The 57,671-nt window shown below is 56.1% G+C and carries 51 protein-coding genes and 1 pseudogene; 45 read left to right on the plus strand and 7 right to left on the minus strand.

Annotated elements, in window-relative coordinates; translation table 11 throughout:
- Positions 1-467: 3'-5' exonuclease (locus tag ACYVJT_RS10725; RefSeq protein WP_499418386.1), on the plus strand; the 467-nt coding region annotated here is incomplete at its 5' end.
- Between the two features lie 126 nt (positions 468-593).
- On the opposite strand, the gene dtd is transcribed toward ACYVJT_RS10725, so the two are convergent.
- The gene (gene dtd / locus ACYVJT_RS10730) at positions 594-1,058 is read right to left on the minus strand and encodes a D-aminoacyl-tRNA deacylase (RefSeq protein WP_343956879.1); all 465 of its coding nucleotides are present in this window, start codon (positions 1,056-1,058) and stop codon (positions 594-596) included.
- Between the two features lie 56 nt (positions 1,059-1,114).
- Here dtd and ACYVJT_RS10735 point away from each other — a divergent pair, with 56 nt between their 5' ends.
- From ACYVJT_RS10735 to ACYVJT_RS10855, 25 genes and pseudogenes are all read left to right on the plus strand, one after another.
- A complete protein-coding gene (locus tag ACYVJT_RS10735; RefSeq protein WP_343956880.1) occupies positions 1,115-2,527 on the plus strand; it encodes a replication-associated recombination protein A in 1,413 nt (470 codons plus the stop codon).
- 216 nt (positions 2,528-2,743) lie between these two features.
- Positions 2,744-3,370 carry a 30S ribosomal protein S4 gene (gene rpsD / locus ACYVJT_RS10740; protein ID WP_343956881.1) on the plus strand — a complete coding sequence of 209 codons (627 nt, stop codon included), beginning with the start codon at positions 2,744-2,746 and terminating at the stop codon, positions 3,368-3,370.
- A 160-nt stretch (positions 3,371-3,530) separates the two neighbouring features.
- Positions 3,531-3,854 carry a hypothetical protein gene (locus ACYVJT_RS10745; protein WP_343956882.1) on the plus strand — a complete coding sequence of 108 codons (324 nt, stop codon included), beginning with the start codon at positions 3,531-3,533 and terminating at the stop codon, positions 3,852-3,854.
- 73 nt (positions 3,855-3,927) lie between these two features.
- Complete coding sequence (alaS, locus tag ACYVJT_RS10750; protein WP_343956883.1) at positions 3,928-6,615, plus strand: alanine--tRNA ligase; 2,688 nt, start codon at positions 3,928-3,930, stop codon at positions 6,613-6,615.
- A gap of 39 nt (positions 6,616-6,654) precedes the next feature.
- Positions 6,655-7,176: a Holliday junction resolvase RuvX gene (gene ruvX, locus ACYVJT_RS10755; protein WP_343956884.1), complete on the plus strand. Its 522-nt coding sequence runs from the start codon at positions 6,655-6,657 to the stop codon at positions 7,174-7,176.
- Positions 7,166-8,725 (plus strand): endolytic transglycosylase MltG, encoded by a 1,560-nt coding sequence (gene mltG, locus ACYVJT_RS10760; protein WP_343956885.1) that lies wholly within the window; start codon positions 7,166-7,168, stop codon positions 8,723-8,725. Before ruvX ends, mltG begins: the two co-directional genes overlap by 11 nt.
- 14 nt (positions 8,726-8,739) lie before the next feature.
- Positions 8,740-9,621 (plus strand): shikimate dehydrogenase family protein, encoded by an 882-nt coding sequence (locus tag ACYVJT_RS10765; protein ID WP_343956886.1) that lies wholly within the window; start codon positions 8,740-8,742, stop codon positions 9,619-9,621.
- Positions 9,622-9,688: 67 nt separating this feature from the next.
- Positions 9,689-10,921 carry a chorismate synthase gene (gene aroC / locus ACYVJT_RS10770; protein ID WP_343956887.1) on the plus strand — a complete coding sequence of 411 codons (1,233 nt, stop codon included), beginning with the start codon at positions 9,689-9,691 and terminating at the stop codon, positions 10,919-10,921.
- Between the two features lie 41 nt (positions 10,922-10,962).
- Positions 10,963-11,412 (plus strand): annotated as a pseudogene (locus tag ACYVJT_RS10775) (shikimate kinase); the annotation flags it as partial.
- Between the two features lie 51 nt (positions 11,413-11,463).
- Positions 11,464-12,588: a 3-dehydroquinate synthase gene (gene aroB / locus ACYVJT_RS10780; RefSeq protein ID WP_343956943.1), complete on the plus strand. Its 1,125-nt coding sequence runs from the start codon at positions 11,464-11,466 to the stop codon at positions 12,586-12,588.
- A 122-nt stretch (positions 12,589-12,710) separates the two neighbouring features.
- Positions 12,711-13,274 (plus strand): elongation factor P, encoded by a 564-nt coding sequence (efp, locus tag ACYVJT_RS10785; protein WP_343956945.1) that lies wholly within the window; start codon positions 12,711-12,713, stop codon positions 13,272-13,274.
- Between the two features lie 57 nt (positions 13,275-13,331).
- Positions 13,332-13,742 carry a transcription antitermination factor NusB gene (gene nusB, locus ACYVJT_RS10790; protein ID WP_343956947.1) on the plus strand — a complete coding sequence of 137 codons (411 nt, stop codon included), beginning with the start codon at positions 13,332-13,334 and terminating at the stop codon, positions 13,740-13,742.
- A 121-nt stretch (positions 13,743-13,863) separates the two neighbouring features.
- The gene (pyrR, locus tag ACYVJT_RS10795; protein WP_343956949.1) at positions 13,864-14,445 is read left to right on the plus strand and encodes a bifunctional pyr operon transcriptional regulator/uracil phosphoribosyltransferase PyrR; all 582 of its coding nucleotides are present in this window, start codon (positions 13,864-13,866) and stop codon (positions 14,443-14,445) included.
- Positions 14,445-15,395 (plus strand): aspartate carbamoyltransferase catalytic subunit, encoded by a 951-nt coding sequence (locus ACYVJT_RS10800; protein WP_343956888.1) that lies wholly within the window; start codon positions 14,445-14,447, stop codon positions 15,393-15,395. The genes pyrR and ACYVJT_RS10800 overlap by 1 nt, the downstream gene beginning before the upstream one ends.
- An 11-nt stretch (positions 15,396-15,406) precedes the next feature.
- Positions 15,407-16,732: a dihydroorotase gene (locus ACYVJT_RS10805; RefSeq protein WP_343956890.1), complete on the plus strand. Its 1,326-nt coding sequence runs from the start codon at positions 15,407-15,409 to the stop codon at positions 16,730-16,732.
- A gap of 18 nt (positions 16,733-16,750) precedes the next feature.
- On the plus strand, positions 16,751-17,260 hold the full coding sequence (locus tag ACYVJT_RS10810) for a PH-like domain-containing protein (protein ID WP_343956891.1): 510 nt from the start codon (positions 16,751-16,753) through the stop codon (positions 17,258-17,260).
- Positions 17,257-18,378, plus strand: coding sequence for a glutamine-hydrolyzing carbamoyl-phosphate synthase small subunit (gene carA / locus ACYVJT_RS10815; protein ID WP_343956892.1), 1,122 nt, complete (start codon positions 17,257-17,259; stop codon positions 18,376-18,378). Before ACYVJT_RS10810 ends, carA begins: the two co-directional genes overlap by 4 nt.
- Positions 18,379-18,398: 20 nt before the next feature.
- On the plus strand, positions 18,399-21,707 hold the full coding sequence (gene carB, locus ACYVJT_RS10820) for a carbamoyl-phosphate synthase large subunit (RefSeq protein WP_343956894.1): 3,309 nt from the start codon (positions 18,399-18,401) through the stop codon (positions 21,705-21,707).
- Positions 21,708-21,714: 7 nt separating this feature from the next.
- Positions 21,715-22,557, plus strand: coding sequence for an orotidine-5'-phosphate decarboxylase (gene pyrF / locus ACYVJT_RS10825; protein WP_343956895.1), 843 nt, complete (start codon positions 21,715-21,717; stop codon positions 22,555-22,557).
- 113 nt (positions 22,558-22,670) lie between these two features.
- Positions 22,671-22,985 carry an integration host factor, actinobacterial type gene (gene mihF, locus ACYVJT_RS10830; protein ID WP_343956896.1) on the plus strand — a complete coding sequence of 105 codons (315 nt, stop codon included), beginning with the start codon at positions 22,671-22,673 and terminating at the stop codon, positions 22,983-22,985.
- A gap of 130 nt (positions 22,986-23,115) precedes the next feature.
- Complete coding sequence (gene gmk / locus ACYVJT_RS10835) at positions 23,116-23,724, plus strand: guanylate kinase (protein WP_343956951.1); 609 nt, start codon at positions 23,116-23,118, stop codon at positions 23,722-23,724.
- A 67-nt stretch (positions 23,725-23,791) separates the two neighbouring features.
- A complete protein-coding gene (rpoZ, locus tag ACYVJT_RS10840) occupies positions 23,792-24,166 on the plus strand; it encodes a DNA-directed RNA polymerase subunit omega (RefSeq protein WP_343956898.1) in 375 nt (124 codons plus the stop codon).
- A gap of 30 nt (positions 24,167-24,196) precedes the next feature.
- Positions 24,197-25,417, plus strand: a complete 1,221-nt coding sequence (coaBC, locus tag ACYVJT_RS10845; protein ID WP_343956899.1) for a bifunctional phosphopantothenoylcysteine decarboxylase/phosphopantothenate--cysteine ligase CoaBC — start codon at positions 24,197-24,199, stop codon at positions 25,415-25,417.
- 86 nt (positions 25,418-25,503) lie between these two features.
- A complete protein-coding gene (gene metK, locus ACYVJT_RS10850) occupies positions 25,504-26,730 on the plus strand; it encodes a methionine adenosyltransferase (RefSeq protein WP_343956953.1) in 1,227 nt (408 codons plus the stop codon).
- A 1-nt stretch (position 26,731) separates the two neighbouring features.
- Positions 26,732-28,816: a primosomal protein N' family DNA-binding protein gene (locus ACYVJT_RS10855; protein WP_343956900.1), complete on the plus strand. Its 2,085-nt coding sequence runs from the start codon at positions 26,732-26,734 to the stop codon at positions 28,814-28,816.
- Here the strand turns inward: ACYVJT_RS10855 and ACYVJT_RS10860 are convergent.
- A complete protein-coding gene (locus ACYVJT_RS10860; RefSeq protein WP_343956901.1) occupies positions 28,813-29,760 on the minus strand; it encodes an alpha/beta fold hydrolase in 948 nt (315 codons plus the stop codon). The two genes, ACYVJT_RS10855 and ACYVJT_RS10860, sit on opposite strands and share 4 nt — an antisense overlap.
- A gap of 79 nt (positions 29,761-29,839) precedes the next feature.
- Here ACYVJT_RS10860 and glpK point away from each other — a divergent pair, with 79 nt between their 5' ends.
- The 6 genes from glpK (at position 29,840) to holA (ending at position 39,187) form a co-directional block, all read left to right on the plus strand.
- Entirely contained in the window at positions 29,840-31,372 is a 1,533-nt protein-coding gene (gene glpK, locus ACYVJT_RS10865) for a glycerol kinase GlpK (protein ID WP_343956902.1), read from the plus strand.
- A gap of 55 nt (positions 31,373-31,427) precedes the next feature.
- On the plus strand, positions 31,428-33,920 hold the full coding sequence (gene leuS / locus ACYVJT_RS10870; protein WP_343956903.1) for a leucine--tRNA ligase: 2,493 nt from the start codon (positions 31,428-31,430) through the stop codon (positions 33,918-33,920).
- Between the two features lie 6 nt (positions 33,921-33,926).
- Positions 33,927-34,892, plus strand: coding sequence for a DegV family protein (locus tag ACYVJT_RS10875; protein WP_343956904.1), 966 nt, complete (start codon positions 33,927-33,929; stop codon positions 34,890-34,892).
- 116 nt (positions 34,893-35,008) lie between these two features.
- Positions 35,009-35,692 carry a helix-hairpin-helix domain-containing protein gene (locus tag ACYVJT_RS10880; protein ID WP_343956905.1) on the plus strand — a complete coding sequence of 228 codons (684 nt, stop codon included), beginning with the start codon at positions 35,009-35,011 and terminating at the stop codon, positions 35,690-35,692.
- Positions 35,686-38,178 (plus strand): ComEC/Rec2 family competence protein, encoded by a 2,493-nt coding sequence (locus ACYVJT_RS10885; protein ID WP_343956907.1) that lies wholly within the window; start codon positions 35,686-35,688, stop codon positions 38,176-38,178. Before ACYVJT_RS10880 ends, ACYVJT_RS10885 begins: the two co-directional genes overlap by 7 nt.
- A gap of 10 nt (positions 38,179-38,188) precedes the next feature.
- Positions 38,189-39,187, plus strand: coding sequence for a DNA polymerase III subunit delta (holA, locus tag ACYVJT_RS10890; RefSeq protein ID WP_343956909.1), 999 nt, complete (start codon positions 38,189-38,191; stop codon positions 39,185-39,187).
- 74 nt (positions 39,188-39,261) lie between these two features.
- Here holA and rpsT read toward each other — a convergent pair whose 3' ends face one another.
- Positions 39,262-39,528 (minus strand): 30S ribosomal protein S20, encoded by a 267-nt coding sequence (gene rpsT / locus ACYVJT_RS10895; protein WP_343956911.1) that lies wholly within the window; start codon positions 39,526-39,528, stop codon positions 39,262-39,264.
- Positions 39,529-39,859: 331 nt separating this feature from the next.
- Between rpsT and lepA the strand changes: the two genes are divergently transcribed.
- Positions 39,860-41,701, plus strand: a complete 1,842-nt coding sequence (gene lepA, locus ACYVJT_RS10900; protein WP_343956913.1) for a translation elongation factor 4 — start codon at positions 39,860-39,862, stop codon at positions 41,699-41,701.
- Positions 41,702-41,704: 3 nt separating this feature from the next.
- Positions 41,705-42,961 carry a radical SAM family heme chaperone HemW gene (hemW, locus tag ACYVJT_RS10905; protein WP_343956915.1) on the plus strand — a complete coding sequence of 419 codons (1,257 nt, stop codon included), beginning with the start codon at positions 41,705-41,707 and terminating at the stop codon, positions 42,959-42,961.
- Between the two features lie 16 nt (positions 42,962-42,977).
- On the opposite strand, the gene ACYVJT_RS10910 is transcribed toward hemW, so the two are convergent.
- Both ACYVJT_RS10910 and ACYVJT_RS10915 read right to left on the minus strand, forming a co-directional pair.
- Entirely contained in the window at positions 42,978-43,367 is a 390-nt protein-coding gene (locus tag ACYVJT_RS10910) for a DUF4870 domain-containing protein (protein ID WP_343956917.1), read from the minus strand.
- A gap of 123 nt (positions 43,368-43,490) precedes the next feature.
- Positions 43,491-44,339, minus strand: a complete 849-nt coding sequence (locus tag ACYVJT_RS10915) for a DUF3097 domain-containing protein (RefSeq protein ID WP_343956955.1) — start codon at positions 44,337-44,339, stop codon at positions 43,491-43,493.
- A gap of 156 nt (positions 44,340-44,495) precedes the next feature.
- Between ACYVJT_RS10915 and hrcA the strand changes: the two genes are divergently transcribed.
- The 10 genes from hrcA to ACYVJT_RS10965 all read left to right on the plus strand — a co-directional run bounded on the left by hrcA (position 44,496) and on the right by ACYVJT_RS10965 (position 54,933).
- Positions 44,496-45,509 carry a heat-inducible transcriptional repressor HrcA gene (gene hrcA / locus ACYVJT_RS10920; protein WP_343956919.1) on the plus strand — a complete coding sequence of 338 codons (1,014 nt, stop codon included), beginning with the start codon at positions 44,496-44,498 and terminating at the stop codon, positions 45,507-45,509.
- 82 nt (positions 45,510-45,591) lie between these two features.
- A complete protein-coding gene (gene dnaJ / locus ACYVJT_RS10925) occupies positions 45,592-46,731 on the plus strand; it encodes a molecular chaperone DnaJ (protein ID WP_343956921.1) in 1,140 nt (379 codons plus the stop codon).
- Positions 46,728-47,477 (plus strand): 16S rRNA (uracil(1498)-N(3))-methyltransferase, encoded by a 750-nt coding sequence (locus ACYVJT_RS10930; protein WP_343956923.1) that lies wholly within the window; start codon positions 46,728-46,730, stop codon positions 47,475-47,477. Before dnaJ ends, ACYVJT_RS10930 begins: the two co-directional genes overlap by 4 nt.
- 175 nt (positions 47,478-47,652) lie before the next feature.
- A complete protein-coding gene (locus ACYVJT_RS10935) occupies positions 47,653-48,606 on the plus strand; it encodes a PhoH family protein (RefSeq protein ID WP_425579865.1) in 954 nt (317 codons plus the stop codon).
- A gap of 6 nt (positions 48,607-48,612) precedes the next feature.
- The gene (gene ybeY, locus ACYVJT_RS10940; RefSeq protein WP_343956925.1) at positions 48,613-49,089 is read left to right on the plus strand and encodes an rRNA maturation RNase YbeY; all 477 of its coding nucleotides are present in this window, start codon (positions 48,613-48,615) and stop codon (positions 49,087-49,089) included.
- A 5-nt stretch (positions 49,090-49,094) separates the two neighbouring features.
- Positions 49,095-50,369, plus strand: a complete 1,275-nt coding sequence (locus ACYVJT_RS10945; protein ID WP_343956927.1) for a hemolysin family protein — start codon at positions 49,095-49,097, stop codon at positions 50,367-50,369.
- Positions 50,366-51,316, plus strand: a complete 951-nt coding sequence (era, locus tag ACYVJT_RS10950; RefSeq protein ID WP_343956929.1) for a GTPase Era — start codon at positions 50,366-50,368, stop codon at positions 51,314-51,316. The genes ACYVJT_RS10945 and era overlap by 4 nt, the downstream gene beginning before the upstream one ends.
- 285 nt (positions 51,317-51,601) lie before the next feature.
- Entirely contained in the window at positions 51,602-53,356 is a 1,755-nt protein-coding gene (gene leuA / locus ACYVJT_RS10955) for a 2-isopropylmalate synthase (RefSeq protein ID WP_343956931.1), read from the plus strand.
- Between the two features lie 37 nt (positions 53,357-53,393).
- A complete protein-coding gene (gene recO / locus ACYVJT_RS10960; RefSeq protein ID WP_343956959.1) occupies positions 53,394-54,131 on the plus strand; it encodes a DNA repair protein RecO in 738 nt (245 codons plus the stop codon).
- Positions 54,132-54,150: 19 nt separating this feature from the next.
- Positions 54,151-54,933, plus strand: coding sequence for an isoprenyl transferase (locus tag ACYVJT_RS10965; RefSeq protein WP_343956933.1), 783 nt, complete (start codon positions 54,151-54,153; stop codon positions 54,931-54,933).
- On the opposite strand, the gene ACYVJT_RS10970 is transcribed toward ACYVJT_RS10965, so the two are convergent.
- A complete protein-coding gene (locus ACYVJT_RS10970; protein ID WP_343956935.1) occupies positions 54,923-55,891 on the minus strand; it encodes an alpha/beta hydrolase in 969 nt (322 codons plus the stop codon). The two genes, ACYVJT_RS10965 and ACYVJT_RS10970, sit on opposite strands and share 11 nt — an antisense overlap.
- A 75-nt stretch (positions 55,892-55,966) precedes the next feature.
- Between ACYVJT_RS10970 and ACYVJT_RS10975 the strand changes: the two genes are divergently transcribed.
- On the plus strand, positions 55,967-57,064 hold the full coding sequence (locus tag ACYVJT_RS10975; protein WP_343956937.1) for a quinone-dependent dihydroorotate dehydrogenase: 1,098 nt from the start codon (positions 55,967-55,969) through the stop codon (positions 57,062-57,064).
- On the opposite strand, the gene ACYVJT_RS10980 is transcribed toward ACYVJT_RS10975, so the two are convergent.
- A complete protein-coding gene (locus ACYVJT_RS10980) occupies positions 57,061-57,609 on the minus strand; it encodes a DUF3043 domain-containing protein (RefSeq protein WP_343956939.1) in 549 nt (182 codons plus the stop codon). The genes ACYVJT_RS10975 and ACYVJT_RS10980 overlap by 4 nt on opposite strands.
- Positions 57,610-57,671 lie beyond the last annotated feature (62 nt).

Consider the following 57,671-nt stretch of genomic DNA (forward strand, 5'->3'; position numbering starts at 1 on the left):
CACGAAGCCAGACTCCGCTACCGGTGGGACACCCGCACCGTCAAGCCTTACGATTTCCGGTAAGCGCCGATAAGCCCCTATCCGCGCAATCTCTTAAACGTTTCCTTCAAGACTCCTCCGAATACCAGTCCGTGCGCTCAGGCCCGCGTCCACATTTGATTGCCGCCCGGTCGCTGCGTCAACAGATCATCGAAGCCGCGAAGTTCATACGAACCTGGGTTGATGAAGACGTTGCTCCGGATGCCATTGGCGTGATGGTTCGCAGTGAACGTATTAAGGACCAGGTGGAACGCGGCCTACGTGACGAGGAAGCGTTGGCGGCGATAACTGACTCGGATTCGGCAGTGCAAATCATCACAATGCACAGTGCCAAAGGCATGGAATTTGAACGTGCCATTATTGTTGGTGCCGGTGCAGAGGAGATACCCGCTGCCTGGCAGCTAGCAGATTTACCAGACTCCGAATAACACGATGTAGAACTTCGAGAAAGATCCCTGCTATATGTTGCGGCTACGCGTGCACGTGACGAACTGGTGATTACGTTGGACTGGCGAGGCATCCGATTATCTCTCGGGGGCTACGTAGCGTCTGTGTCAGCCAGACGAACCACCGCGTCGTGGGGCAGCCAAATCGTCGGAATCAATCACCAACGTGAAAGGTCCGCTGTTCACTAGAGCCACGTCCATCATGGCACCGAATTCACCGGTCACCACTTCCAGGCCCTGTTCGCGAATTTTCGCCACAAAGTATTCATAGAGCGGTTCGGAATGTTCTGGACGAGCAGCTTTCGACCACGAGGGTCGACGCCCCTTGCGCACATCAGCGTTTAGCGTGAACTGTGAGACCACCATGATCGGCGCATTGAGATCCACGGCGGATTGCTCGTCGTCAAGAATCCGCAGGTGCACGATCTTATTGACCAGAACATCGGCTTGTTCCTCGCCGTCGTGGACGTGTACTCCCAATAAGATCATGAGACCTGGACGGGGGAGTTCACCCACCACTTTTTCATCGACGGTGACACTGGCTGAAGTTACGACTTGGATGACTGCACGCATGGCTTCAAGTGTAGCTGTGGTGTTGCCCGGGTGGCCGAATCATTAGAGTAGGGGATGTGCAAGATTTGTTCTCCTCGGCCCACGACGACAATGATCGTCCAGATTCCTCACCCAACGTATCGGCTGCCGCTCCCTTAGCGGTGCGTATGCGTCCCAGAGCCCTGGACGAGATTGTGGGCCAACAGCATTTGTTAACCCCCGGTTCGCCGTTGCGAAAACTGACCGAAGCGAACGGCCCTGCCGGTGTGGGGCCCTCCTCGATCATGCTGTATGGGCCCCCGGGTACCGGTAAAACGACCCTTGCCCATGTGATCTCCCAGGCACCGGATCGCAAGTTTGTGGAATTATCCGCCATATCTGCTGGGGTTAAAGATGTTCGTCGCGTGATGGAACAGGCTCTCGACAATAGAGATCTTTACGGCCGGACCACCATCTTATTCTTGGACGAAATACATCGGTTTAATAAAGCCCAGCAGGATGCGCTTTTGCCGGGAGTAGAGAATCGCTGGGTTGTGCTCGTGGCTGCAACCACTGAAAATCCGTCGTTCTCGGTCATATCTCCGCTCCTGTCCAGGTCGATCATGCTCACACTTGAACCGCTAACCGACGGCGATATCGGTGAGCTTATTGATCGGGCCTTATCCGATGAACGCGGACTCAATGCCACGGTGGAGCTCGAGCACGAGGCCCGAGAATATTTGATTCGAATGGCTCAGGGGGATGCACGGCGAGCCCTGACGACTTTGGAAGCAGCTGCCGGTGTTGGATACGATCAGGCTGCGGGAGAACAGTCACCAGTGGTGACCGTCGAACATGCTGCTCAAGCTATGGACCAAGCGGTATTGCGTTATGACAAAGATGGCGATCAGCATTACGACGTCATCTCTGCCTTTATCAAGTCGATTCGAGGATCTGATGTTGATGCGGCGTTGCATTACCTGGCGCGAATGATTCATGCCGGTGAGGACGCACGATATATTGCCCGACGCCTGATTGTTCACGCATCGGAAGATATCGGAATGGCTGACCCTACGGCACTACAGTCTGCGGTCGCGGCAGCGCAAGCGGTCCAGCTCATTGGCATGCCGGAAGGGCGCATCCCTCTTGCCCAAGCGGTGGTCCATTTGGCGACTGCACCAAAATCGCCTGGCGCTTACGACGGTATTAATGCTGCACTTGCTGATGTCCAAGCAGGTCGAGCAGGGGTCGTACCAAAACACTTACGCGATTCACATTACGCGGGAGCGAAGGCACTCGGGCACGGTGCGGGGTATAAATTTCCACACTCCTACCCGCATTCCATCGTGGCCCAACAGTATTTACCCGATGAACTGTTAGACCGGCAGTACTATCAGCCAACGACCAATGGTCACGAACACATGATTTCGGAACGCGTCGCAAGACTTCGTGCCGTATTGCGCAACGAACCTCCAGCACCGCAAACGCCTGATCAGACGAGTGACGATTAGGCCGACATTTCGGTATGTGCTAAGGTTTTGCCTTGTCTGGCACGTTTCTGTCCAAGCGCAGAAATGGTAGTTATGACGGTTGGCGGTATAACCCTCAGCTCTCTGGAAAACACTGACATCAGAGGCCAGGATTCATGTACATCATAGCTAGTCGGCTTTGTCATGTAGATGATGCAAAACCAATCAATACCGCATGACAAGAAAAGGAAGCCACTCATGGCAAAAGGTCTACGTACCCGTCGCACAGTGCGCCACTCGCGCGCACTGGGCATTGCGCTCACTCCTAAAGCTGAAAAGTACATGGAGCGCCGTCCATACGGTCCAGGTCAGCACGGTCGCGCACGTCGTCGTGCCGATTCTGACTACTCGGTCCGTCTGAAAGAAAAACAGCGTCTTCGCGCGATCTACAACATTCGTGAAGCCCAGATGGTTCGGTACTTCAAAGAATCAACCCGTCGTGCAGGTCTGACCGGTGAGGTCCTGGTCGAAACCCTGGAATCGCGCCTGGATGCTCTTGTGTTGCGTGCCGGCTTTGCCCGCACCATTGCACAGGCGCGTCAGCTGGTCGTTCACCAGCACATCCTGGTTAATGGACAGCGTGTTGACCGTCCGTCATTCCAGGTACAAGAAGGTCAGCTCATCCACGTTGCAGAACGTAGCGAATCGATGGTTCCATTCCAGATCGCTGCCACTGGTGCACACCAGGACGTTCTGCCAGATGTGCCTGGTTACCTTGATGTAGAAATCGACAAGCTGCGCGCAAAATTGGTCCGCGAGCCAAAGCGTGCTGATATTCCAGTTTCCATTCAGGAAAACCTGGTCGTCGAGTACTACTCACGCTAAACTTTCGTACGACACACTGACATTCCGGCTCGGTGGCACTTGCGTATTGCAAGGCCCCGGGCCGGTGGTGTCTTTATTCCTAGAATATGGTGTTTGACCACGCTGTCGTGTGTCAGTTGGTAGAGTAGGTTCGGCTACGAATCAGAAAGGGTTGGCGGTTGTGAAAAGAGTTCTACTTATCGGCGTTGGTGCTGCAATCGGGTGGTACGGTCACTCCAAGTTGTCTAAAGGTCGAGACGAGGCGGCACTGCGTGCAGAAGAGGCTCTACGCACCTCACTGTCACCAGAAAATATTGGTCGCAGCATTGGCGAAGGGGCGGCGAGCATCCTCGTCGAGTCGACCAAGGGTTTCTTGACCACCGTGCGTGAACAGATCCCTGCGCTCAATCGGAATCAACCCGCACCGCCGGTGGTTGAAAACCTTGACGAGGTTCAGCCACTGCGAGTCGAAGTCACCGAAGTGACATCAGAACGCGGCGCGTAAGCTCAGAATTTAAAGTATTTGACCCTCAACCGGTGTGCCCACTGGTTGCTAGCTTGTAATGGAAAAAACAGTTATGCAGATTCATGAAATTGCCCGCCGTTGGAACGCTTTTTTCGAAAAGAACAGCCACAGTGTAGTTCCCTCGGCGTCGCTGGTCTCTCCGGACCCATCGCTACTGTTTACCGTTGCTGGTATGGTGCCGTTTATCCCATACTTTTTAGGCCAACAAACGCCGCCGCATGATCGGGCAGTCTCAGTTCAAAAATGTATTCGTACAGCAGACATTGAAGAAGTTGGCAAAACCGCACGGCACGGCACCTTCTTCCAAATGGCTGGCAACTTCTCCTTTGGCGATTACTTCAAAGAAGGTGCCATTACGATGGCGTGGGAACTCCTCACGACATCGCAAGCTGATGGCGGCTACGGTTTAGACCCCGAGCGCTTGTGGGCCACCGTATACGAAGAAGACGACGAAGCCTACGCAATCTGGCGTGACGTGGTCGGTATCCCCGAAGCCCGCCTTCAACGTATCGGCAAAGAAGATAACTACTGGCACACTGGCCAGCCGGGACCAGGCGGTCCGTGTTCCGAAATCTTTTATGATCGGGGCCCACAATATGGCAATGATGGTGGTCCCGCTGCAGATGACACCAGATACCTAGAAATCTGGAATCTCGTCTTCATGCAGTACCAGCTCGGAGACGTCCGGAGCCAAGACGATTTCGATATCGTTGGCGAGCTCGCAAACAAAAACATCGATACCGGTATGGGACTAGAACGCCTCGCTATGATCCTGCAGGGCGTAGAAAACATGTACGAGACGGATCAAGTGCGTCCCGTGCTGGACCGCGCTGCCGAGCTGGCGGGGGTTACGTACACCTCGACCGAAGACCCCGAAGACGCCAACTTCTCTAACGATATGCGTCTGCGCTACGTTGCCGATCATGTGCGTTCTGCGCTGATGCTGATTAGTGATGGGGTAGTACCCAGCAATGAAGGCGGCGGCTATGTATTGCGTCGCCTGATTCGTCGTGCCGTTCGTGCTATGCGCCTGATGGGCGTGGTCTCTGCTGTGCTGCCGGAACTGCTCCCTATCTCTCGTGACGCGATGCGTGGCAACTACCCCGAAGTCTCAGAAGACTTCGACCGGATTGCTCGTATCGCCTATGCCGAAGAACGCGCATTCTTGCGCACCATTGCAGCCGGCACGACCCGTTTGGAATCCTCGGTCGCACAAGCCCGCGAAGCCGGTGCGACGCTGTCCGGTGATGCAGCATTCGAATTGCACGACACATATGGTTTCCCGATTGATCTGACGTTGGAAATGGCTGAAGAAGCAGGCGTTTCTGTGGACCAGGATAAGTTTGTCGAACTTATGCAAGAACAACGTCAGCGTGCACGCAACGATGCCAAAGCAAAAAAGACTGGCCACGCGGACACGAGCCTGTATTACGAAGCCCACGCTGGTCAAGATACGGTCTTCACCGGATACACCGAGCACACGACCCAATCACACATTCGATCCCTGCTGGTCAATGGTAAAGCTGCGAACTTTGCCGAACAGGGCCAACAAGTTGAAGTCGTACTGGATGCCTCGCCTTTCTACGCGGAAGCCGGCGGACAGGCGGCAGATACCGGGTTGATCAGCGGTGATGGCTTCGTCATTGAAGTCTCTGACGTGCAGTCACCGATCAATGGTCTCGCCGTCCACCAGGGCATTATTCGTGAAGGTGAAGCACCCATGGGGGCACAAGCAGTCGGGGCAATTGACCTGCAGCGTCGCCTCGATGCCCAGAAAGCGCACTCGGCAACCCACATCGTGCACGCTGCCCTCCATCAAATTCTTGGTCCAGACGCCGTTCAGGCCGGGTCGTTCAATAAAGAAGGCTACTTACGTTTTGACTTCCGCTGGCAAGATGCCATGTCGCCTGCGGCACGCCAAGAAGTCGAAGAACTAGCCAACATCGCCATCCGAGACAACTTTATGGTCAACACCATAGAAACAAGCCTTAAAGAAGCCCAATCAATGGGCGCGATGAGCCTATTCGGCGAAAAATACGGTGATTGGGTTCGTGTCGTAGAAATCGATGGTGCCTGGTCGCGCGAACTCTGCGGTGGAACCCACGTCACCTCGACTTCCGAGATTGGTACGCTGGCACTGCTCAATGAGCAGTCGGTCGGCTCCGGCAATCGCCGTGTTGAAGCCCTGGTCGGCCTCGACGCATTTGATCATTTCGCTGCAGAACGCACATTGGTCAACGAGCTGTCATCTATGCTCAAGACGCCGGCAGCCGAGATACCAGGGCGGGTTGAGCAGACGCTTAATAAACTACGGCAAGTTGAAAAAGAACTGGCCGATTTGCGCTCCCAACAAATGCTCGCACAGGTTGGCAAGCTGGTGGAACAGGCCGAAACGGTAGGAGATATAACCCTGTTGGCTCATAATATGGGGGAAGTTGCCAGTGCTGATGACTTGCGTTCGGCAGCACTCGACCTTCGTGATCGGCTGACCAAGGCAGGAAATCAACATATCGTCGTCGGAATGATCGGCACCTCGAATGCGCGGCCGCTCGTCGTGATTGCCGTCAACGAAGGTGCCCAGAACCTCGGTCTAAAAGCGGGTAACCTTGTCAAAGCCGTCTCCCAAGTACTGGGCGGTGGCGGCGGTGGCAAACCCGACGTGGCACAAGGTGGCGGCCAAGATGCTTCCAAGATTGATGACGCACTGACGACCCTTCGGCGCGAAGTCGAGACGGCCTAACCCCAACGGATCGATTCCTTAAGTATTTAGAACTATTCAATGACAGATATGAACTCGCACGAGACGGTGACAGGCTCCCGTCTAGGAGTGGATGTTGGTAGGGCCCGCGTGGGACTGGCAGCAACCGACCCGGCCGGCATCCTGGCCAGTCCAGTCGACACGCTGACGCGAGATGCGAAAAACCTACGCGATCTCCACCGGATTGTTGACGAAGCGATCCAACGCAACGCGGTTCGTGTCTATGTCGGAGACCCCATCAACCTCAAAGGCCAAAAGACGGCATCCACCGATGACGCTCATCGCTTCGCTCAACAACTGGCAAAACTGTTTGCTGAAGCCAACTTGACGACCCAAGTCCGACTCATTGATGAGCGACTCTCGACCGTTAGTGCCTCCCAAAAATTGCACCAAGCCGGGGTCTCATCACGGAATCAGCGCTCAGTTATTGATCAACTGGCGGCCGTGGCTATATTGGAACATGCGATGATGCTTGAAAATAACACGGGTGCCAACACTGGTATCTTGGTCTCGCATGAACAGGAGGAAGAATATGACAGATGATCATCTGCCGAACTTGCCTCCCAAGACTCAATTTATGTCGCGTCGCGAGCGCCGCGAATACGAACGCGCTCAGCAAAATGCCCAACGTGCTTCCGATGCGAAATCTACTGTAGAAGGCCAGAATGCGATACCACCTGCCAGTGTGGGTGATGAATCGGGACAGGATCGTGAAGAAGTATCGGACGTACCACGACCGCTGGCTGCTGACGGTCCCGGTGGTTTAGAAGACCGACCGCATCGCCCCGGAAGCTCTCAAGACGACATCGTGACCGAGGGCCGGTACGCAACAGACCAGAATGTTGATCATGGTGGTCTGCATCCGCTACCTGAGGATACTCGCGACTATCCTCACCTCAGCCAAGATGTGGCTGCTGCCGAGCGCGAAGATGCTGCGGAAGCATCCTCCGATGAAAACATGTTGGGCTACATGCTCGTGGCCGATGGCACGCAGCCAGCTCCCGAAATTGATGAGGAAGCGTTAGCAGCGCGCAAAGTTCGCAAACGTCGGCGTACCGTCGTGATGCTGTCGAGCTTCGCTGTGTTCCTCGGCCTACTCATCGTCGTTGGACTCGGAGTGAGCCAACTCGTGGGCTGGACGAATAATGATTACCCCGGTCCAGGTGGCGAAGAAATCGCCTTCGAAGTCAACCCCGGTGAAGGGGCAATTGTCATCGGTAACCGGCTGGTCGATGAAGACATTGTCGCATCGACCTCAGCGTTTCGTGACGCGGTGGAGTCTTCGCAAAGTACCTCAGAAATCCAGCCCGGTGAATATACGCTGCAGCATCAAATGCCAGCCAGAGACGCCGCCGCGATCCTGTTGGACGAAGGAGGCTTAGGGCAGCACTACGTGTATGTGAACTCCGGGCATCGAATAGACGATGTGTATGAGCACATTGCTGAGCAAACTGAGTATAGTGCAGACGAAATTGAAGAAGCCGCCGATCCCTCGAACTTCGAGGTGCCCTCCGAAGCCTCAACGCTTGAAGGCTATATCGCTGTCGGTGAGTATCAATTCCCCATGGATGCCTCGATGCAAGAAATTCTTGAACAGATGATCGAACCCACCATGAATGAGTTCGAACGCCTCGGGATCGAGGACCCCGAAGAACAACACCGGCTGGTCACGATTGCCTCGATTTTGGAGGCCGAAGCACGGTCTGAAGACTTTGCCATGGTCGCGGGGATTATTGAAAACCGGTTGGATGAGTCGAACACCGAAACATACGGATTCTTACAGATTGACGCCACGGTGATTTACGGCATGGGCGTCCGGCAGCTGCAGTTTACTGCCGAAGATCGGCAAGATGAGAGCAACGAATACAACACGTACCAACATCGTGGGCTGCCACCCGGCCCGATAGGTGCGCCATCCATCGCTGCGCTTGATGCCGCTGCTGAACCCGAAGACAACGACTACCTCTACTGGATTACCACCAACATTGAAACTGGCGAAACGAAATTCTCCAGCACCTATGAACAGCATCGTGAATATCAGCAGGAATACCGTGCCTATTGTGACGACAATCCCGATATTTGTGGTCGGTAGTAGGTAGCACACACATGACTGAACAGAACTTTCACGCGGCCGTCCTGGGATCACCGATAACGCATTCGAAATCTCCCGATATGCATCGTGCCGCCTACCAGTACTTGGACGCACCGATCCAATACGATCGCGTGGACGTGAACCAAGACCAAGCCGATAGCTTCATGAGCTCGTTGACGCAGCGTTACGGTCCCACAAGCCTCCTTGCTGGGTTCTCCGTGACCATGCCATTGAAAGCTGTCCTCGTGGAGCACATGGACCACGTCTCGCCACGTGTGCAACGTTTGGGCGTACTGAACACCATCGTCTTTGATGCAGATGGCATCCCGCATGGCCACAATACTGATGTGGAGGGTATATACCGTGCGTTGAGGCACGCTGGTTTTGTCGCAGCGAGCGGAGGCTCGATGGGCATCATCGGAGCCGGCGGAACGGCGTCTGCTGCTGTCGGCGCCGCAGCTGCTATGGGGCTCGATGAGGTCGTGTTGTATGTGCGTAATAGAGAACGCGCGCAGGACGCTGCCACGGTTGCACAACGGTTCAACCTGGCAGTTCAAGTCAAGCATCTCGACGAGTTTTCCGCTGAGGTCCAAGACCATCGGGCGGTGGTGTCGACACTTCCCGCCACCGCGGCCGACTGGCTTGAGTCAGAGCTTCCGAACGGGAAGCTGCCACCGTTACTCGATGTGATTTATGAGCCGTGGCCAACAGTACTAGCGGCAACATGGCAAGCCACCGGAGCACAAGTGGCATCCGGTTTAGATATGTTGTTGTATCAAGGAGTAGAACAGGTCAAACTGTTTACAGCAAAAATGGTCGACGACTACGACACACTTGACTGGGACGCAGTCACAGCACACATGGCGGTTGCGCTGGGGCTACAACACCCATCGTGATGTCGCGGTGGGACAAACATCGACATGAAACAAGCGCTCACGCGCTGAGCATGAAAGAATCGGGCGTATGATGCGTTGGTTAACTGCAGGAGAATCTCACGGTTCCGGACTCGTGGGGATTATTGAAGGATTGCCGGCTGGTATTGAAATCACCACAGCCGACATTCAAGACGCGTTGCTGAGACGCCGACTAGGGTACGGCCGCGGCGCGCGTATGAAGTTTGAAAAGGACGAGGTCACCATTATCTCTGGTGTCCGTCATGGAATCACCCTCGGCTCACCGGTCGCCATACACATCGCCAATACGGAATGGCCCAAATGGGAACTCGTCATGAATCCAGACCCGGTTGACCCGGAGGAAATTGAAGGACTGGCGAGGAATGCAGCTCTCAGACGTCCGCGCCCAGGTCACGCAGACATGGCCGGAATGCAGAAATTCGGTTTTGACGAAGCCCGTCCACTACTGGAACGCGCTTCAGCCCGCGAAACCGCCACGAGAGTGGCTCTGGGCCGTGTTGCCCAGCATTTCTTAGCCCAATTAGGCATTCGTACCGTCGCCCATACAGTGCGCATGGGCGAAATTGAAATCGCCCCGGGCTATGACTTTCCAACAGCCGATGATGTCGAGACCATAGACGCTGATCCGCTGCGCTGTATCGATCCGGAAGCATCCGCCAGGATGGTCGAAGCCGTCGATACCACCAAGAAGTCAGGCGAAACGCTCGGCGGCGTCGTCGAAGTGCTCGTGCATGACGCACCCGTTGGACTGGGCTCTCATATTCACTGGGACCGCAGACTCGATTCGAAACTAGCCGGTGCTCTCATGGGCATCCAGGCGATGAAGGGCGTGGAAATCGGTGATGGTTTTGATGTGGCCACGCGCGTTGGTTCCGACGCACACGATGCGATTATTCGCCATGCCGACGGCTCGGTAGCCCGGACCACGCATCGTGCTGGAGGCATCGAAGCGGGGATGTCCACCGGTGAACCAATTCGTGTGCGAGTCGCGATGAAACCGATCGCGACCGTGCCCCGTGCCCTTGCCACCGTCGATGTGGCGACCGGCCAAGCCACAAAGGCCCACCACCAACGTTCGGACGTCACAGCAGTTCCCGCGTCCGGTGTGGTTGCCGAGGCAATGGTGGCCCTGGTCATCGCCGGCGAAGTGTTAGAAAAATTTGGTGGCGACTCGGTCGAAGAAACCCGTCGCAATATGCACAGTTTCACCGCCAACATCAAGCCCATCCCAGAACCCGAAAGTGACCACGTAGACCAGCACGATATGGGCGACCCACTCTAACAATGCACGAACATTCACCACCGATCGTGTTGATCGGACCGATGGGGTCAGGAAAGACCACGGTCGGCAAGCATCTCGCACAGCGTCTAGGGGCCACGTATACCGATACTGACGACCTGTTCGTCACTCGTCACGGGGTCATTGTCGAATACTTCATCACCCACGGTGAAGAGGCATTTCGTGATGCAGAACAAGAAATTGTGGCCGACGCCGCGACACGCAGCAGTTCTGGCATCTTGTCGTTGGGTGGGGGAGCGGTCATTCGAGCCGCTAATCGCGAAATCGTCCGCAACCATGGGTACGTCATTTTTCTCGATGTCAGTGAGCAGCAAGCGCTGCAACGACTCGGTGATGCCTCCGGACGCCCTGTCCTCGCGGGGGATCCTGCACGGAACTGGTCGCGCATCCGAACAGAGCGGTTGGAGTATTTCACAGACTCGGCGCACCGGGTGATCGACACGACCGGACTGGACGTGGATGATGTGGCGACTATGATCATCGAGGGACACCAACAATTTTTGGCAAGGAATACAACGCACTCTATGTCTGAAAACACAACACCCGAGACCACAGATCAGCCGACCGTCATCGAAGTATCTGGCGGATCGGCCAACGAAATGCACGGCGGCTACGACGTGGCAATTGGTCGGGGCCTCCTGTCCCGTTTGCCAGACATTCTGGGGGCTCAACCGCACCGGGTCGCTATTATCTTGCCCCGGGCTTTGCGCGCCACCGGAGATGTCGTCAAATCCGCGCTCGATGAGGCCGGCTATAACGCTGTGTTGGTCGAGATTCCGGACTCTGAAGAAGGCAAACACATCGAGGTAGCCTCATTCTGCTGGCAAGTCTTGGGCCAGAGTGATTTCACGCGTTCAGATGCCATCGTGTCTGTTGGCGGAGGCGCGGTCTCGGACCTGGCCGGTTTCGTTGCTGCTACCTGGTTGCGCGGTGTCCGAGTGGTGCACATGCCCACGACACTGCTGGGTATGGTCGATGCCGCCGTCGGTGGCAAGACCGGTATCAATACCTCCGAGGGGAAAAACCTCGTGGGCTCATTCCATCCACCCGCAGGTGTGCTCGCAGACCTGGATACCTTGTTGACGCTACCGAAAAACGAGCTGGTCTCCGGGCTCGCCGAGGTCATCAAGTGTGGATTCATCGCAGATGAAAAAATTCTGGATCTGATCGAAGACCATATGTCGCAGGTAACCAACCCTCATTCGGCAGTGCTGCGTGAACTTATCGAACGGGCAATCCAAGTCAAAGCCGACATTGTTGGCAAGGATTTCAAAGAAGCCAGCGACCGTCAGATGCTCAATTATGGGCACACGCTGGGACACGCCATCGAATTGGCGGAGCGCTACCAATACCGTCATGGGGCAGCTGTGGCTGTCGGTATGGTCTTCGCCGCGGAACTGGCGCGGTCGGTGGGTCGCCTCGATGACGCAACGGTCGAGCGTCACAAACAGATCCTGGAAGGTGTGGGACTGCCCACGTCGTATCACGGTGATCGTTGGGCAATGCTGCTTGATGGTATTCGTCGGGATAAGAAAAACCGTGGAGAACAGCTGCGCTTTGTCCTCTTGGAGTCCCAAGGTTCCCCAGTGATTTACGACGTGCCAGACGAATCCTTGCTCTTTGCTGCCTACCAGGAAATTGCTGACTAGAACGCGGCGCACAACGCGCGGTCGATTACACTAGTCCAAGGTTCAGTTATGTCACTGTGCTTGGAATCTGCCAGAATATGTACTTATCACGAAAACTTTAATGGAGAATACGCCTTATGGTTATGCTCACCAGTAACGACATTAAAAACGGTTCGGTCGTCGTCGTTGACGGCCAGCTGTGGCAGGTCCAAGAATTCCAGCACGTCAAGCCAGGTAAAGGTGGGGCGTTTGTTCGCACCAAAATTAAAAACCTGACCTCCGGCAAAACGGTGGACAAAACCTGGAACGCCGGGGCCAAACTCGAGTTTGCCACCGTGGATCGTTCCGAATACCAGTTCTTGTACCGTGATGGTGACGAATTCATTTTCATGGATCTCACCACGTTTGACCAGGTCATGGTCCCAGCCTCGGTAGTGGGCAATGCTGCCAACTTCTTGTTGGAAAACGAGAACGCACAGATCGCTATTTCCGACGGCACGCCGCTGTACCTCGAATTGCCCCCGTCGGTCATCCTGGAAATTACTTACACCGAACCGGGATTACAAGGTGATCGTTCGTCAGGTGGCACCAAACCTGCGACGTTGGAAACAGGATACGAAATTCAGGTCCCACTCTTTATGGAAGAGGGCACCAAGGTCAAAGTAGACACCCGCAACGGTGAATACCAAGGCCGGGTCACTGACTAATTGCCGGCACGGAGCAACACCACATTGTCTAAAAAATCACATGACCAATCACGACACATCGGCGCCCGCGGCCGGGCCCGCCGTCGTGCCCTGGAGATCCTGTTCGAAGCAGAGCAGCGTCACACGACACCCTTAGCTGCACTGCAGCGACGTCGTGACCACACGGATCAAACCATCAACCCCTATACCACCACGATCATTGATGGGGTCATCACCCATCAAGAACAAATCGATGAGCTGCTAGCACAGTATGCGCACGGATGGACTCTGGAGCGCATGCTCGGTATGGATAAGTCGATTTTGCGCCTGGGCGCGTGGGAATTGCTCTTCTACGACGGCATGCCAGATGGGGCAGCCGTCAACGAAGCCGTCAATATGGCGCGCGAATATTCCAATGACGATTCACCCAGCTATGTCAACGGGGTGCTCGGTCGACTCCAGGAACTCAAACCCACCTTGATCCTGTAACCGGTCGGTTGGACAGGCTAACCGGTGCTACAGTTACAACGAGTGAAGCTACGGGGACACCACGTATCCCGCAGATCCTTTAAAGATCCGACCTGCGAGGCGGGAAAGGAGACAAGCTGTGGTGCAAGAACCTGTGCGTCAAGCACGCACCGTGATGTCGGCAGACGATATAGATCGGGTGTTGACTCGTATTGCCCATGAGATTCTAGAAGCCAACCGCGGTGCGCAGCATCTGCTGGTACTGGGCATCCCACGTCGCGGCGTCCCGCTGGCCAACAGACTGGCCGCCAAATTGGCAGAAATTGAGCCCGACTTCGTTGCAGCCGAGCGCACCGGTCAGCTCGACATCACCATGTATCGCGACGATCTTGCCCGTGCAGGTTCACGGGTACCAGCTTCCACAATTATCCCCGCTACCGGTGTCGACGGTGCCGTCGTCGTGCTCGTTGATGATGTGCTGTATTCCGGACGTACCATTCGCGCCGCACTAGACGCTTTGGCCGATATTGGCCGACCAGAAACGGTCCGGTTGGCTGTGCTCGTGGACCGCGGGCACCGACAGTTACCGCTGCGTGCAGACTACGTGGGCAAAAACCTCCCAACTGCCTCGACCGAACATGTCCGGGTACAGATGTCCGAAATCGACAGTGACGACGAACAGTTCACCGTCGATCAGGTACAAATCTTGGATGTGATGAACTGATGCGTCACCTCCTAGCGACCCGCAACCTGTCGTATGACAACGCCATGTCGATTCTTGATACCGCTCAAGAAATGGCCACCGTGGCTGATCGGTCGATCAAAAAGCTGCCGACCCTGCGCGGCCAAACCGTCGTCAACCTGTTTTTTGAAGACTCCACACGGACCCGAACATCATTCGAAGCCGCCGCCAAGCGCCTGTCTGCAGACGTGCTGAACTTCGCGCTCAAAACGTCATCGGTTTCCAAAGGCGAATCGCTCAAAGACACGGTTCAAACACTCGAAGCCATCGGTGGCGATGCGATTGTCATGCGTCACTGGGCGTCTGGAGCTGCCGAGCAACTGGCCAACTTCGGGTGGTCATCATCTGCGGTCATCAACGCGGGAGACGGAACCCACGAACACCCAACCCAAGCGCTATTGGATGCCTTTACCCTCCGGACCAGGCTGCATGGTGACCAGGCGACGGCCAAAGATCTTGATGGAGTACACGTCGTCATTGTGGGAGATATCTTGCACTCGCGCGTGGCGCGATCCAATGTGTGGCTGCTACACACCCTCGGAGCCAAAGTCACGTTGTCCGGTCCTCCAACATTGATGCCGGTTGGTGCCCAGACCTGGCCCGTGGATATTAACTACGACCTCAACGAGCTGCTGGCACAGCGCCCCGATGCAGTGATGATGCTCCGGGTCCAGGCCGAGCGGATGTCCGGGGATTTCTTCCCGTCAGCCGCCGAATACATCCGTGGCTGGGGCCTGACGAATGATCGCTACAAAACCATCGCGGACACCAAAACGCTCATCATGCACCCCGGCCCGATGAACCGCGGACTCGAAATCTCCGCGGCAGCTGCCGACTCACCCCAAAACACCGCGCTCGAACAAGTCAGCAACGGTGTCTCCATACGCATGGCAGTCCTGTACCTGCTACTCGCAGGCCAACCTGGACAATGAAAGGCCACCTCATGACTCTCACCTATCTCCTCACCGGTGGTACCACACCGGACGGTGTGCAAACCGATGTTGGCATTGACGCTCACGGCACGATCGCCCACCTTGGACCACACCGCACGGCTGATGCCGCCGAAGTCATTGACGTAAGCGGTAAAATCGTCCTGCCCGGACTGGTTGACCTCCACACCCACCTGCGTGAGCCCGGTAATAATGATGCCGAAACCGTCGAGACCGGTAGCCGAGCCGCTGCACGAGGTGGTTTCACCGCCGTGCATGCGATGGCGAACTCTAACCCGGTGGCTGATACCGCAGGCGTGGTCGAGCAAGTTCACAGGTTGGGCCGTGAGGCTGGATGGACTGATGTCTACCCTGTTGGCGCGGTGACCGTGGGACTAGCCGGTGAACGGTTAGCAGAGTTGTCGGCCATGCACGATTCAGCGGCCAACGTCACCATGTTCTCCGATGACGGTATGTGCGTGTGGGACCCGGTCTTGATGCGTCGCGGGCTGGAATACGTGAAATCGTTTGACGGATTTATTGCCCAGCACGCCCAAGAACCTCGGCTGACCGAAGGCGCCCAGATGAACGAGTCGGCGCTGTCTTCGGAACTGGGATTGGCGGGGTGGCCAGCCGTTGCCGAAGAATCCATTATTGCCCGCGACGTACTGCTGGCTCAGCACGTCGATTCCCGAGTCCACATCTGTCACGTGTCGACTGCCGGATCGGTCGAGCTCATCCGGTGGGCAAAATCCCAAGGCATCCGCGTGACCGCAGAAGTCACACCGCACCATCTGCTGCTGACCGAAGATTACGTCAAAACCTATGATCCGCTATATAAGGTCAATCCACCGTTACGCAGAGATACGGATGTGCACGCGTTACGCCAAGGTCTTGCCGATGGCACGATCGATACTGTTGGCACCGACCATGCACCCCACACCGATGAAAAGAAACAATGTGAGTGGGTTGTCGCAGCGATGGGCATGACCGGATTGGAAACAGCACTACCGGTTATCCAACACACGATGGTCGACACCGGACTGCTCGATTGGCACGGAGTTGCCCGAGTTATGTCGGCGAACCCGGCCAGCATCTACGGGCACGGTGAGCATGGTCAGCTGACGCAAACCGGAGGCTTGGTGGAGGGGGCATCCGCCAACATCGCCGTATACGATCCCAACCATCGCTTCGTCGTGAATCCCGTAGAGCACACCTCAAAATCGGCTAACTCACCATACCGCGGGATGGAATTGGCTGGCCAAGTGTCCGAGGTGTTTTATCGTGGACACCGAGTCGTCGCCGCCGCACACCTCACCACCCCCTACCAACACAGCTGATAAGGAAAGATCCCAGTAGTGGACGAAACAACATTTACGGTCACGCTCAGCGCGATCCTCATCGTAGGAATTATTGTCGGTATTATTTTCGGACGCCGAAATCGTACCAAGCGCCAACAGCACATCGCGCCACCTCCTGAAGTACCGCAGCAGCTGTTAGACGGCGAACCGAATACGGCCATCGAGGGCACCTACGTCAATACCGTGTTGGGCCAAGAACTCCTGGAACGTGTCACCGCACATCGTCTGGGAAACCGCAGTGCAGCCCATCTCGAGGTGCACAACGATGGTATTGTCATGCTTCGCATCGGTGAGCCCAACTTCTTTATCCCGATTGACGACATCATCGCCACCTCAACGATTTCTGGGATCGCGGGAAAATTCGTGGAAAAAGACGGGATCTTCGCCATCACCTGGCAACTGCAAGACACCGAAGTCACCACTGGATTCCGCACCCAATCAATCGCTGATCACCAAGAACTTCGCACAGAACTTGATACGCTTACCAACGGAAGGCAGACAGCATGAGCACATCAGCCAAACTTGTCCTGGCAGATGGCACGATCTACGCAGGCACCACATATGCCGCAACTGGAAGCGCCTATGGTCAATTAGTGTTCGACACGACCATGACCGGCTACCAGCACAGTCTGACCGATCCGGCCAATACCGAGACCATTACGGTCTTCACTTTTCCACACGTTGGCAACGTCGGCGTCAATGCCGCCGACGCAGCATCGGACACCTACTGGCCCAACGGGGTTGTCGTACGTGACCCAGCTCGAATCCGATCAAACTGGCAGTCGGAACGCGCATTGGACGAGGTACTGACCGAATCTAACGTCGTGGGCATTGCGGGTGTCGATACCCGCGCACTGACGCGGCACATCGCAATGCTGGGTCAGATCAATGCCGGGATCTTTGCCGGCGATGCGGCCAGTGATAGCGATGAGCATTTGGTAGCAAAAGTCCGCGATTGGAACAAACCTGACACAGCGCAACTGCTGCAACAGGTCACCACCACGACCGCGCACGTGGTCGAAGCAGACGATGCGAAGGCTACCGTGGCACTTGTTGATCTCGGTGTGCGTCGTGCGACCATCGACCAACTGGTACAACGCGGCAACTCTGTGCACGTGTTTCCTGCGACAACCTCGGCCGAAGAGCTGACTGCCGCTGGCGTCGACGGGGTGGTGCTGTCCTCGGGACCAGGGGACCCGTCTGATGTCACCGGCCAGATTGAGCTGGCAAAAGCACTGCTTGAATCGAAGACACCAATGCTCGGTATAGGGCTTGGACATCAGATCATCGCACGTGCCCTGGGCTATGAAACCTATCGCATGGACCAAGCACAGCGTGGTCCAAACCAGCCCGTCTACGACACCACAACGGGTCAGACGGCGATGACTACACAGAACCACGAATACGCCGTCGACGCGCAGGTGGGGACCAGTGTTTCACCGGCCGGCTACGGCGACGTCATCGTCACCCAGTACAGCTTGAACGACCATTCGGTGGAAGCACTTCAAACAGTCGAGCTGCCTGTCGTCGCAGTGCAGTACTATCCAGAAAATTCAGCTGTGGAAGGTGATGAGCCGCATCCGGTCTTTGACCATTTTGCAACCCTGATCGCCACCGGTAAATAAGACTTAGGAAACGACAGACCATGCCAAAACGCACAGATCTCACATCCGTATTAGTTATCGGTTCCGGACCGATCGTCATTGGTCAAGCCGCCGAATTTGATTACTCAGGCACCCAAGCCATCCGTGTGCTCAAAGAAGAAGGCATTCGCGTGGTGCTGGTGAATTCCAACCCGGCAACGATCATGACCGACCCGGAAATGGCGGATGCTACCTACGTAGAGCCCATTACCGCTGATGTCGTGGAAAAGATTATTGCGGCCGAACGACCAGATGCCATCTTGCCAACTCTTGGTGGGCAGACGGCGCTCAACACAGCCATTCAACTAGACGAACACGGTGTCCTGGAGAAATATGGTGTTGAACTCATCGGTGCCAATATTGCCGCGATCGAACTCGGAGAAAACCGGGAAGAATTCAAAGGCGTCGTAGAACGTTGTGGTGCAGAATCAGCACGTTCCGCCATCGTCAACAGCATGGATGAAGCCCTCGAAGCGGCTCAAGACCTCGGCTACCCGATGGTCGTACGGCCCTCATTCACCATGGGTGGCCTGGGCTCAGGTATGGCCTATGATGAGGCAGATCTACACCGGATCGCTGGCGCTGGTATCCAGTACTCACCAACCTCAGAAGTACTCTTAGAAGAGTCCATTTTGGGCTGGAAAGAATTTGAATTCGAGATGATGCGCGACAGCGCAGACAACGTCATCGCGCTGTGTTCCATCGAGAATTTTGACCCGGTCGGCGTCCACACCGGAGACGCCATTACCGTGGCCCCGGCTTTGACACTGACCGACCGCGAATACCAGAAGATGCGCGACATCTCCATCAAAATCATCCGTGAAGTCGGCGTGGCTACCGGCGGCTGTAACATCCAGTTTGCGGTCAACCCGGAAGACGGTCGCATCGTGGTGATCGAAATGAACCCACGTGTCTCGCGTTCCTCAGCGCTGGCGTCTAAAGCAACCGGTTACCCGATCGCGAAGATTGCAACAAAACTGTCCCTGGGCTACACCCTCGATGAGGTCGGCAACGACATCACCGGCACTACGACCGCCGCGTTTGAACCAGCGTTGGACTACGTCGCGGTGAAAGTACCGCGCTTTGCCTTCGAGAAATTCCCCGCAGCCGATGCCACGCTGACCACCACCATGAAGGCTGTCGGCGAGGTCATGTCGCTCGGCCGCAACTTTGCTGAAGCCCTGCAGAAAGCGCTGCGCTCGTTGGAACAAACCGAGGATGCCGAGTTGGAATTCACGGTGCCAGATGCGACCGAGGTTGCGCAACTGCTTGAAGCTGCTCAGACGGCAACGACGTCGCGGCTGGGCCAGATCCAGCGTGCGCTGCTTGGGGGAGCGACCCCACAACAGATTTTCGAAATCACGATGGTCGATCCATGGTTCATTGATCAGCTGGTCTTGATCAATGAAGTGGCGACCGAGATCCGCGACGCAGCTGAACTGACCAAAGATTTGCTTGCCCACGCTAAGCGGCACGGTTTCTCTGACAACCAGATCGGCCAACTGCGCCACATGGACGAGGCCGTTGTTCGGGGTGTGCGTCATGCACTCGGGGTCCGTCCGGTGTATAAATCTGTCGATACTGCAGCCGGTGAACACATTGCGCAAGCGCCATATCACTACTCGTCGTATGACGGCCAAGAAAGTGAAATCGCTGAGCATGACCGTCAGACGGCGATTATCTTAGGATCGGGCCCCAACCGCATTGGCCAAGGTGTGGAATTCGATTACTCCTGTGTCCACGCCACCATGGCTATGCAACAGGCCGGTTACGACACTGTGCTCATCAACTGCAACCCCGAAACCGTCTCGACCGACTCGGATATGTCAGATCGGCTGTATTTCGAACCGTTGACACTTGAAGATGTTCTCGAAATCATCCACGCCGAAGAACAGACCGGCCCGGTAGCCGGTGTGTTCGTCCAACTCGGTGGGCAGACGCCATTGAAACTGGCCCAAGCCCTTGCGGATGCCGGCGTCACCATCTTGGGCACCTCACCAGAAGCGATCGACCTGGCAGAACACCGCGGTCTGTTTGCGCAAGTCCTGCAGCAAGCCAACCTGGCTGCACCCAAGAGCGGCACGGCAGTTTCGTTTGAAGACGCCAAGGCCATTGCCGACGAAATTGGTTATCCGGTCCTTGTTCGCCCGTCCTATGTGCTGGGTGGACGCGGGATGGAAATTGTCTACGGCGAAGAACAACTGTCCACATACATCGCGAACTCCACCGCAGAAATTACCGCAGAACATCCGGTACTCGTGGACCGCTTCCTCGATGACGCTATTGAAATCGATGTTGATGCGCTCTATGACGGCCACGAGCTCTTTATGGGCGGCATCATGGAACACATTGAAGAAGCCGGTGTGCACTCCGGGGACTCGGCTTGTGTTCTACCACCAACGACACTGGCCCCAGACGTCTTGGCGCGGGTAAGAGAAGCCACCGAGGCTATCGCCAAAGGTGTTGGCGTCCGCGGGCTGATCAACATTCAGTTCGCGCTGACCGCCGATATCCTCTATGTCATCGAAGCAAACCCTCGTGCGTCACGCACCGTGCCATTCGTCTCCAAGGCCACCGGAGTTGCATTGGCCAAAGCAGCAGCGAAAATCGGTATCGGAACATCGATCGCCGACCTGCGCGAGACCGGTGACCTACCAGCCACCCACGATGGCTGGTCTTTACCCCTGGGCGCTCCGATCGCTGTGAAAGAGGCCGTACTGCCGTTTACTCGCTTCCGCACGCCGGAAGGTCGCGTGGTCGATTCGTTGCTCGGACCCGAAATGCGTTCTACCGGTGAAGTCATGGGTATCGATAAATACTTTGACACCGCCTACGCCAAATCTCAGGACGCCGTTGGCGGCAGACTCCCGACGCAGGGTCGGGTGTTCATTTCAGTTGCCAACAGGGACAAACGCGGTCTAGTCGCCCACGCCAAAGGTCTGGCGGATATGGGCTTTGAACTCGTGTCCACGGGCGGGACAGCAGATGTGCTGGCACGCAACGGAATCATGACCGAAACCGTCGACAAAATTACCAGCGATGCCGATCAACCGGGCGAAACGATCCTGGATCAGCTTGAAGCCGGACGGGTAGATTTGGTTGTCAACACTCCATCGGGCTCGGAAGCTCGCGGGGACGGCTATGAGATTCGTGCAGCAGCCAACTCGTTGGGTGTACCCATCGTCACCACCCTGGCTGCGTTCGGGACTGCGCTGCAGGCAATCCAAGCCCAGCGTGAATACTCCTGGGATGTGACCAGCCTGCAAGAACACGACCGCCGCCTGGCTGACGTGATTGCGAACCAACGGTAGGACACCCATGTCACAGCCATTTGGACTTCGCCTCGCCGACGCAATGGCCCAGCACGGGCCGTTGTGTCTAGGCATCGACCCGCACAGTCATCTCCTGCAAAGTTGGGGACTCAACGATGACCCGGCCGGGCTTGAAACCTTCTCGAAAACCGTCGTGGAGGCGGCCGCTACCATGGTCGGTGTGGCTGCTTTGAAACCCCAAGTCGCCCTCTACGAGCGATTCGGGGCGGCAGGTTTTGCTGTCCTAGAAGACACGCTGCAGTTCGCACATGAAGCCAATATCGTCACCATTGCCGATGCAAAACGTGGTGACATTGGTTCGACCATGGACGGCTACGCTCAAGCCTGGTTGGCAGATGGTTCGGCTCTTGCTGCCGACGCCGTCACCCTATCGCCCTATCTGGGATACGAATCCCTTCGGCCGGCGATCGATGTGGCACAAGCACATAATCGTGGTGTCTTTGTTTTGGCGCTAACATCCAACCCGGAGGGTGCGAGTGTTCAACATGTCGGCGCATCTGATGATTCTGTGGCCAAACGAATTGTCGATGCCGCCGGTGCAGACAATGCCCATGCCGATCGGCTCGGCTCGGTCGGCCTGGTGGTAGGCGCCACCGCCATCGATGTCACTAAGACACTTAATATTGATCTGGCGAGGGCAAACGCCCCAATCCTGGCGCCCGGGTACGGCTCCCAAGGAGCCCAAGCGTCAGATATTCGCACAGGGTTCGGCGCGGCATGGCCAAATGTCCTAGTCAACTCCTCACGTGCGATCTTACGAGCTGGGCCGCAGGTCGCGGATTTAAAAGCGTCGATTGCAGAGGCTCACAAAGAGCTCAATGTGAGTTAGACTACATTTCACTAGGAGATATAGGTCAATGCACGACAGTAGTCATTCACCTTTGTGGGTGTGACTGACCCTACCTGTGGTGGGTAGGTGCTGGGCACGAAAGGCAGTAACTAATGGTCCTGAAAGATCTGACACCCGCCGAACGACAAGCTGCGCGGCAAAAAGCGCTTGATGCCCGTACCGCGCGTGCCAAAGTCAAAACTGAGTTCTCTGACGGCACGATTTCTCTCTCCCAAGTCTTCGAACGAGCAGATAGCGATGAGGCTGTTGCCAGGATGCGCACTATTGATCTGCTGACTTCACTCAAAGGGATCGGAGAAATCCGGGCGCAAACTATTATGGAGCAATGCGATATTTCTGCAAATCGTAGACTCCGCGGCCTTGGGCATCGCCAACGCACCGCATTGAGAGAAGCACTCGGCCGGTAACCACCTTGCGCAAAACCTGCACAGTGGTTTGGGGTATAGCTCAAGAGTGCGATACCCTACGTCATATCGCAGTTGCGGTCGACCTGCCAAAAAGCCGAGGAGAACCTTGCCAGATCCCACGCCACCGGTCATTCCCGAACCACGTGAACTGACGCTGAGATCTGAACACGCTGGTACAGTTCCTGCGGTCACCGTTCTTGCCGGTCCAACCGCCGTGGGCAAAGGCACCGTCAGCCAATACATTCGCCACCACTATCCGCAGGTGTGGCTGTCCGTTTCTGCCACGACCCGTCCACCGCGTCCCGGAGAGTTGGACGGGGTGCATTACTCGTTCGTTTCTCACGAACAGTTTGACGAACTTATTGACCAGGGCAAAATGTTGGAATGGGCTGAGGTGCACGGTCTCAACAAATATGGGACCCGCCGCGATACCGTCGAATCTGCGATTGAGCAGGGCCAGCACGTTTTGTTAGAGATTGATCTACAAGGTGCTCGCCAGGTACGACAGACCATGCCGGAAGCAACATTCGTCTTCCTCGCCCCACCAAGTTGGGAAGAATTGGTCAGACGTCTCATTGGGCGCGGCACAGAATCTGCAACTGAACAGCATCGACGGCTAGAAACCGCTAAACTAGAGCTTGCTGCAGAACCAGAATTTGATGCTGTAATTGTCAACGATACAGTTGGACAAGCTGCTGCCAAGCTGGTAGATGTCATGCAGCTACCTGCTGCGCAGTAGCCCACGGCATACAACGTAAAAACATCCACAATCCCCGGTCGCTACGGGGAAACTCATTGGAGAGTCAGTGACTGAACTAAGAACCGAAGGTATCGTCAACCCACCCCTAGATGAACTGCTAGAAAAGGTTGATTCCAAATATGGGCTGGTGCTCTTTGCTGCCCAGCGTGCACGCCAGATCAACGCATACTACTCCCAGCTGCACGAAGGTCTCTTCGAGTACGTTGGACCGCTGGTCGATACCGAGCTGAACGAAAAACCACTGTCGATTGCACTGCGCGAAGTCGACGCTGACCTGCTGGAAATGAAACCAGTTGAAGAGGTTCAAGCCGCAGCCGCTGAAGAATTCGATGAAGAGTTCCCGACCTTCGAACTGCCAGCCAACGACGACGACCCATTTGCGCTGCCAGAAGAAAGTCCAGCAGACGCAACCGACGAGTAAGTCGCCACCACCGTTGGAACAGGGGAGTCCATGAGGATCGTTCTTGGCGTGACAGGCGGCATCGCCGCGTATAAAGCCGCGCTGCTGCTTCGTCTGATGACCGAGGAAGGTCACGAAGTGCATGTCGTCCCCACCGAGGCGGCCTTGAACTTTGTGGGAAAGCCCACCTGGGAAGCCCTGTCTGGACAACCGGTCTATCACGACACCTTTGAAGCAGTCGAAGAAGTCAATCACGTCCTGCAGGGACGCCAGGCAGACCTCGTGGTCATCGCGCCAGCAACAGCCAACTCACTTGCCAAAGCCGCAGCGGGCCTAGCCTCTGATTTGATCGGCAACATCCTGCTCACAGCTACTGTCCCCGTGGTGATGGCGCCTGCGATGCACACCGAGATGTGGGAAAACGCCGCCACCCGAGCCAACGTGGCCACGCTTCGTGCGCGGGGCGTGCACATTGTCGAACCCGCAGTTGGGCGCTTGACCGGGGTAGATACCGGGAAGGGGCGGTTCCCCGAACCCGAAGATATTTGGGCACAGACCAAAACCATTGCCGCTGCGACGCAAGTAGGGCAGACCCTGGCAGGCAAGCACGTGGTGGTCAGTGCCGGGGGGACGCGCGAAGCACTCGACCCGGTCCGCTACTTAGGCAACCGTTCGTCTGGCAAACAAGGTGTCGCACTCGCTCAAGCAGCCGCCGCGCAAGGTGCGCATGTCACTCTCATTGCCGGTGCCATGGACGTGGCCGCCCCGGAGCACAAGAATATTGCTGTAGTGAATATTGAATCCACACATGACCTGCTAGAGGCTGTCCTGGATCATGCCCAGCACAAAGACGCGCTGATTATGGCCGCCGCAGTGGCTGATTTCCGCCCTGCGAGCACCACGAATGAGAAAATCAAAAAACAAGACGATGATTCCGCTCCAACTATCGTCCTGGAACAAACGGAAGACGTCTTGCGGTCCACCGTCGAACAACGCGATGCGGGTCAAGACCTACCGCGAGTCATTGTTGGATTTGCTGCTGAAACCGGGGATGCACACACCTCACCACTGGAATACGGGCGCGCAAAACTCCAACGAAAAGGCTGCGAGATACTCGTGGTGAACGAAGTCGGGGTCGGAAAAGTCTTCGGCCAAGATGAAAATGACGTGACCATGGTATTCGCCGATGGTAGCGAGGATGTCACGATCCAAGGTACCAAACAGCTCGTCGCCGAAGCGATCATCGAACGATTAGCGGGCGCACTGTCCTGAAGTTTTACGTTCCATGAACCCTTCTCGATGCCACCAATGTCAGACAGGTACACTCTCATACTGTGACTGCTAAAGATACTTCATCCATGTACCAGCCCTATGCCGGAATTGGAGACGGTGAACTCCGCCTCTTCACCTCGGAATCGGTAACTGCCGGACACCCAGACAAGATCTGTGACCAAATCTCCGATGCTGTGCTCGATGCGATCATCGCCAAAGACTCCAACGCAAAAGTCGCGGTGGAAACTCTGGTCACCACCGGCCTGGTGCAAGTAGCAGGTGAAGTCAGCACCTCCGCATACGTCGAAATCCCCGAAATCGTTCGGCAAACTATCCTCGACATTGGATACAACTCGTCGGCCAACGGATTCGACGGCGCCACCTGTGGTGTGAACGTGTCCATCGGACAACAATCCAGTGATATTCACGACGGTGTTTCCACCTCGCTCGAAACGCGCGATGGCTCCGTTGATGAAATCGATAAACAAGGTGCCGGCGACCAAGGCATCATGTTCGGCTACGCATCCAACGAAACCCCCGCCTTGATGCCTGCCCCAATCTATCTCGCACACCGGTTATCTGAGCGTCTCACCGTGGTGCGACAGCAGCCAGGTTCACCGATGCCGTACCTGCTGCCTGACGGAAAAACGCAGGTCACCATCGGCTACGACGAACACCACGTCCCAAAAAGTGTCGAAACCGTCGTGCTTTCCACCCAGCACCTCGAAGACGTCACCCAAGACCAGCTCCACGCAGACATCACACAGCATGTCATCGAGCCGGTCCTGACCACATTTGGTTTGGAATACGCACAGGCCGACATCATTATCAACCCCTCCGGCCCCTTCGTCATTGGTGGGCCCGTTGGAGACGCCGGCCTAACCGGACGCAAAATCATCGTAGACACCTACGGGGGGATGGCCCGTCATGGTGGTGGCGCGTTTTCTGGAAAAGACCCATCGAAGGTTGACCGGTCAGCCGCTTACGCCACGCGCTGGGTGGCGAAAAATATCGTCGCTGCCGAACTGGCGGATCGTGCAGAAGTACAGGTAGCCTACGCCATCGGCAAAGCCCGTCCGGTAGGCCTCTATGTCGATACCTTCGGTACCGAAGAAGTCAGCCACGACAAAATCGTGGCAGCTATCAACGAGGTCTTCGACCTGCGCCCCGCTGCCATCGTACAAGACCTGCAGCTCTTGCGTCCCATCTATCAGGCCACTGCAGCCAACGGACACTTCGGCCGCGAACTCCCCGACTTCACCTGGGAACGCACCGATAAAGTTGACCAATTGCGTGCCGCGGTAGACTGGTGACGTGCCCGAAACAGATGCCCTCTTCGACCTTCCAGAGTCCCGTGCCACGTTACCGCCGGCACCGGAAGGATGGCCTCAACAACCGGTAGCCAAAGTTCTCTTGGAAACTCCGGTGCCGCATCTAGACCGGTATTTTGATTACCTCATACCCCAAGAACTCGATACAGCAGCGAAACCAGGTGTCCGTGTCAAAGTACGGTTTGGCCATCAACAACTCTTCGGATGGCTGATCCAACGTACCGACACCATCGACACCGTCGCGAGGCTCACCCGACTCCAAAAAGTTGTGTCGGTGATGCCCGTGCTAGAACCCAAAGTCCTGGAACTGGCACAACTCATCGCCCAGGACTACGGCTCCATCACCGCAGACGTACTGCGTGCTGTCATTCCTCGACGAGTGGCCGGGGTAGAACGCGATATCGCCCAACAACTCGACGACGACACAGTTCCAGCGCCACCGGTCATTGAAGCACCACCGGCTACCCCCGTCGACGAGACAACCGGCCCCACATTCGCGTGGGACTTGCTCGATGGAGCCGAACAGCTCTTCACGCCCGGCCACCCCGGACACTACGCCCTGACACTCGCCTCAGCACACGCCAGCTGGGACGCCATGGGTGTCTTGGCAGATGCCGCCCAACGGCTGGCAGCTTTGCAACAGACCAGCCTGGTCATCGTGCCCGATCACAAACACCTCTCCAGGCTGCAACGCCAACTGAAAGAGCGGGTCGGCACACGCGGCTTTGCTATGCTCAGCGGCGATCAAGGCAATACCGCACGGTATCGGTCGTTTCTCCAAATCCTCAACGGTCAACACCGCATCGTTGTGGGCACCAGATCAGCCATCTGGGCGCCCCTGGCACACATCGACATGATTATGGTGTGGGAACCCACCAGCGACCACCTCATCGAACCACGAACACCATATTTTCACGTGCATGCGGTGGCTCGACGCCGTGCCACCCAGCATGGATCCCGACTCGTGCTTGCTTCGACGTCCCGGGCCATTGACGTCCAACACCTCGTGGCCACCGGGGAACTGACCCAAATCGGCGCTGACCGTGATATTCGCAAGGCGCTGGCCCCGAGGGTCGTGGCAACATCGGATTCATTCCACGCCGAGCGGGATCCACTGGCACAAATTGCCCGGATTCCACATATGGCATACCGCGCGGCCCGCGATGCACTCGATGGCAAACACGGCGACCCCGGACCAGTGCTGGTACAAGTCGCTCGAGCAGGATTCATTCCCGGGTTGTTCTGCGCACGCTGCGGTGAATCTGCCCGGTGCACACACTGCGCCGGCCCACTGGGGTACACCGACCGGCTGGCAGTCCAACGACACGAAGCCACGTGTCGATGGTGCGGCATCAAGGAACGCAGTTTTTCGTGCCACAATTGTCAAGGCAACCAACTTCGGGCAGGGGCCAGGGGCGTCCACCGCACAGCTGACGAGCTGGGTCGAGCATTCCCGATGACACCGATCATGTCCTCATCCGCCGATCACTTGCTCGTCACCGTCGCCGACCAACCTGCGATCGTGATTGCGACCCCGGGAGCCGAGCCAGTCGCACCCAAGGGATATGCCGCAGCGCTGTTGCTCGACGGTGATGCACAGCTGCAACGTGAGGGGCTCAACGTGCCCGAAGAGGTGCTGGGCCATTGGATGCGCGCCGCCAAGCTCGTCCGCCCAGCTGGTGACGGGGGAGTCGTGGTGGTCACCGCACAATACGATGACGCCGTGGCCGCGCTCGTGCAAATGAACCCGATCGCCTGGGCAGATCGTCAACTTGGTCAGCGACAACAACTTGGCCTCCCACCGGCCATGCGGGTCGCCGAAATCCTCGGGCCCATCGATGAACTCCACAAAATGATGCGTGGTACACCCTTACCCTACCAAGCCGACGAATCGCCTTGGATCGGTCCGGTAGGCATTGATGAACAGTCGTACCGAGCGCTGCTCTTTTTTCCTCAACACGTTGCAGACCGGGTAATCACCGCGTTAAAGACCACGCGGGCACAACTGTCTGCACGCGGGGAGTCCACCGCGGTCAGACTGCGAATTGATCCCACCGATGTGCTCTAAAGTCGCCAATGAATCAAAGCAGCCGTGGCAACAGAGCGTTCATAATGCATCAGGTGTCCGGTGTTTTGCAATACGTAGGTTTCGACATCGTCGGTAGCCAAGACCTCTTCAAGAGCTGCTATATCTTCCGGGGATGACAGTTCGTCGTCGGCGCCACCAATCAGGGTCACCGGAATGCGCAGACGGTCAGCGAAATCAGCCACTGTCTGCGTGATCGACGCCTCGTAGGCCTCAAGTAGCGTGGTGGGGGAGTCAAAGTCGGAGAAATATGCCTGGTGTTGATCATGGGTATAGGCCAGCACTCGAGGGTCATCGGTCTTCGTCATGAACGCGCCCGTGGCCCACACAATGAGTTTATTTCCCAACAGACGACGCCCCGCCGCTGATGGCAGGGCCGCACAGAGGCGATAGAACCCATCGGTCACCAGGGTGGCGGCACGATCCGACGGGGTTCCGGCATCCAGGGCTGGTTTGGCAATAGGGTTCAACAACACCAAGTGCGGGTAATCCACTGACTGGTCGGCAACAGCGGCTGCAGCGATGAGCGATCCGAAAGAGTGTCCAACCAGTGTCGGGTTCGCCATGGTTTTCGCGATTTGATTGATGATGTTCCCATAGTGTTCAACGCTGTGCTTAGCATCAAGTAGCGCGCCTGAAACGCCGAAACCTGGCAGATCGGGCACCCACACTTCATAGGCAGCAAGCCCATCGACGATGAGTTCCAGCCCGTGGTGATCGCCTCGGAACCCATGGACCGCCAATACTTGCCGGGCGCCCGGCGGGCCGGGGTATTTGAACACGGCCACCTCAAAGTCCACCCCCGAGACCGGGTCAGTCACGGTCACACCGAATCGTTGGGGATCGCGTTGGGTATGACCCGTCAAGACGGCCCGGTCACGCACTAAGAATCGCGGACGCAACCGTCCTAAAATGCCAGAAGTCATACCTACCAGTCTATGAAATCTCACGCCATCTCGTGCCGGTGGGTGACCGATGTGACACACGTGTGGTTAAGTAACGCGTATGGTTGCCAACTCATCACCTCGGATCATCATGTCGCTGGATCTGGGGACCACCTCGACACGCGTTGCGCTGTACGACTCAACTGGGACGACCGTGACGATCGTGGCCCGGGAACATCAGCAGTATTTTCCCCACCCAGGATGGGTGGAACACGACGCCTCCGAAATCTGGGCGAATATTCGAGAACTTGCCGCCCTTGCCATGGCACGGGCAGGACTCACCGTCGCTGACATTGCTTCCATCGGCATTACCAACCAGCGTGAAACCATTGTGGCCTGGGATGCCAACACCTCTCGTCCTGTGCAGCGCGCCATTGTCTGGCAGGACGCCCGTACCGACGCGACCGTCGAACAGCTCATTGCCAACGGGCAGAATGCTGCCGTCCAGTCGGCTACCGGACTGCACCTGTCGGCATATTTTTCGGCACCAAAAATGGCGTGGATGCTGCAACACCACGAAGCGGCCGCGCGGCTTGCTACCAACGGGCAGCTGCGTTTTGGCACGATCGATTCCTGGATTATCTGGAATCTCACCGGCGGGGCAGTCCACGCTACCGACATCACCAATGCTTCTCGGACGTCCCTGATGGATATCCGCACCGGGCAGTGGGATTACAACCTGGGCGAAGTCTTCGGGATCGACCCCAATATCTTGCGCGATGCGCTGCCCGAGATTCATCCATCGGTGTATCACTATGGTCACGTGACCGGCTCTTTAGCGATCGGTGGTCTGCCGATCACCGGCGTGTTGGGGGACCAACAGGCGGCAAGCTTTGGGCAGACCATCTTTGCGGCCGGTGAAGCAAAGAATACCTATGGCACCGGCTGCTTTTTGCTCTACAACACCGGTCACGAGCCGGTCTTTTCGTCCAGTGGGCTGCTGACCACGGTGGCGTATCAACTCCCCGGTGAAGCGCCCGTGTACGCGTTGGAAGGCTCGGTTGCTCAAGCCGGCTCCGTGGTCCAATGGTTGCGTGACCAACTCGGGATCATTGAGAGCTCAGACGACATTGAACGTCTTGCCAACAGTGTGACCGATCATGGTGGAGTGTATTTCGTGCCGGCCTTTTCTGGTCTGCTCGCACCGTGGTGGCGATCCGATGCTTCCGGAACCATCATCGGCCTCACGAACTACGCCACAGCCGGTCACATCGCCAGGGCCACACTCGATGCCACTGCGTATCAAACCCTGGATGTCATTCAGGCTGTTGAAGCAGATACCGGGAGACCGCTGCAACGACTCAACGTGGATGGCGGTATGACCGTCAACGCCCAACTCATGCAGTTCCAAGCCGATATTTTAGATGTCATCGTCCAACGCAACGCTGACGTGGAAACGACGGCTCGCGGTGCTGCCTATGCGGCCGGCCTGGGGATCGGTATATGGGAAGACACGGCACAATTGCGCAACCTGTGGCAAGCCGGCGGGATCTGGCATCCGCAGATTGAGCCGGACAAGCGCGATCGTCTGATTGCCGGGTGGCGTGCGGCAATTGAGCACGCAATTGGCTGGCCGGTTGATGAGACCAGCTAGAATACTAAACTTAGACTAGATCTGACATTTTCGTAGAAGTTGTAGACAGGAAATCGTGACGAACACATCGAATCAAGCCGATACTGGGCGCGAAGAGTATTCGTTTGCTGCCATCGAGCAGCGCTGGGCCGGCTATTGGGAAAACAACAAAGTCTTTCAAGCAGCCGATGACGGCCAGCGACCGCGGAAATACGTGCTTGATATGTTCCCATACCCCTCGGGCGACCTGCATATGGGTCACGCCGAAGCCTTCGCTATGGGTGACGTCGTGTCTCGCTATTGGATGCTGCGCGGTTATGATGTGCTCCACCCCATCGGCTGGGATTCCTTTGGTCTGCCTGCTGAAAACGCTGCCATTGCCCGGGACGCACACCCTGCTGAATGGACCTACGCCAACATTGCCACCCAACGGTCGTCATTTGCCCGCTATGGCATTTCCGTTGATTGGGATACCGTACTGCACACCTCAGATCCCGAGTACTACCGCTGGACCCAGTGGCTGTTTCTGAAGTTCTATGAACGTGGCCTGACCTACCGCAAAAATTCGCCGGTCAACTGGTGTCCAAAAGATCAGACTGTGTTGGCCAACGAACAAGTGGTCGACGGTGCTTGTGAACGGTGCGGCACCGAGGTCACTAAAAAGGCCTTGGAACAGTGGTACTTCAAAATTACCGAGTATGCCGAACGCTTGTTGCAAGACATGGACGCGCTCGAGGGCAAATGGCCTGAGCGCGTGTTGAACATGCAACGCAACTGGATTGGCAAATCCACCGGCGCCACCGTACAGTTCGCGATTGAAGACGGCCCCGACATCGAGGTCTACACCACGCGTCCAGACACCCTCTACGGTGCAACCTTTATGGTCGTGGCGGCCGATGCAGAGCTGGCACAACAACTCGTGGCCCCAGAACAAGCCACGGCACTGGAAGCATACCGAGATCAGTTGAAGCACGTCTCTGATATTGATCGCCAGTCAGCCGACCGACCCAAGACCGGTGTGTTTTTGGGACGCTATGGCATTAACCCCCTGTCGGGCGAACGCGTTCCCGTGTGGGCCTCAGACTATGTCCTGGCGGATTACGGGACCGGCGCGATCATGGCCGTTCCCGCGCACGATCAACGGGATATGGATTTTGCGCGTGCCATGGATCTACCGGTACGCATGGTCGTTGCAACCGACGAAGAAAACCCCGAAGATACTGGCGTCGCGACAACGCAAGCCGGAAGCAACGTGAATTCTGGCGACCTTGATGGTCTGTCGGGCACCGAGGCGATCTCCAAAGCCATTGAGCTGCTGGAAGCCAAAGGTACCGGCTATCAATCCGTGAACTACCGGCTGCGTGACTGGCTGCTGTCGCGTCAACGGTTCTGGGGCGCCCCGATCCCGATCATTCATTGTGCAACGTGTGGTGAAGTCCCCGTGCCCGATGAGCAACTTCCGGTTGAACTGCCCAACAATCTCCATGGTCAACAACTGGCGCCAAAGGGCAAGTCCCCGTTGGAAGCAGCGGAGGACTGGGCACACGTTGAATGCCCAACCTGTGCAGGTCCGGCCAAACGCGACACCGACACGATGGACACCTTCGTGGATTCGTCTTGGTACTACATGCGCTTCGTGTCGTCTCAAAACGCCGACAAAATCTGGGACCGTGACAAGCTCGATCGTTGGGGTCCAGTCGATCAATACGTCGGTGGCGTCGAACACGCGATCCTGCACCTGTTGTACTCACGCTTCTTTACCAAAGCCCTCTACGACATGGATCTGGTGAGCTTTACCGAACCGTTTACCCGTCTGCTCAACCAAGGCCAAGTCCTCAACGGTGGCAAAGCCATGTCGAAATCATTGGGCAATGGTGTGGCACTGGGTGAACAACTCGATGCGTTCGGTGTCGATGCCATTCGGTTGACCATGGTCTTTGCCTCCCCGCCCGAAGATGACGTCGACTGGGCTGATGTATCGCCGGCGGCATCGCTGAAATTCCTGGCTCGTGCCTGGCGTCTGGCCCAGGACGTCCAACAGCTCGGCGTAGCACCAAATACAGACCCCGCAGGTGGAGTAGTAGGGCTACGACAGACCACACATAAAATCGTGCACGAGACAGAGGCTCTTCTCGATGACCGAAAATTCAACGTGGTCATCGCCCGCACCATGGAATTGGTGAACGCCACCAGAAAAGAAGTCGACAATGGGGCAGGGGCCGGCGATCCTGCCGTTCGCGAAGCCACGGAAGTCATCGCACAACTGGTCTCCTTGGTGGCACCGTACACCGCCGAAGACATGTGGGCCATGCTGGGCCACGAGCCATCGGTTGCCCGCTCACAGTGGTTGACCGTGGATGACACACTGCTAGTTGAAGACCAGATCACCGTCATCGCCCAGGTCCAAGGCAAGTTGCGTGACCGCTTCGAAGTCCCCGCCGATATTTCTGAGGAAGACCTCGAAGCACTTGCCCGCAACTCCGACAACGTGCAGCGCTCCATTGGAGACCAACAGATCCGCAAAATCATCGTGGTCCCCGGCAAACTCGTCAACTTCGTGGTGGGCTAACCGCTGATGTCGGATGTTGCTCCGTGGATAGCCCGACTGGCCGCCCGATCCCGAGATGTACGCGGTGAGGCGGTCGGTTGGGCTCGCTACCTGAAACCGCCACGACGCGATCGGGTAGCCATCGTCACTGACACCTCAGCGGCACTGCCCGACGAAGTCTATAAACTTCCCACCGGATCAGAGCTCTTCACCATCCCGATACCGGTGATGATCGGTGACCAAATCTATAATGAAGACGACGAAATCCTGCACCAGGACCTCGCGATTGCCCTGGCCGCAGGCACCCCGCTGCGAACCTCGAGGCCCTCACCCGGACAATTCTCGGCCACCTACAAACACGTCGCCGAACAGGGCTACGGCCGCATCCTCTCGATCCACCTGTCCTCAAAACTTTCAGGTACCGCTGACGCAGCACGCATCGCAGCGGCGAACTCGCCTGTACCGGTGACGGTATTGGATTCATATAATGCCGGCATGTCCTTGGGCTATGCCGTGCTCGACGTCTTGCAGCGGACCAGACTCGGTCTCTCAACCCAATTTCTCGCCGACCTCGCCACGCGACAAGCCGATGCCGGTCAAACAGTGTTCACCGTCCCAAATCTTGACGCGCTGCGTAAAGGCGGCCGCATTCCGGCGCTCACCGGTCTTCTGGGACAATTACTCCAGGTCCGACCCGTGATGCACTTGAATAACGGCGCCATCGAACTGCTCGACCGGCCCCGTAGCGAAGCCAAAGCACTGGCTGCCATTACCGAGATCGCAAGCACGGCAACGCCACCCGTGAGACTCAGCGTGCAAGGCTACGGTGATCTGGACTCCGCACGAGAACTAGCCCAGGACCTGGAGGAATACTCTTCCATGCCGGTCCCGGTTGTACGATTACCAGCGGTACTCGCAGCCCACCTTGGACTCGGGGCACTCGGCGTCTCGATGAGCCCAGACTTAGACTACGCACGCTACGGCAACACGTAACACCGTGCACGTCCCGTAGCCGACACTCGTCCACAAGCGAGTCTGGTCAGCTGACTTGTCCACATTGACCCCGGAAGTTGCCTGAACCCTGCTGAACAAGCCCCATGCTGGCATACATGGGAAAACATCTGGCTGAACCCGACGAACAGCAGCCCAGGGCGCCAATTTGGCGAACCAAGGTAGCCCTCTCAGCGGTGTTGATGTTGGTCGTCATCGTGGCCACAGTCTTTGGCTTTCGATGGCTCATAACAGACCAACCGGCAACCCAAGACTCCACGTTCGCTGTCGATAACACCGATCCTGAACCGTTTGATGACACCTCCGAGGAGGCCACAGACACGACAGACGAGCCCTCAGGCGCCGTCACTATCATCCACGTGGCTGGTGAGGTGCATGAGCCAGGCATCGTTGAGCTATCCGGTGACATCCGGGTTGTCGACGCTCTCGAGGCAGCGGGCGGGCCAACTGACCAAGCACAATTGGATGCCCTCAACTTGGCAGCCGTGGCCAATGATGGGGACTACATCCTGGTGCCTGATCGTGAGACTGCTCAAGACTTCAACGCAGTGGATGCATCCGCTGAACCCGGTGTCGGGGGTGAAAGCACCGGCACCGTCGACATTAACACCGCGGATTCGGCCGCGCTCGAAACACTGCCAGGGGTTGGGCCTGCGACCGCAGCTGACATCATTGCACACCGCGAACAGCACGGAGCATTTACCGATCTCGCCGATCTAGAAGCAGTCTCAGGGATAGGTCCGGCCACGCGCGAACGCCTCGATGGGTTAGTCGAGTGGTGACGCCAGACCACCACATCAAACCAGATGACGTGGCCGCACCCATCGACATCCGCCTGCTACCTGCTGCCGCGCTGACCGCCATCGTCTGCTTGACACTCCCGACAGCATCCATGGCTTGGGTGCGCTGGCTGCCGGTGGTCTTGCCGATCCTCGGGGGTGTAGCCGTGCTGGGCGTTGCGTTGGCCCGTAAGGCCAGCAAACGCCGAGTGGTCAATGTGACCCTGATCGTGGCTATCGCCTGCTGGCTGGCAACGCCAGCAGCGTTCTTTGTCCAACAGCAGCGCATAGCCGCCGAGGATTCAGGGTGGCTAGAATTCGTCGATGAACTCGGGACAGCGAACATCTCTGCGCAGCTCGTCACAGCACCCGTCAAACGGGAAGGACCCTTCGTTCCCAGCTGGTATGCGACTGCTGATGTCGAGCACTACGGCAAAGACCTCACAGCAACCGATCACCCCGCAAAGATCGTGATCTCCGGCGATGAAACATGGCAAGAGCTGACTGCTGGGACCGACGTTTGCTTCATGGGACGTGTCTCCGATAACGAGTCGAGTGTTTTCGTCCAGGCGATCACGGGAGCAGAGCCGGGCACGTGTTTTGGCCCGGATGATGAGCACAACTCAACCGGCCGCGATGTGCTCCGCGAAACACTACGCAACCAATCTGCTGACACGCTCAGTTATGCGCCGCAACTGTTACCCGGACTGATTCTGGGAGACCGCTCGCAACAGACCGAAGACGTAGAAGACGCCATGAACGTTTCTGGGCTGAGTCATCTGTCAGCCGTGTCGGGTGCGCATACGTCACTCATCGCCGCCGCAGCGACGCTACTATTTCGCACGCTGAGACTGCCTCGAGGCGTCGTGATCGCGGCGTTTATGTGTACGCTTCTGCTCTTCGTGCAGATCGTGGGAATGCAGCCCTCCATTATTCGCGCAGCCACCATGGGTGCCATTGGCGCCTGGGCCCTGTTTTTCGGACGGGGATCCCAAGCGTTGCCGATCTTAGCGCTGTCGACCATCGTGCTGTTGACGATATCTCCGGAACTTATCCACGAAGTGGGGTTCCAACTCTCTGTGGCGGCAACTGCCGGCATCGTGCTCGGCGCACAGCCTTTAGATCGTTGGCTCCACGGATTCCTTGAAAAACTACTGCCCGACTTTTGGGCGAGTCTGCTCAGCTCATCACTGGCCGTCTCCGCAACCGCGCAACTGGCGTGCCAGCCTATACTGCTGACGTTTATCGACTATGTGAGTCCCTACTCGCTCGTCGCCAATCTCTTTGCTACACCGCTACTGCCCCTGATCATGATCCCGGGCACGATTGCCGCAGCAATTTGTGTGGTCGCTCCTTGGCTGTCTCAGGTGCTGTTGCACATCGTCTCGCTGCCGGCAGCTGGCATCGGATGGATTGCCACAACTGCCGCGGAGCTTCCCGGTGCTACGTTACCCTGGCCCCAGGGCCCGGCAGGAACGGCGCTTGTGGTGTTGCACTGGGCAGCCAGTCTCATCTTCGTGTTGAAACTCCTTCGTTTCCAACGACGCCCAAAACCACCCGTCAAGATCGCCACAGCAACATCTGTCTGGAATCGAGTATTGGTGGCATCGAAGGAGCATTATTCATTTGCCAATGTGTTCCAGTATGCTGTCCTGGCTATTGCGCTGGTGGCCCATGTGGCCGTCTTCTGGCCAGTCCAACCCAGTTCCATCAATACCGACTGGGACATAGTCGGATGTGACGTCGGACAGGGGGATATGTACCTGGTTCGGACCGGTCCCACCTCCGCCATGGTGATCGACACCGGACCTGACGGTGACCTAGCCACACAATGCTTAGCCGAAGCTAATATCGAACAGATCGATGTCATGGTGATCACCCACCTCCACGCAGACCATGTGGGCGGTGTGAGCGCAGTGTTGGAAGAATACCAACCAGACCAGATTTTGTACTCGACAGGGACCGATCCTGCCCACGATGCCGAGAGCACAGGTATACCCCCAGAGGCCCGGCTGGTGAGTGAACCGCTGACGGGCATTATTGACCACGCCAATGAGGATGACGATCACCCAGTAGAAGTCCGCTGGAACGTCCTGGCGGCGAATACGCAAGCGTCGAATGAAAATAATGCCTCAATCGTCATGCTGGTCGAGATATATCGCCACGGCGGTGTCGTCGAGGCACTGTATACCGGCGATCTTGAAGAAGATGAGGCGACCAAACTCATAGCCGAAGGAAACATTCCTGAAGATATCGATATTCTGAAGTTGTCACATCACGGGGCACAAAACGGGGGAGTGGAGATCATTGAACACACTGCACCGAATATGGCATTGGTTGGAGTCGGTGAAGACAACACGTATGGGCATCCACATGATGACATTCTGGACGCACTCGGTCCGCGGGTTGCAATCCGCCGGACCGATGTAGATGGCACTTTCGCTGTGACCTTCGAACAGAATCAAGCCTATGTCGCATTAGACCGATAGACTCGGAACTATGGCTTCCACCAGTCGAACACAATCCGCAGGCACCTCGTGGCGTGATGTCAACGTTTCCCCATTCATCCTTGTGCAGGGCGGTGAAGAGTATATCCACACCAGGGTCACCGACTCGATCAAGGCGCAGCTCAAACAGGTCGCGCCTGACACTGAAATACATCACCTGTCCGCGGCAAACTACGAGTCCGGCGAACTGCAGGTATTGGCGAGCCCCTCGTTATTTGGCGAGGAAAAACTCCTGGTATTCGATGAGATGCACAAGATGACCGATGCGTTTGTCGTTGATGGGCTTGAGTATGTGCAGTACCCCAACCCCGATGTGACCTTTCTTGGACTCCACGGTGGCGGCAACCGAGGAAAGCGTCTGCTGGATGCCTTAAAAAGGGCTGGGCAACATATCGAAGCAAAGCCGATCAAATCAGATCGCGACCGGATGGAATTCTTACAAGCGGAGTTTCGTGCCGCCAAACGCCGGGTCAACGCCGAAGCGGTGCGCGCCTTAGCAGACGCTATCGGACCAAACCTTGGCGAACTTGCAGCAGCAACAAGCCAACTCATTGCCGATACCGAAGGCACCATCACTGAAGAAATCGTCGAAAAATACTACGGCGGCAGAGTGCAAGCCACTGCGTTTAAAGTCGCGGATGCTGCATTAGACGGGCAACTCGGCCCCGCAACGGCACTGCTACGTCATGCACTGGCGACCGGAGTCCAACCGGTGGCAGTTACTGCATCTTTCGCGATGAAAGCACGACAAGTCGCTCGCGTAGTGGACGCTCGGATTCCACAGGGACAACTGGCTTCAGTATTAGGCATGGCGCCGTGGCAGGCCCAACGAGTCACGGCGACCGCGAGACACTGGTCTCCGGTCAATATCGCGGGTGCAGTTGAGTTGATCGCTCGGGCAGATGCTGAGGCTAAAGGCCAAGCACGCGATGCAAATTACGCCGTTGAGCGTATGGTGACGAAAGTTGCCGGTCTTGTGGCTCATCGGTAGTCACGACCATCAAATGGTTGAGGCCACTACGATAATGTAGTGGCCTCAACCATGTAGTGACGTGCTAGAGAAGCTTAGGCATCCATGGCATTCACACGAGCTGCAGCACCGGACTTGCGGTTGGCAGCGTTGTTGCGATGGATGGCACCCTTGCTGACAGCCTTGTCGAGCTTGCGGTTGGCAACGGAGAGTGCTTTTTGAGCGGCCTCTTTATCGCCAGCCTGAACAGCTTTGTTTACCTTACGCAGCAGCGTCTTTGCTTCAGACTTGATAGCGGTGTTGCGTTCACGACGCTTTTCGTTCGTGATTGCGCGCTTTTTCGAAGACTTGAGATTTGCCAATTATGGTCCTATTCATTCTAAAAATTAGGGTCGGTGAGGGGTATTCCTGATCAAGCGACTGAGCGGTGTGGGGGCACCTTGGAAAGCCTAACCAGGAGTGCCCGTCGACCTGCGCGGACACACAGGCGTCTACCTTACCAAAAAGTACGGGCAACAGCGAATTGCCATGGGCGCTGTGGCGTCGCGTGCGAGTGTTCGCTAGCAGATCGACAGTTCGCGCGATATGTTGTCGTCGATAGGGTTGTAACATGAAACAATAGAGCAACGATAAATATCGGGGTGTGAAGAAGCTTTCACGCCCGATGCCAATAAATTTCGAAGGATGGTGCACGTGTCGCCAGTGGCGTCCAACCCGCCTCAGCCCGGTTCTACTGACCCGTCGGTGATCCGGAACTTTTGTATTGTCGCCCATATCGACCACGGCAAGTCCACTCTTGCTGATCGCATGTTGCAAAACACCAAGGTCGTGACACCGCGTGAGATGCAGAATCAGTTCCTGGATAACATGGATATTGAACGCGAACGTGGCATCACCATTAAGTCGCAAGCTGTACGCATGCCCTGGCAAGTTGATGGCCAAGACTATGTCCTCAATATGATTGACACACCCGGTCACGTTGATTTTGCATACGAGGTCTCGCGTTCTCTGGCAGCTTGCGAAGGCGCTATCCTGTTGGTCGACGCAGCACAGGGCATTGAAGCCCAAACCCTTGCGAATCTGTATATGGCTATGGAACATGATCTCGAAATCATTCCGGTTCTGAACAAGATCGATCTGCCCGCGGCAGAGCCAGAGCGCTATGCTCTAGAAATTTCAAATCTTATTGGTATCGATCCGGATGACGTGCTGAAAGTTTCGGGCAAGACCGGCGAAGGTGTAGAAGCACTATTAGATCGCGTCGTTGGCGACGTCCCACCGCCCTCCGGTGACGTCGATGCCCCGGCTCGTGCGATGATTTTTGACTCGATCTATGATACCTACCGTGGTGTGATCACCTATGTTCGTATGGTTGACGGTCAACTGACGCCACGGCAAGGCATCCGCATGATGGCTACGGACTCAGAATACGAGCTTCAAGAGTCAGGTGTCTACTCTCCTGATGCTATTCCTGGCAAGGGGCTAGGCGTCGGCGAAGTGGGGTATTTGATTACCGGAGTCAAAGACGTTGCTGAATCAAAGGTCGGTGACACCGTTACCTCCAAAAAGCAACCGGCAGAAGAACCAATCGGCGGGTACCGTGAACCTCAACCCATGGTGTTTTCTGGGTTATATCCAATCGATGGTTCGGATTATCCTGCACTGCGCGATGCACTGGAAAAACTTCAGCTTAATGACGCAGCCCTGAGCTACGAGCCCGAAACATCCGTGGCGTTGGGCTTCGGTTTCCGCGTAGGCTTCCTGGGCCTGTTGCATTTAGAAATCGTGCGAGAGCGTTTAGAGCGTGAATATAATCTGGATCTAATTTCCACGGCACCCAACGTCATTTATAGTGTGACTACAGAAGACGGCACTGAAGTTGAGGTCACGAATCCCTCGGAATTTCCGGAAGGAAAAATCACCGAGGTGGAAGAGCCTATGGCGATGGCGACGATCATTGTTCCGTCCGAGTTTATTGGGGCGGTCATGGAGCTGTCACAAGGTAAACGCGGCCAACTTAATGGCATGGACTATCTGTCGGAAGAACGCGTTGAAATTCGCTACTGGATACCACTGGCAGAAATCGTGTTCGACTACTTCGACATTCTCAAGTCCCGAACCAAGGGATACGCCTCTCTGAACTGGCACCGTGAAGGTTCCCAGATCGCTGATCTCGTCAAAGTGGACATCTTGTTACAAGGTGACGCTGTCGACGCATTTTCTGCGATCACCCACCGTGACCACGCATATTCATACGGCGTGAAAATGACCTCGAAACTCAAAGACCTCATCCCACGTCAGCAATTCGAAGTACCGATTCAAGCGGCGATCGGCTCGCGAATCATTGCCCGAGAAAATATTCGAGCCATCCGAAAAGACGTCTTGTCGAAATGCTACGGCGGTGACATTTCCCGTAAACGCAAGTTGCTCGAGAAGCAAAAGGAAGGCAAGAAGCGTATGAAGATGGTCGGTACTGTCGAGGTACCGCAGGAGGCGTTCATTGCAGCGTTGTCGACAGATACGGGTGGCAACTAGGCCTTGAGTCCCACAGCAGCATCAGCAACCACTGGTTTGCTCCCAGAGTTTGTCGCTCCCGCAATAAATGGCACCGACCGCACCTTTTCGCTGTACGTGCACGTGCCGTTTTGTGTCAGCCGATGTGGATACTGTGATTTCAACACGTATATCTCGCCTGACCTTGGTCCTGGCGCATCGCACGACAGTTATGCCGACACGGCTATCAAGGAACTCGAATATGCAGCCGACACCATGGAACGATCAGGTGTCGATGCCAAACCGCTGCACTCTGTATTTTTTGGGGGCGGTACCCCCACGCTGCTGCAGGCTTCGGATCTGACAAAAATCCTGGAGCGAGCCCAACAGCTGTTCGGGATAACTGCCGAAGCTGAGATCACTACCGAAGCGAACCCAGATTCTTTGACGGCCGATAGCGTCAAGACACTGGCCGACGGCGGATTCAACCGGATCTCGATGGGCATGCAATCGTCCGTATCTCATGTGTTGCAGGTCTTAGAACGTACCCATGATCCAGCAAACGTGGCCACAGCAGCACAGTGGATCCGCGACGCCAACCTCGATATGTCCTTAGATTTGATCTTCGGCACACCAGGCGAGTCGTTACAAGACTGGCAGAACTCGCTAGACGCTGTACTCGAGCTTCAACCAGAGCACGTCTCAGCGTACGGTCTCATTGTTGAAGAGGGTACCAAGCTTGCTGCTCAGATCCGTCGCGGAGTCTATCCAAATACGGATCCAGACGACCAGGCTGACAAATACCTCGCGACCGAAGAGCGATTAGCTGCCGCGGGGTACCGCTGGTATGAGATCTCGAACTGGGCTTTTGACCCGCACGACCAAGGAATCCACCAGTCGCAGCACAACTTGGCATACTGGCGCGATCAAGACTGGTGGGGGATAGGTCCGGGGGCACATTCGCATATGGCGGGTGTCCGGTGGTGGAACGCAAAGCATCCAGCCGCATATGCATCACGAATAATCGACGGTTTGTCTCCGGCAATCGGTCATGAAATCCCCGATCACGATGCACGGTTGCTTGAGCAAATTATGTTGGGCGTTCGCCTGGCCGAAGGCCTAGATACTTCCGTGCTGACATCGCAGGAGCAGACTGTAGCCGACCGGGCACAGCATGAAACAGAACTCTTAGCTGCTCAAGGGCTTATTGAGGCGGCAGCATTACATCGGGGCAAGATTGTGCCCACGCTCAAAGGGCGTCTTTTGGACGATGCGATTACCCGCAGACTGGCGGGTTTCTAACCGGACTGTCGTGATACTAGCGAATAATGCGCAGGTTGAACGGGTAGCGGTACGGACGACCCTTATTAACTTCAATGCCTGCGATGACGCCTGAAATCGTCATAAATAGCCACAGTAATACCGCGACGACCCCAAAAATCGCGCCCATGATCGGCAAGAATGCCAATATGTTCATGGCAACTGCCACGACCGTCAGTGGCAAAGTAAAGTTGAGCGCTTCTTTCGATTCTTGCTCAGAAAATGGGCCACGTGTTCGGAACACAATGAACACAACCAGTGAAGGAACAAAGCCCAAAAATGCGCCAAAGTGAGCGACAGTTGCCCACTGGCGATCTTCTGACGGCGTCAGAGGAGGGCGCGAGGTTGTGTCGCTACCTTGTGCTGAGGCCCCAGGGGTCTGTGACACGTTGTGCTTCCTTTACGGTAGATTCAGCCGGATGTAACTTCGCTGATACTGACTTACTCTAAGCAGTCTAAACCTCAACTCTGCCGAAACCTGACAGATTGGTGCGGTTCGCGTCAAATTCTGCTATTCGTGTACAGTTACGAAATCGATCATGTGTTCAACTCGACCCAGCAGTGTTGATTCCAGATCGACGAAACTGTTGACTCGCGACAGGATCTTCTTCCAACCTAGTCCGATGTCTTCGGCAGTTTGATTCGGGAGACCCAAGCGGGCCAACATGCCGGTTTTCCAGTCCTCCCCACGGGGAATTTTGGGCCAGGCTTGAATCCCGATGAGTTCCGGTTTCACAGCCTGCCATATGTCCACGTAGGGATGGCCAACAATCAATACGTTGTCTTGTGCCCCCGAAACACGCATCGCCTCGGTTGCAATGTGGTCCTCTTTGGAACCGCTGACTAAATGGTCAAGTAACACGGCGAGACGGCGTTTTGGGCTGGGTTTGAATGAGGTGATGGCACCGGCCAGGTCGTCAATACCATGGAGGGGCTCGACTACGATGCCCTCGACGCGAAGATCATCGCCCCAAATCTTTTCCACCAACTCTGCATCGTGCACGCCTTCGACCCAGATGCGTGAAGCTTTGGCCACTTGAGCTCGTTGTGCCCCGACGGCGCGAGAGCCCGAGGCGGTCCGTGTCTGTTGAGGTTTTGTCCGTTGTGCCGGCGGAAGTAATTCAATCGGCTGACCGTCAATGGTAAATCCGAAACCCAGTGGAAAAGACCGTGTCGCACCCCGGCGTCCCTCGAGCACCACGAGATGGACCCCACCTGACTTTTCGATACGCGTGACGGCTCCAGTGAAGCCGGTATCAGCGTCTTCGATGACCAGACCTCGTGCAGCGGCTACCTTCTTCGGAGTCGAAACCGGTTTATGGTTCGAGAGATTGCCCGGTCCCCACTGGTCCCAATTCATCGTGGTGGTGCCTTTCTGTTTGCTAATCATTCGAGGTTATCAAAGCACGATCAGTCATCAGCGAAGAACTCACCCTAGAAACTGTCGCGACTGAGAACTTCCAGTTACGATTAGCACTATGCTGGCGACAGTGCTAACTTTTTTGAAGGAGGGAACATGACTGACCACCCACGTCGAATGCAGGTCTTACAAGCAATTGTGGAAGACTATGTTGCCTCCCGCGAGCCTGTCGGCTCAAAAGCCCTGGTAGAGCGTCATAGCCTGGGCGTTTCGTCTGCGACAGTGCGCAACGACATGGCTGACCTCGAAGATGAAGGCCTCATCGCTGCACCACATACGTCTTCAGGGCGTATCCCCACTGATAAAGGTTATCGGTATTTCGTCGATCGCATTTCCGAAGTTCGACCGCTTTCAGTCGCCGAACGTCGCGCCGTTCGTACGTTGCTGGATAACTCAGATGACATGGACGACATCATGGCGGGTACCGTTCAGGTGTTGTCACAGTTAACTCGTCAAGTCGCCGTCATCCAGTATCCGCAATTGGATTCGTCGGTGATCCGGCGTGTCGAGTTTGTGCTGCTATCAGAACAACGGCTGCTGGCCGTGATGATTCTCTCCACCGGACGCGTCGATCAGCGCGTGGTCTATTTGAACGAGCCCATCGACCAGCCGGCGCTTGATGTGCTGGCTCAGGTCTTCATGACCTACTTGGACAACGTCAGTCCGTATTACTTGCAGCACGCGCTAACGGAGATCGAAGCGGTGATCGCGCCCGAACACCAGGGACTGGCGGCGTCATTAGGTAATGCATTGCAACTCTTAGCCGAAGCAGGGTATCAAGACCGTATCCTGTTAGCCGGCACCGCGAACCTGGCCCGCTCTCCGCAGGACTTTAGTCACTCCATCGGCCCGATTTTAGAAGCACTCGAAGAACAGGTTGTGTTATTGAAATTGTTGACCGAAATGGAACAAGATGCTCACGGCTTGTCTGTGCGTATCGGAGATGAAAACTTTGGCTCGTTAGGGGACACCTCGGTGGTGGCCGCCGGCTACGGACCGGGCGATGCCGCAAAGATCGGCGTCGTTGGACCAACTCGGATGGACTACCCTTCGACCATGTCTGCGGTCCGGGCGATAGCTCGGTATCTTTCCCGGATTTTGCCCCGATAGACGTTTGCCAAGATAATAGATTTTTGACCAAAACACGGTTTCAGACGCGCAGCGCTTGAACTGAAAGGAACACGACCAGCAAGTGGCACAAGATTACTATCAGGTCCTGGGTGTTGAACGTGACGCCACAGCACAAGAGATCAAAAAGGCCTATCGCAAAAAAGCGCGGCAACTCCATCCGGATCACAACCCCTCTGACGACGCTGCAGAAGAATTTAAAGCTGTGACCCACGCGTACGAGGTGCTGTCAGATAGCGAAAAACGTCAAAATTATGACACCACAGGCCACGAAGATGGCCGTCGTGCAGGCTTTGGCGGTGCCGGCGGTGGATTCGGCGGGTTCTCTGATATCTTCGAAACCTTCTTTGGCGGCGGAGGCGCCGGTGGACCGATGTCTCGTGCACGGCGAGGCCAAGATGCGCTCATAGCGACACATATCGATCTTGAAGAAGCAGTGTTTGGGGCAGAGAAAACCATCGAGGTCGAAACCGCCGTGCGGTGTGACCGCTGTGATGGCTCCGCGATGGAACCCGGCACGCACCCCGAGACCTGCTCTACCTGTCGTGGCGCCGGACAGATTTCAAGCCCTGTCGACTCAATTCTCGGTCGGATGATGACCACCGAAGCATGCCCCACCTGTCGCGGATTTGGCGACGTCATCTCAGATCCATGTGGACAGTGTTCGGGTCAGGGTCGTATTCGCGAACGGGTTTCCTTCACTGTCAAAATTCCCGCCGGCGTACGCGATGGAACTCGCATTCAGCTTGCCGGCCGTGGTGAAGCCGGTGTAGCGGGTGGACCAAACGGCGACCTGTACTTAGAAATCCGAGTCCGTGAGCACGATGTATTCACCCGCCAAGGTGACAATCTCCACGCAACCATGAGCGTGCCGATGACCGCAGCGGCACTCGGGACGAAAATCAAAGTCGACACATTCGACGGTGAGGAATCTTTCACTGTTGACCCAGGGACCCAATCAGGTCATGTCATCACCTTGAAGAACCTGGGTGCCTCACGCTTACAGAGTAGCGGTCGCGGTGACATGAAGATCACACTGAATGTTTCCACCCCCACCAAGCTCAATGATGAACAGCGCGAACTGATGTCCAAGTTGGCCGAGCTACGCGCCGAAGATGTGGCAAACGGTGAAATCGAATCCCAGGGTTTCTTCTCTCGTTTGAAAACCGGATTCGACAACATGTTTAACCACGACGAATCGTGACCAACCCGCTGTTTTATACGCCCGACGTCACAGGAGTGACCGCCGATATGACGGTCACTTTGGACGCAGCTGCGTCCGGGCATGCCGTTCGGTCCCAGCGCTTGCAGAGTGGTGACGCCGTGCTCCTTTCAGATGGCGCCGGGACATTGGCCGTAGGGACTATCGCTCACGCTGACCCACAACACACCACTGTGGACATAGGCACCGTTGAGGTGCAAGCACCACCTGCGGTGCGGATTAACTTAGTGCAAGCACTGGCCAAGGGTGACCGCGATCTACTAGCCGCCGAAATGGGAACGGAGATCGGCGTCGACAGTGTGACACCTTGGCAAGCCCAACGTTCCATCGTCCGCATCCGTGCAGAACGGGCCACCAAAATGTTGGGGAAATGGGAAGCGAAACTGCATGCGGCAGCACAGCAATCTCGTCGGGCATTTATACCGCAACTGCGCGAGCCTCTCCATGGCAGCAGTATTGCCACGTTGCAAGATACAGGCGAGGGGCAACACCTTGTCGTGCTCCACGAGGACGGCCAGCATGACTTGTCCGAGGTTTTAGAACGGGTCCAAGGGTTGCACACCATTCACCTCGTAGTGGGGCCCGAGGGCGGAGTTGCTCCGGAGGAACTCGCGGCCGTCGAGAATGTAAAAGGATCCGCGGTTAAAATCGGTGCAAATGTCCTGCGGGCATCGACGGCCGGACCGGTCGCAATCACATTGATTAACCAATTCTTAAACCGCTGGTAAGCCTTCCGAACTAGCATCAATCGTTGCCATAGAACCAAAAAGTGATAGACCCGTTTGAGTGCGACCGGATAGACTAGGTTGCAGAATATACCGTAGTAATGGAGCCGACCTGACAGAACGAACCGAACCCCATCGCATCTCTCGACAAACAATCACGTTTAACTCTCAGAACGACATGGTACAAACCTTTGGTCCATCGGATATGTTGCTGCGGGTTGTCGAAGGCGTGTACCCGAGCTTGAAATTACTCGTTCGAGACCAACAGTTGGAGCTGGAAGGACACGTCGACGATGTCGCCGAGACGGTCAAAATAGTGAATGATCTGCAGTCTGTTGCCCGTGCTGGCACAACCGTTGGTCCCGAGATCATTGAAGCGACGATCGCAGGCGTTCGATCCTTCGAGGAAAACAATACTGCTGCCATTCCTGCAGAATTGATTGTCTCCTCGCATGGAAAAAAGATCCGGCCGAAAACGGAAAACCAGAAAGTGTATGTCAACGCCATCAACAACAATACGATTGTTTTCGGCGTCGGCCCCGCTGGTACCGGTAAGACGTATTTGGCAATGGCTAAAGCAATCCAGGCGTTGCAGGCTCGTGAAGTCAACCGGATTATTCTGACTCGTCCAGCCGTGGAGGCTGGCGAATCGTTGGGCTATCTACCTGGCACCTTAAGTGAAAAAATCGACCCCTATTTGCGCCCGCTCTATGACGCGCTCCACGAGATGATCGAGCCGGAGACTATTCCGCATCTCATTGAGGTCGGTACCATCGAGGTCGCGCCACTGGCCTATATGCGAGGCCGTACGCTCAATGATGCGTTCATTATTTTGGACGAGGCGCAAAATACCTCTGCTGAGCAAATGAAAATGTTTTTGACTCGCCTCGGGTTCAACTCCCACATGGTCGTGACTGGCGATGCCTCACAGGTGGACTTACCACGTGGCACCGATTCGGGCCTCGCCCAGGCAGTAGAGTACTTGGCGGGGTTGGACGATATTGCCATCGTGAACCTGCGATCCTCTGACGTCGTCCGCCATAACCTGGTCTCCAAAATTGTCGATGCGTACGATCGTCACCAACCAGAGCCGACCCGTCCGAAACGGTCCGGGCGGAATCAACAGCGATAGGTCATTGTGGCAATAGAAGTACTCAACGAAACTGAACACGACATTGATATCCAACGAATCGTCACCCTGGGCAAACACCTCTACCAGGGACTCCATATTCATCCAGAATCTGAACTTGCAATCGTTTTCGTGGATAACGAAGCCATGAGTTATTTGCACCAAGAATGGATGGACCTTGAGGGGCCCACTGACGTGATGAGCTTCCCCATGGATGAGTTACGTCCCGGCACGCTAGAAGCGCCAGCCGAGGGATTACTCGGGGACATTGTCATTAGCCCGGAAGTCGCTTCCGAACATGCGAACAGTGGCGGGCACAGCGTGGCCGATGAAATAGCCCTGCTGGTGACCCACGGGCTTCTGCATTTGTTGGGCCATGACCACCACGATGACGAGGAAAAGCAGCAGATGTTCGGTCTGCAAGACCAACTTCTCGAGCAATTCTTGGGTTACACACCGCCTCAACTCCACGATGAAGGAAAGTAACCCCAGTGGCCGTACCAATCGTCCTAGCACTGCTATTTCTGTTGAGCCTTGCACTCACATGGGTGCTCACACTGGCAGAATCAGCCTTTGACTATCTGTCCTATCGTGAGGCCGAGGCCATAGTCGCCAAGCGCCCCAGTAATCCCGTATTACGCATCATGGATAGGCTCCCCGAACATCAACTCGCGACACGGTTTTGGAACGCCGTCTTCTTGGCCGCCACCGCGGTGCTTATCACCGTCTTCATTGATCACTTCGTCAACAACGTGTGGTTGTCCGCAGCCGGTGGCGTCGTGCTCATGGCAGTCATCACGCTGGTCATCTCGTTCCGGAGCCCGCGAAGAATCGGTGCCAAACATTTCGAAGTATCTGCAGAAGCCACTGCCTGGCTTATTCGGTTACTCACAATCGTCCTGGGGCCTATCCCACGGTTATTTATCTCCGAAGCTGAAACCGATGACGAAGACGAAACTGACGACACAGACTTAGAAGAACGTCACTTTCGTGAGTACGTCTCCCGCGCATCGGCGGCAGATGTGCTCGAAGATGACGAAGCTGAAATGATTCAATCCGTCTTCGAGATGGACGACACGCTGGTACGCGCCATCATGGTGCCACGTACCGATGTGGTGTGGTTGGACTCTGGAACCAGTCTGGCCGAAGCAACTGAGGTCTTCATCCGGTCCGGCTACTCCCGTATCCCGCTCATCGGCGAAAACCCGGATGATGTATTAGGCATCGTCTTCCTCAAAGACATTATCCGAGCAACCCACACAGCACGTCTGACCCCGCAAGAACCGGTCAACATGCTCACCCGGGAAATCCGCGTGGTGCCAGAATCCAAAACCGTCTGGGACTTATTGCAAGAGCTCCAACGAGAAGCCATCCACGCCGCCATCGTGATCGATGAATACGGTGGCACAGCGGGGTTCGTCACCTTGGAGGACCTCATCGAAGAACTGGTCGGTGACATTTCGGATGAATATGACGATGCCGAAATCGCCGACGTCATCCCACAGCCCGATGGTGAATTTCTCGTCAATGCTTCCATGTCGGTCTCGGATTTTTACGAAGCATTCGACCTGCTCCTCGATGATGAGGACGATGTAGATACCGTAGGCGGTTTGTTTGCCAAAAGTTTGGGTAAGATTCCCATAAAGGGTTCGGTCACCGAAGTTGAAAACCTCAAGTTGACCGTTGAATCCTTAACGGGCCGTCGCAACCGCGTTGATACAATCCGAGTCGCCATCGACACATCCACCCAGGAGTCCACACTATGATGCCAACCGAACACCCGGAGCACTACCGTTCCGGATTCGTCAGCCTCGTCGGAAGACCAAACGCCGGCAAATCGACGCTGACGAACGCCATGGTTGGCACCAAGGTCGCCATTACGTCGTCCAAACCACAAACAACCCGACGGGTTATCCGCGGCATAGTCTCCACAGAAGACCACCAGCTCATCCTTGTTGACACCCCTGGACTGCACCGTCCGCGCACACTGCTCGGCGAGCGCCTGAACGATTTGGTGGCCGAAACATTGTCTGGCATGGATGCGGTGGCCATGTGTATCCCCGCGAATGAGAAGATCGGGCCCGGCGACCGCTTCATCACCGAACAACTCGCCCAACTGAACAACACTCCGGTTATTGCGTTAGTAACCAAGGTCGATACGGTCACCAGGGGAGTCCTGGCCGACCAGCTGGTAGCCGTACAACAACTCGGTGAAGAGCTCCTCACCCCTGACAGCGATGAAGGTTTCGTAGAAATTGTGCCCGTCTCCGTCAAAGGTGACGTTCAAGTGGACACCGTAGTAGATGTCCTGACCGCCTACCTGCCTCAATCTCCTCCGCTGTACCCCGACGGTGAGATCACCGACGAGCCCGACGACGTCATGGTTGCTGAACTCATCCGAGAAGCGGCCCTTGAAGATGTCTTTGACGAGTTACCGCATTCCCTGGCCGTGGTCGTCACGGAAATGGAGGAACGCGAAGGGCAACCCGATGATGAACCAATCACCGATATTTACGCTCAGATCTATGTGGAACGCGACAGCCAAAAGGGCATCATTATCGGCAAAGGCGGGGCACAATTGCGATCCATCGGACAGCGAGCCCGCAAAAGTATTCGAAAACAACTCGGTACCAGCGTGTACTTGGATTTGGTCGTGAAAGTCGCCAAAGAATGGCAACGGAACCCGAAACATATGAACCGTTTGGGATTCTAAAAACTCGTGTTAGGCTAACAGCATGCGTTGCGCACAGAGCATCCCGGTCCGCGGTCACAACCGTGTACTTCTTGCTGCTCTTCTAGGCCTACTACTATCTTGCCGTAGCGGGGCTTAGATTTTTCAAGCAATTGCTTTGAAATGCCACTAGGTCAGGCTGGACCACGCTACGGAGCGAAAGACACGGTCTGCCACCGGTGAGACATCAGTTCTAAAACACCGGTAGAACACCATGGTCCACTACACTCTTCACAGGACCAGGCAGTCAAAGATTGAGGAAACACTTTGCGCAAATTTCAGCAACCATCCGGTATGAACTTCAACAAGTACGTTCCATTCGAACAACAAATCGCTGTGGACATGCCGGACCGCACCTGGCCAGACAACATCATTACTCAGGCGCCACGCTGGTGTGCCGTTGATCTGCGAGACGGCAACCAAGCACTCGTGAACCCGATGGATTCCGTACGCAAACTCCGGATGTTCGAACTCCTCGTTGAAATGGGGTACAAGGAGATCGAAGTTGGGTTCCCATCGGCTTCACAGACCGATTATGACTTTGTACGACAGCTCATCGACGAAGACCGGATTCCGGAAGACGTCCACATTCAGGTCCTCACGCAGTCGCGTGAGCATCTCATTGAACGCACTTATGAGGCACTCGAAGGCGCTCCGAGAGCGATCGTGCACTTGTATAACTCCACGTCGGTATTGCAACGTCGCGTGGTGTTCCGCGAAGAGAAATCCGGCATTATCGACATCGCAACTCGAGGCGCCATGCTGTGCCGCAAATATGAAGAGCAACTGACTGATACGGCTATCACCTATCAGTACTCACCCGAATCGTTTACCGGTACCGAACTTGAATTTGCAGCAGACATCTCGAATAAAGTTGCCGAAGTACTCGAAGCCTCCACAGACCGTCAGATGATTCTCAACCTGCCGGCGACCGTGGAAATGTCGACCCCCAACCGGTATGCAGATCAAATCGAATGGATGCATCGCAACATCGAAAACCGTGATGCCATTATTCTTTCCCTGCACCCCCATAACGATCGTGGCAGTGGTGTGGCAGCAGCAGAACTCGGCTATATGGCCGGAGCGGACCGCATCGAAGGCTGTCTATTTGGTAATGGCGAGCGGACCGGCAACGTCGATCTCATTACCCTGGGTATGAACCTCTACACCCAGGGCGTGGACCCCGAAATCGACTTTTCCAACATGGACAAAATACAAGAAGTCTATGAATACGCCACGCAGATGAACGTTCACGAACGTTCCCCATGGGCCGGCGAGCTCGTGTTCACGGCATTCTCGGGGTCCCATCAAGACGCCATTAAAAAGGGCTTTGATGATATGCAGCAACGTGCTGCCGAAGCCAATGTCAGCACCGAGGACCTCGACTGGGGTGTCCCATACCTGCCAATTGACCCCGAAGACATCGGACGCACGTATGAAGCAGTGATTCGGGTGAACTCTCAATCCGGTAAGGGCGGTGTAGCATACATGCTCAAAACCGACCACAACCTCGAACTGCCTCGACGCGCACAGGCCGAATTCTCAGCGGTCATCAAAGAGTTCACCGATACCCACGGCGGCGAAATCACCTCTTCCACCCTCTGGAATGTTTTTGCCGATGAATATCTGCCCACTGAACACTCGGAAGATCGGTGGGGCTACTACCGTCTTGTGTCTTCGACGTCGTCGACGACCGAGGAAGGCGACTTCTCTATGGAAGTCCAAATGGAACGTGACGGTCAGACTGTCACACGATCGGCAACCGGGAACGGACCGATCTCTGCCCTAGTGTCGATGTTCAACCAAGCTGGCGTGGATGTGCGAGTACTGGACTACACCGAACACGCCTTGACCGAAGGCGGGGAAGCCATGGCAGCAGCATACGTTGAGGCAGCCATTGGCGACCGGGTGCTGTGGGGGATTGGGCTGGACCACAACACATCCACAGCCTCGCTGCAGGCCGTGACCTCTGCGGTCAACCGGTACATCCGCGATACGAAGGCTGAAGAAGCAGCTGAATAAGACACCGCGAAAAAGATCCCGTGGCTCCGGCAACTATATATCCCAAAGTTACCGGACCCACGGGATTATTCTGCGTACCTATAAACTCGCCGAAGCCGACCGCATCATCGTCGTGCTCACACCAGACCGAGGTCAGATACGGGCGGTAGCCAAAGGCGTGCGGCGCACAACCTCCAAATTTGGCTCGACCCTCGAGCCCTTTATGCACACCAGGCTCCAACTGGTACCGCGACGGAATCTGGACATGATCGCCCAATCTGAAACCATCCATCCCTATGGCATGACGCTCACCAACGACTATGACACCTTCGGTGCCGCGTCGGCCATGGTCGAAGCAGCTGAGCAACTGACGCGTGATGAAGACGCCCGCGGGGGAGCACACCAGTATGACCTACTGCACGGCGCCATCGCAGCGTTGGGTCGAAGAGCGGCCGCGCCAACCTTGTTGCTGACCTCATACCTATTACGCGCCCTGACCATTGCCGGTTGGGCGCCAACATTTGGTCAGTGCAGCAGGTGTGGAGCACCCGGGATACACAACTGGCTTTCTGTGTCATTAGGCGGGGTGGTGTGTGACGATTGTGCGCCACCACAAACGCCCTACGTTACCGACGATGTAGTGCAGCTCCTTGCGGCACTGCTTGCCGGCGATTGGCCACACGTGGAACATGCACAACCGGGGCAAATGCGCCAGGTCACCAGCTTTGTCGCCGAATATTTGCAGTACCATTTAGAAAAGAATTTGCAGTCACTATCCGTGATGGACCAGGGCTAAACACCACAGGAGTCATCCCATGCCATATCAGGAACCCGCACCGCACCCGGACGGTTTCGTGATGCCAAACATCGACAAGAAATTCATTCCACAACATATCGGCATTGTGATGGACGGGAATGGCCGCTGGGCCAATCAACGCGGACTCGCCAGAACCGAAGGCCACCGAGCTGGCGAGCGAGCCCTGCTCGATGTGATGGCGGGCGCGGTCGAAATGGGCATCAAATATGTTTCGGTGTACGCATTCTCCACAGAAAATTGGAAGCGTTCACCGGATGAAGTCGCCTTCTTGATGGGCTTTTCACGCGATGTCCTGCGCCGCCAACGTGACACCCTGGACTCCTGGGGTGTTCGTGTCCGCTGGAACGGGCGGCACCCGAAACTTTGGAAGTCCGTCATCAAAGAACTCCAGGTTGCCGAAGAACTCACCCAAGAGAACACCAAAACCACGCTGATGATGTGTGTGAACTACGGTGGACGGGCAGAAATCACCGACGCCGTCCAAGAGATTGCAGCGCAAGCGGCAGCCGGGACGCTAACCCCGAAATCCATCACCGAGAAAACCGTGGCCCAACACCTGCGACAGCCAGACGTGCCAGATGTTGATCTGTTCTTACGCACCTCTGGCGAACAGCGACTCTCCAACTTCTTACTGTGGCAATCCGCCTACGCGGAGCTGGTCTTCATGGATGAGCTGTGGCCCGACGTGAACCGAAAGACCCTGTGGGATGCGGTGGAAATTTATGCCTCGCGAGACCGTCGCTACGGCGGCGCCTCCGACGTGCCCACGACTAATCGTTGAAATAGTCCAGCCACGCGAACGTCGCGTCAAAAGCTTGCGTTCTGATGGGCTTCGGAGAAGCATATACGTCGTGGATAGCGTCAGGAATTTTGTGTATCATCACACGATTGCCCAATCGCACGGCGCGTTTGACTGTTCCGCGTACGTCTAACACGGTGTCGGCCGTTTGCATCTTGGATGAGTACTTCGTGGCGAAGTACGACTTGGTCGAGGTGAGCACGAGCACGGGGCTGTCGATATCTAATCCCTCCCGTACTTGAGCATGACCCTCCAAGATGGCCGCAAGCCAGCCACCCTGAATGTCAAAGGAAAATCGGGGTCGCCAGAGCGGATGTAACAGCCATTCGCCGTGCTCATGAGCCGAAATCGTGCGGTAGAAGAAATCAAATTTCGGTAAGAAGAGTTTTCGTTCGGGTGCGGAACGCCACAGTGGGTCAGCGACAGCATTGGCGAAGCCGCGTAACCAAGCATTGCCCTGTAACTCGAGCCAGGGCGCATTGAGCACGAGTGTACCGAGTTGCCCCGGATGATGATGTGCCCACAGTGCTGCGATCAAACCACCCGTGGAATGAGCAATCACAGATGGAAGCTGACCGGGATGTGCCAGTTTGATCAGTGCTAGCGCCGCGCCGATTTCATCATCGTACTGCGCCAAATCTTCGATGTAGCCGGGCGACTGCTTGGGCCGAAGAGAACGCCCATACTTTCGCAGGTCAAGGGCATAAAGCGTATAACCTCGAGCGGCTGCAGCCCGTGCCAAATCGGTGTTGTAAAAGTAGTCGGACCAGCCGTGGATATAAAGAATCGGTTTGCCGTCAATGGCATCATGACGGACCAGAGTAGCGGAAACTGTGCCCTCCGCATCTTGTCCTAGGGGTATGGTACGACGTGAAAAACCCTCGAGTACATCAGGCACCCATGTACCCGGCGGTGAATCTTCGAGTAATCCGTAGTGCATCCTGGACTTCCAAATATATGACAAGACGATTGCATAGTTGCTCTACAACTGTAGCAATATGGTTGACTACCATCTATGACCAACCTAATTGCTTCACGCGTTGTCGGCCAGACTCCAAGCTTGTATCCACGTGTTTTTGACACTGTGTTTGCTGGTATGGATGCTGAGCGGGCACATGAAATTGGGTTCGGGGCCATTCGAGCCGCAGAAAAAACCGGTGCCTCGCGCCTGTTGCGGGCAGCGTTTCAACCGGACAAGAAGCTTCGTACCCAGGCCATGGGAATGACATTTCCATCGCCATTTGGCTTAGCTGCCGGTTTCGATAAGGCCGGTATTGGTACCTCGGCGCTTGCCGAATTGGGTTTTGGTCACATTGAGGTCGGAACGATCACTGGCCAGGAACAACCTGGGAACCCTCAGCCTCGGCTCTTTCGCCTCCCGCCAGACCGTGCGCTGATCAACCGTATGGGTTTCAACAATCATGGTGCACAACGTATCGCGCCACGGCTCGCACATACTCGGAAGATCTTGACTCGCCGCTTTGGGCAACATCGGCCCATCCTTGGAGTCAATATCGGCAAAACCAAAACGGTGGCTTTAGACGACGCCGTCGAGGACTATCTGATGTCGACCAAGCTGTTAGCGCGTCATGCGGATTACTTGGTGGTCAATGTTTCGAGCCCGAATACGCCTGGTCTGCGTCAACTCCAGGCCATTGCATCGCTTTCTCCGCTGCTGGATGCGGTTTCAAAAACTGCAGATTCGATGACTGGCCGTCATGTGCCATTGGCCGTCAAGATTGCGCCGGATCTGGTTGATGACGATGTCGTTGCTGTAGCCGATATGGTCACTGAGCTCGGCTTGGATGCCGTCATTGCCACGAACACCACGATCTCGCGCGATGGCTTAAGCACCGCTGCATCAGACGTAGAGTCCATGGGCGAAGGCGGTCTGTCAGGTGCCCCGCTTGCGGACCGCTCGCTCGCGGTGTTGGAACTGTTGGCGCGCCACCTCGAACATGCCAGCATTATCTCAGTTGGTGGCGTCACCACCGGTGAAGATGTGGTGCAACGCCTAGAAGCCGGTGCCACCCTGGTCCAGGGGTACACCGCCTTTCTCTACGAGGGGCCTTTTTGGGCAGGACGCATTAATGCCACCCTCGAGCAACGTTAGTCAGGAAACTGGCCGCGTTTGACCTGCGGGCGTGGTAACCGCATACGGCGCATCTGTGTGGAACGCATGGCCGCATACCAGCGACAACCCGGTTCCATAGCTCCAAATTTGGCTTCCAAGCGCTTCTTGACCTGGAAACCGACCCAAAAGCCTTCAAGAATCACCAGGAATACAAAGGTCAGCATGCCGATGGTTGAGGCCATCTGCATCGCAGGGGTGGGCACGAAGCTCAACCCTAAAAATATCAGCACACCAATAATCAACCATTCACCAATACCCCAGCGGGCATCAACAAAGTCGCGGACAAAACGACGCTGCGGCCCTTTATCGCGTGCCGGGAGGTATTTCTCTTCGCCAGTGTCCAGGGCTCGACGCATCCGTGCACGTTCTTCGGCAACAGCCTGCTTGTTTTGTTGCTTGGCAACCTTGCGGTCATCGGAGATGAGGGGGCGACGGTTCGCGGCCTCTTGGTCACGGCGTTTCGGGGTCGGCCGTCCTTTGCCTTCACTCGCAGATTTGCCAATATCCTGGTCTTCTTCGGTCATTTCTTCTCTTCTGTAGTCATGCTGGTCGAATCGGTTGCCTCTATTCTAGGTGTTCTCAGCGC

This window comes from Yaniella soli (assembly GCF_054782375.1).

What these genes read in the sequence shown, in the direction of transcription:
- dtd (WP_343956879.1), bottom strand. Translation starts at nt 1,058, where the DNA reads ATGCGTGCAGTCATCCAAGTCGTAACTTCAGCCAGTGTCACCGTCGAT.
- rpsD (WP_343956881.1), top strand. Translation starts at nt 2,744, where the DNA reads ATGGCAAAAGGTCTACGTACCCGTCGCACAGTGCGCCACTCGCGCGCA.
- alaS (WP_343956883.1), top strand. Translation starts at nt 3,928, where the DNA reads ATGCAGATTCATGAAATTGCCCGCCGTTGGAACGCTTTTTTCGAAAAG.
- ruvX (WP_343956884.1), top strand. Translation starts at nt 6,655, where the DNA reads ATGACAGATATGAACTCGCACGAGACGGTGACAGGCTCCCGTCTAGGA.
- mltG (WP_343956885.1), top strand. Translation starts at nt 7,166, where the DNA reads ATGACAGATGATCATCTGCCGAACTTGCCTCCCAAGACTCAATTTATG.
- ACYVJT_RS10765 (WP_343956886.1), top strand. Translation starts at nt 8,740, where the DNA reads ATGACTGAACAGAACTTTCACGCGGCCGTCCTGGGATCACCGATAACG.
- aroC (WP_343956887.1), top strand. Translation starts at nt 9,689, where the DNA reads ATGATGCGTTGGTTAACTGCAGGAGAATCTCACGGTTCCGGACTCGTG.
- aroB (WP_343956943.1), top strand. Translation starts at nt 11,464, where the DNA reads ATGTCTGAAAACACAACACCCGAGACCACAGATCAGCCGACCGTCATC.
- efp (WP_343956945.1), top strand. Translation starts at nt 12,711, where the DNA reads ATGCTCACCAGTAACGACATTAAAAACGGTTCGGTCGTCGTCGTTGAC.
- ACYVJT_RS10800 (WP_343956888.1), top strand. Translation starts at nt 14,445, where the DNA reads ATGCGTCACCTCCTAGCGACCCGCAACCTGTCGTATGACAACGCCATG.
- ACYVJT_RS10805 (WP_343956890.1), top strand. Translation starts at nt 15,407, where the DNA reads ATGACTCTCACCTATCTCCTCACCGGTGGTACCACACCGGACGGTGTG.
- carA (WP_343956892.1), top strand. Translation starts at nt 17,257, where the DNA reads ATGAGCACATCAGCCAAACTTGTCCTGGCAGATGGCACGATCTACGCA.
- carB (WP_343956894.1), top strand. Translation starts at nt 18,399, where the DNA reads ATGCCAAAACGCACAGATCTCACATCCGTATTAGTTATCGGTTCCGGA.
- pyrF (WP_343956895.1), top strand. Translation starts at nt 21,715, where the DNA reads ATGTCACAGCCATTTGGACTTCGCCTCGCCGACGCAATGGCCCAGCAC.
- mihF (WP_343956896.1), top strand. Translation starts at nt 22,671, where the DNA reads ATGGTCCTGAAAGATCTGACACCCGCCGAACGACAAGCTGCGCGGCAA.
- coaBC (WP_343956899.1), top strand. Translation starts at nt 24,197, where the DNA reads ATGAGGATCGTTCTTGGCGTGACAGGCGGCATCGCCGCGTATAAAGCC.
- metK (WP_343956953.1), top strand. Translation starts at nt 25,504, where the DNA reads ATGTACCAGCCCTATGCCGGAATTGGAGACGGTGAACTCCGCCTCTTC.
- ACYVJT_RS10860 (WP_343956901.1), bottom strand. Translation starts at nt 29,760, where the DNA reads ATGACTTCTGGCATTTTAGGACGGTTGCGTCCGCGATTCTTAGTGCGT.
- glpK (WP_343956902.1), top strand. Translation starts at nt 29,840, where the DNA reads ATGGTTGCCAACTCATCACCTCGGATCATCATGTCGCTGGATCTGGGG.
- ACYVJT_RS10875 (WP_343956904.1), top strand. Translation starts at nt 33,927, where the DNA reads ATGTCGGATGTTGCTCCGTGGATAGCCCGACTGGCCGCCCGATCCCGA.
- ACYVJT_RS10880 (WP_343956905.1), top strand. Translation starts at nt 35,009, where the DNA reads ATGGGAAAACATCTGGCTGAACCCGACGAACAGCAGCCCAGGGCGCCA.
- holA (WP_343956909.1), top strand. Translation starts at nt 38,189, where the DNA reads ATGGCTTCCACCAGTCGAACACAATCCGCAGGCACCTCGTGGCGTGAT.
- ACYVJT_RS10915 (WP_343956955.1), bottom strand. Translation starts at nt 44,339, where the DNA reads ATGAATTGGGACCAGTGGGGACCGGGCAATCTCTCGAACCATAAACCG.
- hrcA (WP_343956919.1), top strand. Translation starts at nt 44,496, where the DNA reads ATGACTGACCACCCACGTCGAATGCAGGTCTTACAAGCAATTGTGGAA.
- ACYVJT_RS10935 (WP_425579865.1), top strand. Translation starts at nt 47,653, where the DNA reads ATGGTACAAACCTTTGGTCCATCGGATATGTTGCTGCGGGTTGTCGAA.
- era (WP_343956929.1), top strand. Translation starts at nt 50,366, where the DNA reads ATGATGCCAACCGAACACCCGGAGCACTACCGTTCCGGATTCGTCAGC.
- ACYVJT_RS10965 (WP_343956933.1), top strand. Translation starts at nt 54,151, where the DNA reads ATGCCATATCAGGAACCCGCACCGCACCCGGACGGTTTCGTGATGCCA.
- ACYVJT_RS10970 (WP_343956935.1), bottom strand. Translation starts at nt 55,891, where the DNA reads ATGCACTACGGATTACTCGAAGATTCACCGCCGGGTACATGGGTGCCT.
- ACYVJT_RS10975 (WP_343956937.1), top strand. Translation starts at nt 55,967, where the DNA reads ATGACCAACCTAATTGCTTCACGCGTTGTCGGCCAGACTCCAAGCTTG.
- ACYVJT_RS10980 (WP_343956939.1), bottom strand. Translation starts at nt 57,609, where the DNA reads ATGACCGAAGAAGACCAGGATATTGGCAAATCTGCGAGTGAAGGCAAA.